This is a genomic window from Pseudomonas caspiana, from assembly GCF_002158995.1.
Lineage (GTDB): Bacteria > Pseudomonadota > Gammaproteobacteria > Pseudomonadales > Pseudomonadaceae > Aquipseudomonas > Aquipseudomonas caspiana.
In genome coordinates, this window is sequence record NZ_LOHF01000014.1 from 116,354 (window position 1) to 163,784 (window position 47,431).

Here is a 47,431-nt window from a genome sequence, read left to right on the forward strand (position 1 = left end):
GGAAGTGGCAATCACTCGGTTGGGCCTGGCGCGCACCGAGGTGCTACTCAATCGGCTACCCGCGCTGGAAAACGAAAAAATCCCGGTCACCTTCCGCCAATTACTGCTGATCAGCCAGCACGCGACGCAGCAGGCCAACGGCTTGTTTGCCAGTCGGCTCGCTCGCCTGTGGCAAGACATCCACCTGGGCAGCTTGTTGTTTCTGGCGCCCCTGTGGCCGATCGCACTGGCGCATCCAAAATTGCTGGATGAGTGGGAACTGCGGGTCATACACAAGGGCGAGTCGTCCCGCGCAGTAGAAAAAGCCCTGTTTGGCGTCAGCCTGCTGGAGCTGTGTATGGAGTTGGCTACCTTGTGGCGCCTGCCTCTATGGGTCACTCAAGGCTACAAATTACTGATCAGCGAACGACGGCAGTTGGTCAAGGCGTTGCACATAGCCCGGGCAAACGACGACCCGTTGCAACAGCAACAATTGATGGATGCCGATCCAAACCTGCGTCGCTGGTTTAACCAGCCCGCCAATACGGTTCTGCTAGGAAATGGTCTGGCACTCGCCGCTCAGCAGGCATGGGACAGCCCACACTGCCTGCGTTGGGAGCTACTGAGCAGTCTTTACCTGCAACAAACCATGGACAACGTGCAACAACAGGCCCACCAGAATGCGGCCAGTAGCGCTCGCAACCATCACGATCCGGTTTTATGGCACCCGGCAGAAGCCCTGATCTGGCCATGGGCAACCCGCCGGATTCACAGCAAATTACAGGCAGCTCCGCCACCCTCGCCTGATGCCCTGCAAAACTGGCGAAAGCTCTGCGCCGAACTGCTGGCAACCCCGAGCCCGTTCTCCAACGCCATGCACCTGACCACCACTGCTCGCGACGCATTGGTCTCCTGTGGCATGGAACGGGTGATGCTCCTGATGGCAGACAAGACCGGGACCATGTTGCGCGTTCATCAGATCGCAGGCCTGCGTAATGAAGCGATGTCTCTGGCGCTGTCTATAAAAGACAGCACCGTGCTGCAGCGCTTGCTGGCGCAGCCGACTCAGTTGCGCATGACTCCTGCCAATATCGAACAGTTCTCTGCGCTACTGCCGGGCAATCTCCGCGCGCTGTTCCCGGGCAAGCACTGGCTGATTCGATCCCTGAGCAGCAACAACAAAGTATTGATGCTGGTTGTGGCAGATCAGGGCGGTGGGCTGTTTTCAGAAACCTCGGTGCAGGCTTTTGGTAAAACCTGCCAGTGCATCGAACGGGCGCTCACAAGCTTTAGTGGTCGCAAAGCCTGACAGCTGGGCTACAATTCGCCTCTTTTTTTGAATTGGAGGCTGCACATGTCCGTCTTCTCTGGTTTGCCGTTGGTCATTGAACCAAGCGACCTGAAGGATCGCCTGGATGCTCCGGAACTGATCCTGGTAGATCTGACCAGCAGCGCTCGCTACGACGCCGGACACATTCCCGGCGCGTATTTCGTTGATCCGAAATGTACCCAGTTGGGCCAGCCTCCTGCGCCCGGTCTGCTGCCTGCTCAAACCGATCTGCAAGCCCTGTTCGGCGAACTGGGCCACAACGCCAATGCGGTGTATGTGGTCTACGACGACGAAGGCGGCGGCTGGGCTGGGCGATTTATTTGGTTACTGGATGTAATCGGCCACACCAAATACCACTACGTCGATGGTGGTCTGCTGGCCTGGGAGGCTGAAGGCTTGCCTTTATCCACTGAAGTTCCGACACCGGCTGGCGCACCTGTCGATCTGCAACTGCACGACACCCCCACGGCCACGCGCGAATATGTGCAAAGTCGCCTGGGCGCTGCCGATCTGGCAATCTGGGATGCTCGCGGGCCGCTTGAGTACTCTGGCGAAAAAGTTGTCGCTGCCAAAGGTGGTCATATTCCAGGCGCGATCAATTTCGAGTGGACTGCGGGCATGGATAAGGCGCGTAACCTGCGCATCCGTGAAGATATCGCAGAGATTCTCGACAGCCTGGGCATTACTGCAGATAAAGAAGTCATTACTCACTGCCAGACACACCACCGATCAGGCTTCACCTATCTGGTCGCCAAGGCGCTGGGTTACCCTCGAGTCAAAGGCTATGCCGGTTCATGGGGAGAATGGGGCAACCACCCCGATACGCCTGTTGAACGCTGAAAACCCAGCTCATTTTTAAGCATTAAATTCAGGAATTTTGATGAAAGAGCGTCTGTTTATCCTCAGCCAGTACCTGCTACCGCATCACTTGCTGTCGCGTCTGGCGGGCTGTGTTGCCGAGTGCCGCGTGCGCTGGTTCAAGAATGCCTTTACCGCATGGTTCGCCCGTCGCTATCAGGTCAACATGTCTGAAGCGCAGGTCGAGGACTTGAGCGCCTATGAACACTTCAACGCCTTCTTCACCCGTGCTCTGAAACCCGGCGCTCGCCCGCTCGATGAAACGCCCGGTGCCATCCTGAGCCCGGCAGATGGCGCAATCAGCCAGTTGGGCCGCATCGAACAGGGCCGTATTTTCCAGGCCAAAGGCCACAGTTTCAGCGTGCTGGAGCTGCTGGGCGGCGACCCGGCGTTATCCGCGCCGTTCATGGGTGGCGAGTTTGCGACCGTTTATCTGTCCCCCAAGGACTATCACCGCGTGCACATGCCGCTGGCCGGTACGTTGCGTGAAATGGTGTATGTGCCGGGCCGGATCTTCTCGGTTAACCAGACTACAGCCGAAAACGTGCCTGAGCTGTTCGCCCGTAACGAGCGTGTTGTCTGCGTCTTCGATACCGAGCGCGGCCCCATGGCCGTGGTGCTGGTCGGCGCGATGATCGTGGCTTCCGTCGAAACCGTCTGGGCAGGCCTGGTGACGCCTCCCAAACGCGAACTGAAAACGTTCCGTTATGACGAAGCCGCTCGTGCGCCGGTCCATCTGGAGAAAGGTGCAGAAATGGGCCGCTTCAAGCTGGGCTCCACCGCCATCGTCCTGTTTGGCCCTGAGCAAGTGAAGTGGGCCGAGCAACTCACTGCGACATCGCCAGTGCGCATGGGCCAAGCCTTGGCACTGCCCGTACAGGTTTGAAACAGTAAAATAGTGGCACTATGTGCCACTATCAAGGTCTGATAGCCGTATCATGACGTTTCCCACTCGAGCCGGCACCGTTAGATTCGTCTGCGGGGCTGCGGCAGCAGGCCGATGCTGCTAGAGTTCCAACACCGGCTCTGTAGGAAACTTCGTGTTTGATTGATGTAGATTTCAGTTCTTTAACAGAGGACTGTTATTACTGCATCGATTCAATGCCGCCGTTCGGGCCAGAGTGGGTAGTTGGAGTTAGCCTGTCACATGAGTAATTTGAGCCTTCCTGTGTTGTTGCGCGTTCCCGCGCCAACGCAGTCGAGCCTGACATTCTGTGAAGCGACGCCCAAGGATCTCAAGCGTTGGATATCAACGCTGCCTAAAGCAAACCTGGGTGAAACAGCTCGTCAGCTCTATCAAGGCCTTACTGAACTCAATCAGCTGCTGACGCCCAGCGACAATCGACTGCAACTGCTTGAACTGCTGCGTCCCGAAGTGCATTTCGTCTGCAAGCATCTGGAACGTCACTTCCTCAATCAGGCCATCGTGCTTGATGAACGCCCGCGAAAAGTGGCCAATCTTTGTCAGGCGCTGCAAAACCATCTCGCGGTGGGCTACAAGCTGATCATCGAGCGCGTCAGCCCACGACTCAGCAAAGACCGCATTGCGCTGCTCACCACGGCACTTCAACGGGCGCTGCAATGCCTCAACGGCCCACTGATTCGCGCCAATCAATTGTATTGCCCCGTGCAGGAAGGCCTTTGGCTGGAGATGCACAAGATCTATCAGATTGCCTGCGAGCACGGGCTACAGAACGCCCCGGTCGCGGATGAGCAGGCCATCCACGCGCATGCGTTAACGGTAGAACAGACCTATATCATTGCCTTGCTGATGGGGTGCTCGCGTTGCAACCAGATGCGCCAGCTCAACATTGGCCGTCTTGCCGATGTCCTTGATGCGTGGAGTCCATTTGTCCGGCTGCAGTCTCCGACTGACGAAAACAGTCTGTTCGCACTGTCAGCAAAACATGACAAGCCGCCGCTTTATAAATCGCTGTTTCCCGAAGAGCAGTACCCTGTCCTGCTCGGCCTGAACACCCAGGCGTTGGCGGCGATGATCAGCCGTTACATCGAAACTCCGGCAGACCAGCGGGCACAATCGCCACTTCTGGTCCCTCAGGGTTTCTCACCCGACTTGCTGGAGCATCTCGCTGCGGCATGGGGCGATGTCGCCGAGCGCACGTTTCAGCGTACGCCCGGCCAGGGCAGCCTGAGCCTGTGCATAGGCATGAGCGCCTTGCATTATTACCTGGGCGGCAAACGCTCTTTCAGTGACATGCTACAAGTGCCGGCCACCAAGGCGGCTGAGTTCACGCTGCAGTTGGTGGCCGATAAAGCCGACGATCCTTGGGGCAGAGCCTTCGATACTCAGCGCGGCACTACTTCAGCGCTCATGCTGCCTTACGAGGAAATCCAGTATGAACAGCCCGACGCCGATGGCACGGATGCGGCATCCAACGCTCAGCAGACATTCCCGACCTTTGAACTGAACATCGTCAACCACAGCCCTGGCGGTTACTGCCTGGCATGGCCCAAGGATGTGCCGCAGCAGTTACAGGCCGGGGAGTTAGTCGGGATTCAGGATGACGCTGGTCAGGGCTGGAGTGTCGCGGTGGTGCGCTGGGTACGCCAGGTGCGCAGCGGGGGTACGCAAATGGGGATCGAACTGATCGCCCCTTTTGCTCAGCCTTGCGGCTTGCAAATCGTTCGCCCCGAACAGAACAGCCCATACATGCGTGCGTTGTTGCTGCCCGAAATTCGTGCGATCGAGCAACCGGCAACCCTGCTGGCGCCGAGACTGCCCTTCAAAGAGGGTAACAACGTCATGATCAACATTGCCGGAGAAGAGCACCGCGGCCTGTTGGGTCATCAGCGCACCAGCAGCGGCAGTTACAACCAGTTCGAATACGAGACCTTCGAACTGCCCGGCGCAGCGGGAGGCGGAGCGCCAAAAGCAGAACAGGAATTCGATTCGCTGTGGTCGTCGCTTTAAAGAGCAACACATCCGTGCGGTGGGAGCGAATTCATTCGCGAAGAGGCCGGGACAATCCCATACATTTCTATCTCTTGAAATGCAGCCTGCGCGAATAAATTCGCTCTCACTGGTTCAAACCCACAGCTTTAACCGCGCCCTTCTCGCTCTCTGACGCCCAACAGATACAGCACCCCGTCCAGCCCTAAGGTAGAGATCGCTTGTCTGGCTGACTGCTTGACCAGTGGCTTGGCGCGGAATGCGACACCCAGACCGGCGATGGCCAGCATCGGCAAGTCGTTGGCTCCGTCGCCCACCGCAATGGTCTGCTCCAGACTCAGGCCTTCCTTCGCTGCCAGCTCGCGCAACAAATCCGCCTTGCGCTGGGCATTGACGATAGGTTCAACGGCGACGCCTGTGCATTTGCCATCGACCACCTCCAGCTCGTTGGCGAAGACATAGTCGATCCCCAGTCGGGCCTGCAACTGCTTGGCAAAATAGGTGAAGCCGCCCGACAGAATCGCGGTCTTGTAGCCCAGACGTTTGAGTTCGGCGAAGAGAACTTCGGTCCCCTCGGTCAACCGAAGCGAAGCACCGATCTCGTCCAGCACGCTGACGTCCAGACCTTTGAGCAAGGCCAGACGCTCTTTAAAACTGGCGCTGAAGTCCAGTTCACCACGCATGGCGCGCTCGGTGATTTCCGAAACCCTATCGCCTACCCCATGAGCCTTGGCCAACTCATCGATGACCTCGGCTTCAATCAGGGTCGAGTCCATATCAAACACCGCCAGGCGCCGGTTGCGGCGGTACAACGAGTCCTGTTGGAAAGCGATATCGACGTTCAATTCCTCGGCAGCCTGCAGGAACTCAGCCTGCAAAGCCTTGGCGTCAGCGGGTTCGCCTCGCACAGAGAACTCAACGCAGCCTTTGCCGTGATCAGTCGGCGCATCCAGCGGCATGCGCCGGGACAGACGATCAATGCTGTCAATGCTCAGGCCGTGTCGGGTCGTAATAGAGCTGACACGCTGCAACTGTTCGGCAGTCACTTTGCGGGTCAGTAGCGTCACGATGTGCCGCGGGTTGTCCTGATTGTCGACCCACTGCTGATAATCCGCCTCAGACAGCGGACTGATGCGCACCTGCTGATCCAGTGCATGCGCCGCCGATTGAATGGCCGCAAGGACAGAAGCCCCCTGCTCGGTGTCGGGGATTTCGACAAGAATGCCGAACGACATGACGCCGTGAATCACCGCCTGGCCGATATCGAGGATGCTCACGCCACCCTCGGCAAGCACGCCGGTGATGGTCGCAGTGAGACCGGGACGGTCTTCACCGGTGATGTTAATCAGGACGATTTCGCGCAAGGGGCACCCCAGCAGTGGAAAAAAACCGCATTCTAACCACTTTCAGTGACCATCGGGCACAGGCAGCGCTTTGCCGCTCCTAGGTCGCTCGTTATACTGCGCGGCAACTTCTTCGAAAGAGCCGTGCTCTGTGAACCGGCCCACGCCTGTTAAAACTGATAATTTCTTCCTGCTGATCTTCCGGGCATTGCGCCATCGCCGTGTACCGATTGCTTTGCGCATCGCTAGCCACAACGTGATCCTCGTCGCCCTGGCGCTGATGATCTACGCCGGCGTGATGGGTTTGCAGTTCAAGCAGGCCATGCATGAGCAGGCCGATGCGCTGGGTCAGGCACTGACCACGCAAACTGCGACCTCCGCCACGGAGCTGCTGGTGTCCAACGACATCCTCAGTCTCAACGTGCTGCTGGGCAATCTTGTGAAGAACCCGCTGGTCGCGCATGCCGCGATCTACAGCGTGGACAATCGTATCCTCGCCGAAGCCGGTCAGCGCCCGAAAAACGGTCTGCTGGGCGAAGCGCAAGGCCTCTACGAGATCAAGATTACCTTCCAGGACACGATGGCCGGGCATCTGCGGATCAGTCTGGACATGTCTCAATTCCAGCAGCCGATGACCATCAGCCTGCAAAGCATGGGTATCCTCGCGGGCATCCTGCTGGCGCTCGCTTTGGCTCTGAGCCTGCGCCTGGGCCGACACATTTCCACTCCGCTGCTGCAATTGCGGATCTGGCTGCGGGATATCGACCCGTACACTCCGGCTGTAGAACGCCAGGATGAAATCGGTGATCTGGCTCGCCAGTTACGTGCATCCTTCGCACCGCCAATGCCCGAACCGGAGCCTGAACCAGAGCCGGAATACGCTGAAGATGAGTCGGATGATCTTTATGTGGAAGACGAGGAAGTAGAGCCTGCCGCCAAAGGCCGCTCCGCCCGCGAGCCAGGCTTTGACGAGGCGCCCAAGCCACGTTTGCCTGCGCCACCGGTACAGCGTCGTCTGGTCGCCGAAGAAGATGAAAAAGACGAGGAAGACCCGTTTGCCGACCTGCGCGACAATACCAGCGCCGCACCGCAGGTCAGTAAAACGGTCGCCCCAAGCACCCCACAGCCTAGCGCCGTACTGGCGGTACAGCTCGGCTCGCAAGATCAACTGCGTCGCCTGCCCCGAGCGCGCCTGACGGATCTGCTGCAGCGCTATCGTGATTGCCTGGATCAGGCTTCGTCGCTTTACGAAGGCGAACTGCATACCCTGAACGATGGCAGCACATTGATGTTGTTCCATAGTCAGGAAAGCGGCGACGACTACCTGACCAACGCCATCTGCTGCGGCGAGTTGTTGCGTGCCTTGAGCCATGCATTGCAGATTGAGGTCGCAGACAGCGGCATCACCCTGCAATTGCAGCTGGGCCTGACACTCGGCGAAGGTCTGGCAGGTTTGAGTCAGATCGACTTGTTGCTGACGGAAACCGCACAAGACGCTCTGGCCCTGTCGCAACACAGCCGCAACCTGTTGCTGGTTGAGCGCAAGATCAATGATGACGCACTGATCCGTCAGCGCGCCCGCATCCGCCCGATCGCAAGTCCCGAAGGCGCATGCTGTGTGGAGCGCCTTATGGAGCCCTATCCATCAATGCTTGAGCGCCAGTTAGCGCGTATGCACGAGACAGCGCGCAAGGTCTGATTGCGGATACCTTCCGCCTTCACCTGTAGGAGCGCACGAGCACCGCGATCGATGGCCTTGGGCAACCTTGACCAAATCGCGGATGGTTCTGAAAAACATCGAACCTGTAGGAGCTGCCGAAGGCTGTGAAAGCGATTTCGCTGAAGTATCGCCATTGGCAGCCTTCGGCAGCTCCTGCAGGGAATGCCAGATAGCAGCCCACAAAAAAGCCCGCATCGCTGCGGGCTTTTTTGTTTGCGCCGTTTCTAGAAGCGGAACACTTCCAGATCAGTGCGTATCGGTGAGGCCATAGGGATTTTTGGTTTCTCAGGCTCTTTTGCCCGAGCTACTGGAGCTTTCTTGGGCTCCTCCACTGGCTGCCAGGAAATCGGCTTGACCGCAGAACTCAACTGATCAGCCAAACGCTGGAGCAACAACCCCTGGGCTCGCACCTGATCGGCAGAAGTCCCGGCGTGAAGCTCTTCCAGGTGAACAATCCGGCTGTCCCGCACGTTGCCTTTGCGATCGACCAAACGCCATTGAGCATCCAAAATCGCTGGCTGCTTCGCGCCCGAGTCCAAACGGCTGATAGACAACACCACCTGCACATCAGGTGTGAAGTTCGCCGCCGCAGGCGCCAGCACGACACGCTGGCTGTCCAGCTTCCACGCCAATTGGCGCAGCAGCAGCTGATCAATATCCGAAGACAGGCTACCTGCCCAACGACCGTCGGTCGAAGCAGTCAGGCTACCGTCCGGCTGACGTTGCAACAATGTTTCGCGTTGCAGGTAGTCCGCCACTGAGACTGGCCCAAGTAAAACAGCCAGACCCTTATCGTGCGTGGGTTGCCCCGGTGTACCGCTGTCCAGCTGATATAGCGAGGTCGGTTGGTGCACACTGCAACCAGCCAGACCCAAAACACCGGTCATCAACAAAACAAAGGGAAGGCGTAGAAGATTCATCGTCCCATCCAGGTGGCCGCCGCCAGGCAAGCCACAGTGTATAACTCAACAAATTCGTGCAGGCACTCAGCCACGCTTGCGCCTCAAGACGTCATATCATCCGTGAATATGCGTCATGACTCCAGCGATTATGCGTCGATCTTCATGGCAAAACGAAGACCGATAGCTGTAAAAGGGTATTAAGAGGCGTTTTCCACCAATAACGCATCGACCCGCTGGAAGCCACGGGGCAATTTATTGCCACGACGCCCACGCTCGCCCTTGTAATGTTCCAGATCATCAGGCTTGAGTGACAAATTACGTTTGCCAGCCTGCAAGACTAGCGTGGCACCTTGTGGTATCACCGCGATATCAGTCACATACTCTTCGCGACTGGCGACTCGGTCCCCTGGAACCCCGATGATCTTGTTACCTTTGCCCTTGCTTAGCTGAGGCAAGTCGCTGATCTTGAAGATCAGCAGACGTCCCTCGGTGGTCACAGCAGCGAGCCAGTTCTGCTCACGATCAGCAACCGGCCGTGGCAACATGACCCTGGCTCCGTTCGGCAGACTCAGCAACGCTTTGCCGGCCTTGTTCTTGGCCTGCAAATCCTCGCCCTTGACGACGAAGCCGTAGCCCGCATCCGAAGCAATGACATACAACGCATCATCTTCAGGCAGCAACACACACTCGAACGTTGCGCCTGGCGGTGGCTGGAGCTTGCCGGTCAACGGCTCACCCTGCCCTCGCGCTGACGGCAAGGTATGAGCCGCCAAAGAATAGCTACGGCCAGTGGAGTCGATAAATACCGCATATTGGTTGGAGCGCCCCATTGCAGCCGTCTGGAAACCATCCCCTGCCTTGTAGGAAAGCCCGGTCGCGTCGATGTCATGGCCTTTGGCAGAGCGCACCCAGCCTTTTTCCGACAATACGACGGTCACTTTCTCATTCGGCAGCAGGTCGTGCTCGGTCATGGCCTTGGCTTCAGCGCGCTCCACGATAGGCGAGCGGCGGTCGTCGCCATAGGTTTCAGCGTCTTTGAGCAGTTCGGTGCGGACCAGCTTCTTCAGCTTGGCTTCGCTACCCAACAGGGCCAGCAACTTGGTGCGCTCTTTGTTCAGCTCATCCTGCTCGTTACGCAGCTTCATCTCTTCGAGGCGCGCCAACTGACGCAAGCGCGTATCCAGGATGTAGTCGGCCTGAATTTCGCTCAATTCGAAGCGCTCGATCAGCTTCGCCTTCGGATGTTCCTCGGTACGGATGATGTGGATCACTTCATCCAGGTTGAGGTAAGCGATCAACAAACCGTCCAACAGGTGCAGACGACGCTCCACCTTGTCGAGGCGGAATTGCAGACGACGGCGTACCGTGCGGACACGGAACTCTAGCCATTCAACCAGCAATGCGCGCAGGTTTTTAAGTTGCGGCTTGCCATCCAGACCAATGATATTGATGTTGACCCGGTAGCTGGACTCCAGATCAGTAGTAGCGAACAAGTGCTGCATCAGCGCTTCATGATCGACACGGCTGTTCACCGGGATGATCACGATGCGGCAAGGGTTTTCGTGGTCGGACTCATCACGCAGGTCCGCGACCTGCGGTGCCTTGGAAGGCTTGGCCTGCATGAGGGCAGCGATCTGCTCGAGTACCTTGGCACCGGAAACCTGATGCGGCAGCGAAGTGACGATGATGTCGCCATCTTCCACGTGGTACACAGCGCGCATGCGCACCGAGCCCTTGCCGGTTTCGTACATTTTCAGCAGATCGGCACGCGGCGTGATGATCTCTGCTTCGGTCGGGTAATCCGGACCTTGAATGTGCTCAACCAGTTGCTCAACGGTAGCTTTCGGCTCATCGAGCAGGCGCACGCAAGCAGTGGCGACCTCTCGCAAGTTATGCGGCGGCACGTCAGTGGCCATACCCACGGCAATACCGGTGGTGCCATTGAGGAGAATATTCGGCAAGCGTGCTGGCAAAACAGCTGGTTCGTCCAGGGTCCCGTCGAAGTTCGGCACCCAGTCCGCAGTGCCCTGGCCCAACTCGCTGAGCAGCACTTCGGAGTAACGCGACAGGCGCGCCTCGGTGTAACGCATGGCCGCGAAGGATTTCGGATCATCCGGCGCACCCCAGTTACCCTGCCCGTCTACCAGCGTGTAGCGGTAGCTGAACGGCTGAGCCATGAGCACCATGGCTTCATAACAGGCCGAGTCGCCGTGCGGGTGAAACTTACCGAGTACGTCGCCGACGGTACGCGCCGACTTTTTGTGCTTGGAATCGGCATCCAGGCCCAGCTCGCTCATGGCGTAGACGATGCGTCGCTGCACAGGCTTGAGGCCGTCGCCAATATGCGGCAAGGCACGGTCCATGATCACGTACATGGAGTAGTTGAGGTAGGCCTGTTCGGTGAAGTCAGCCAGTGACCGGCGTTCTACACCATCCAGGCTGAGGTCAAGGGAGTCGCTCATGCGGGCCTCATTATTTCGTGGTCTGACGCAGCAGCATGGTGCCGCCGCGCTGAGTAAATTCGAGTTGTTTCATTGCGCTCATACCCAGCAGCACTTGTTCTCCGTCCAGACCGGGCACCACCAGGGCGCGCACGTTGTGCAGGACTATATCGCCCAGTTGCAGGCGCTCGATGGAAGTCCGAAAGCCCTCACTGCGCCCATTGGCAGTGTTGACCCAAACCGGCGCACCGCGCTGCAACTGCAAGGTGTCGGCCACCTCGCCCGGAATCGCCACATCAGTGGCACCGGTATCCAGTAAAAACTGCACGAGATGATCGTTGATCTTCCCGGTGCTGACAAAATGCCCTTGGCGATTACCCACCAACTGCACTTCAACGTAACCATCACCGTGCTGCGAAGTGACCACGGCGTTGGGATTTTCCTGTTTGTCTTCCCACTCGCCAAAAAAGCGCGTCGCCAGAAACAGCCCCGCCGCCCAGGCAACGATCATCAGCACCTTTCCCGCACGTTTGCCGGGAGGCTGCTGACTCACCGCTGCGCGCTCCAACCGCCAGCAGGCGCCGCGAAACGCCAAACGATTGGACGTGTCTCGCCGTCGGCGCGCTTATCAAAATTGTTATCGATGCCGATCCAGGCGCCAGTCTCATCTACCACCAGTGCCTCGGTCAGGGCGAACGGCTGGTCGTAAAGCCGGTTGGGCATCAACGCCTCTTTGGCGAACGACCAACACTGCTCACTCTTGCCCGTCTCCAGAGCGCGCCGGCAAATACGATAGGCCGAACGCTCCAGGGTAAACAGCTTGCCGTTGAACAGCGACAAATCGGCAAAGTCACGGGAAACCGATTTTCCGCCAACCTGTGGTGGCAATACTTCTTTCCCCGGTTCTGTACGCAGCACGCAACTGCCCTTGCAGTGCCAAGTGTCCTGATCACGACTGACCACCAGCAAACCACGCTGATCGCGCTCGGCGGCCAACCACAACCGGTCACCTTGCGGGCTAACTGCAAGCCCTTCGAAAATAGCGTTGAAGTGTTGCAACATGCCGTTGGCGCGCGCCTGTGCAACCAGTTCGCTCGGCAATTTCAGCCAGACTGGCGCGCCTTCGGCAGGCACCTTGAGCACCTCGGCATGGGCCTCGCTGACGACATATTTATTGCCAGCCGTATCGCAACTGATGCCTTCGAAATCCAGACTGCCACCGCGAACGAAGGACGATAACTTGGCCAGCGAACGCAAGTTGGCCGGTAAATCACTTTCCGGCGCAGGCGGCACATCAATCTTCTCCGACTGAGCCAGCCAGACGGTTTTTGTCATATCCATGCGGTAGAGCAGGTCGTCGTCGCGATCCGAAATGGCCCATAACTGACCATTGCACACCGCCAGTCCCGAGAGATTGCCGCCAACCATGCCGTCTACCGGATGCTCAGAGACAAGTGCCAACTCTGGCAAAGGGGCTGCGAATGCCGGGGCGGCCAGCAGAGTTGCTAGCAGCGCAGTCGCGAAGCAAACACAGGATCTGTAGGAGCGCACGAGCACCGCGAGGCCGCGATGGCGTCCAGGCTGATGCATCGCCATCGCGGCCTCGCGGTGCTCGTGCGCTCCTACAGAAACCGTGCCAGCTACGCCGTCCTGTATCAAGCGCGCGCCTGCGGGTTTGGCGCTATCGCGCGGTGTCAGGGACACCGGGGCGCTTTGCATCAAGTCAGAACCTCGGCGAGGTTGCCTTTGGACTCCAGCCAGCTTTTGCGATCACCGGCGCGTTTTTTGGCCAGCAGCATATCCATCATTTCCGACGCCACTTCAAAATCGTCCAGCGTCAGTTGCACCAGACGACGGGTATTGGGATCCATGGTGGTTTCACGCAGTTGCGGCGGGTTCATTTCACCCAGACCTTTGAATCGCGTGACCTGCGGCTTGCCGCGTTTCTTCTCGGCCACCAGACGGTCCAGAATCCCGTCGCGCTCGGCTTCGTCCAGTGCGTAGTAAATGTCTTTACCCAAGTCGATGCGGTACAGAGGCGGCATGGCGACATACACGTGTCCGGCGTCAACCAGCGGACGGAAGTGCTGGACGAACAGCGCGCACAGCAACGTCGCGATGTGCAGACCATCGGAGTCGGCGTCAGCGAGGATGCAGATTTTGCCGTAGCGCAGCTGACTCATGTCCACCGCACCAGGGTCAACACCAATGGCGACGGCAATGTTGTGGACTTCCTGACTGGCGAGTACTTCGCCACCATCGACTTCCCACGTGTTGAGAATCTTGCCGCGCAACGGCAGGATCGCCTGAAACTCCTTGTCCCGCGCCTGCTTGGCCGAACCGCCAGCGGAATCACCCTCCACCAGGAACAGCTCGGAACGCATAGGGTCCTGCCCGGCGCAATCAGCCAGTTTGCCAGGCAATGCCGGGCCTTGAGTAATGCGCTTGCGCTCAACCTTCTTGCTGGCCTTGAGACGACGACCGGCGTTGTTGATCGCCAGTTCAGCCAGCTGCATGCCCAGATCGGAGTTAGCGTTGAGCCACAGGCTGAAGGCATCTTTGACGACGCCGGAGACAAACGCCGCAGCCTCGCGGGACGACAAACGTTCCTTGGTCTGACCAGAGAACTGTGGCTCCTGCATTTTCATCGACAGCACGAAAGCGATGCGCTCCCAAACGTCTTCCGGCGCGAGCTTAACGCCACGCGGCAGCAGGTTGCGGTATTCGCAGAACTCACGCATTGCATCAAGCAAGCCCTGACGCAAACCGTTGACGTGGGTACCGCCTTGCGCCGTCGGGATCAGGTTGACGTAGCTTTCCTGAACGCTGTCGCCGCCCTCCGGCAACCAGAGCAGTGCCCAGTCGACCGCTTCTTTATTACCGGCAAAACTGCCGCAGAACGGTTCGTCCGGCAGACGCAGGAAGTCGCTGACCGAATCCTGCAAGTAGGAACGCAGGCCATCTTCGTAGTGCCACTCGACTTTTTCGCCGGTGGCTTTGTCTTCAAAGCTGACCAGCAGCCCCGGACACAGCACCGCCTTGGCCTTGAGCACATGCTTGAGGCGGCTGACCGAGAACTTCGGGGTGTCGAAATACTTGGGGTCCGGCGCGAAGTACACGCTGGTACCGGTGTTGCGCTTGCCAACCGTACCGACAACTTCCAGCTCCGACGCCTTGTAGCCGTCAGTGAAGGACATTTCATATTCATTGCCATCGCGCTTGACCCGGACCTTGACCAGCGTCGACAGCGCGTTGACCACCGAAATACCCACACCGTGCAGACCACCGGAGAACTGGTAGTTCTTGTTGGAGAACTTGCCGCCCGCGTGAAGCTTGGTGAGGATCAGCTCGACACCCGAAACACCTTCCTCCGGGTGAATGTCCACCGGCATGCCGCGACCGTCGTCGGACACTTCCAGCGAGTTGTCGGCATGCAGAATCACCTGCACCGCTTTGGCATGGCCTGCCAGAGCTTCGTCGACGCTGTTGTCGATGACTTCCTGGGCAAGGTGGTTCGGCCGCGAAGTGTCGGTGTACATGCCCGGCCGCTTGCGAACCGGGTCGAGGCCCGAGAGGACTTCGATGGCGTCTGCGTTATAAGAGCTAGCGCTGGGATTGGCCATGGGGTCTCGTCATCAGTTGTTCGTGGGGTTACAGAGTTGAAAACCTGTAGGAACTGCCGCAGGCTGCGATCCGGCATACGCCAGGCTTTCGAACCAATCGCAGCCTACGGCAGCTCCTACATTTAATCCGGCAATACATTCAAAGCTTGGAAACATCCACCGCCTGCAGCAATTCGGGGGCGAATCCGGCAAAACTCAACAGGGCGGGCAATTGCCCGGCAAATCCCTGGTAGCTGTGGTCGCCGCCTGCCTGGATACGCAAAGCGCATGCCCGATAAAACGATTCGGCGCGGCGATAATCAAGGGTTTCATCACCGGTTTGCAGCCAGACCTGAACGCGCTTCGGGTCCTGAGGTGCAGGCACTTCCAGTTCGGCCAAGGCCTTTACGTGGTCGTGGGTCAGTTCCCATGTTTCACCGGTATAAAGGTTTTGCTGCGTACCGACAAAGCCGTCGAAAAGCTGATGCGGGTTGACTGCCGGGTTGATCAGCACGGCTTTCAGAGCGTGGCGCTGCGCCAAGTGTGTCGCATAGTAGCCGCCGAGCGAGCTGCCGACCAGCAGTGGCCGCCCGAGCTCTTCGATAGCGGACTCCAGCTGGACCATGGCCTGACGCGGATGATGATGCAATTCGGGGACACGCACCTGCTCACTCAGCCCAAGCGAGCGCATCAATGCGATCAATTGAGTAGCCTTTTTCGACAGCGCCGAGCTGTTCAGGCCGTGGATATACAGCAGTGTGGGTAATTCGCTGGTCACGCCGTCCGCTCCTGGAACACTGGGAGGTACAAAGCCGCGCAGTTTACAGGGACTAACGCTGAAAGACTCGCCTGCGTGTGTTTCACGACAAAAAGATCAGTAGCCCTTGCCGCCATAATCCACTTCGAATTCCAGCCCGACCACACGGGACACGCCTGTTTCCAGCGTTCCATCGTCGAACAGACGCAGCCAGCGATAGCCCGGCGCCGTGGTGTCGACCTTGAAGTCGACGCTGCCCGGCGCGAACTGGATGCAAGTTGAGGGCGATGCCAGCAGCCGAACGGTATCGCGCATCTGGTCGTATTCCTGATGAACATGCCCCCAGAGCACTGCACGCACCTGTGGAAAACGCTCAAGTACCGCAAACAGCGCATCAGGATTGCGCAGTCCAATGGGATTCATCCACTCGCAGCCAATCGGCACCGGGTTGTGGTGCAGACAGACGAGATGATGACGCTCGGGGGCTTCGCTCAGGGATTGCGCCAACAGCTGCAACTGCTGATCACATAGATAACCCGGTACCGACCCCGGTACCGACGAGTCCAGTAACGTCACGCGCCAGTTGCCGATATCAATTACCGGATCAAGCAAATCGCTTTGCTGCGCTGCCTGGCGCATTTCCTGAGATTCGTCGTGATTACCGGGGAACCAGCGTTTCGGCGCATCGATCTCCCCGCTCAACCGGCGGAACGCCTCATAAGACTCGACGCTGCCGTCCTGCGAAACATCGCCACTGGCAACCACCAGATCGACCTGCGGCTGCTCGGCCAATACCAGTTCGATGACTTTTTGCAGACTGTCGCGGGTACACATGCCCAGCAACGTACCGTCCGCATTGGCGAACAAATGACTGTCGGACAGCTGGACCAGCAGGACTGAATCCTTAACGGGGGCGTTTGGCAAAAGCCATCTCCTTGGGCAGAGTCTGGCAATTATGGTGGGAAGCGATCAGGTCGGCAAATCCGGGAGTGAGTGTCAGGTCTCAGTTACGAACGATTGGCCTGTAGGAGCTGCCGAAGGCTGCGATGGCGGCCAGGGTAAACGCTTCGCAACCCTTGGCAGCTCCTGCAAGAAATGTATTCTTTGAAAGACGAGATACAACGCTCACCGCACCGCTTCAAACTCATGCCCGCACGCAAGGCAATGGCTCAGCCACTCGCCTAAAAACAGATTGAGCTGGGCTTTTTCATCTGGCTGGTGCATTTCAGCGTTTGGATACGGGTAGATACCGCGAAAGCGCCGGGCGTGTTCGGCGCCAATCACTTCGGCCATGCGTGCGTCGTGATAGACCTGCACTTCAAGGCTTGGCACCGGCAGCCACGGCAGGCTGTGTTCCTGACGGACTTGCAGGGTGGTGGTGTAGGGGCAATCGAGCAATACCTCAACCGCCAGCACGCCGAGCATTTGATCGCCCTGTGTTACAGCGACTCGCCGCGAGCGCTGGGCGTTGCGCATGTCCGGCAACAACCGCATCAAGCGCGCATAGTTGGCCTCGCAGGCAGCTTGCAGCCCGGCAAGATCAACTCGATAGCGCTCGCGCAATAGATTCACGACCATAACCCCCTGACTTCAGCACGATTCAACGCCAGCCATTGCAGCGCAATAATCGTCGAAGCATTGATAATTCGCCCGTCACGTACGGCTTGCAGTGCGTCATCAAAAGACCAGACGGTGACGCGGATATCTTCACCCTCAGACTCCAGTCCGTGCAATCCCCCTGCCCCATCGCTTTCACAACGACCTAAGTACAGATGAACGAACTCGTCACTGCCACCGGGAGAAGGAAAGTATTTGGTGATGGGCCACAACGCACTGAACACAAGCCCAGCTTCCTCTTCTGCTTCGCGGTGGGCAACCTCTTCAGGTTCCTCCGCCTTGTCGATCAAACCCGCTACCAACTCGATCAGCCACGGGTTGGCGGTTTTCTCCAGCGCGCCGACGCGAAACTGCTCGATCAGCACCACTTCGTCACGCTTGGCGTCGTACGGCAGCACACAGACCGCATCATGACGCACAAAAAGTTCGCGACTGATCTCCTTGCCCAAGCCACCCGCAAACAGTTCGTGACGCAGGAACACTTTGTCCAGTCTATAAAAGCCCTGAAAGCAGTTTTCTCGCTTGGTGATTTCAAAATCTGTCGGGGTCGATCGGGTCGGGTCGGTCATGGGGTTCTCGCTTCGGGCAAATCGTGACGTGAGGCCATCCTAACGCGCATCGCCAACCTTATGCAGCCCCCTCTTGAACATGCAGGGTAGACGGTCAATGGCGAAACGAACTCTAATCCGCCTGGCGGCGAACCGATGTCACTGTTTGCAGTCCAAGCAGCCTGAACTCGAACAACGTAACCGTCTTCATTGCCACCGCAAAGGATCAACATGTCGTTATTGAGGATCGCTTCACTGGCTTGCCTGGCACTTATGCTGGGTGCGTGTCAGAGCCTGTTCCAACCCAATTACCGTGCGCCCCTGCAAGTGCAGCGCGATGCGTCCGAGCTGATCAAGCCGGGCTGTACCGCCGCCGATTGCCCGCTGGTGAATATCGACACCGTGCACTTCCCTGATGAGCCCAAGCTGGACGCCATCGTGCAGAAAACCCTGCTGCAACTGACTCGCACGGATTCCAGCGGACCACTGCCGGTTTCGCTCAAGGCTTACCAGGAGCAATATCTGCGTGATTCCCAGGGTCGCAACGCCAGCTACCTGCAAGCCAAGGTACGTGAGCAACATGACGGTATCGTAGTCGTCGAGCTGTCCAGTTATCTGGACACGGGCGGCGCACACGGCGCTCCTGGTCGCGCGTTCATCAACTACTCGCGCCAGCAAGAGAAAGTGCTGACCCTGGCCGACATGATCGTACCGGGCAAGGAAGGCGAGTTCTGGCAAAAAGCCGAACTGGCGCATCAGGGCTGGCTGCTGTCGACCAAGATGAACGAAGACCCTGAGTTCATGAAAACCTGGCCGTTCAAACGCACCCCGCACATCGCTCTGACCTATGGCGCGTTCATTCTGAAGTATCAGGTGGACACCATCGCGCCGTATTCCATGGGCCACATCGAGCTGAAGATTCCTTATCCGCAGCTCAATGGCATCCTCAAACCGGAGCTGTTCCCCGGCCGCGGTTGAGATTTTTACCCAGCAATTTTTTTACCCAGCAACAACTGCAGCACGCCAGCGACGATCAGCGCTGGCAGTGTTGCGCCGATATCCGGATAAAGGTTGGCCAGCAAGTGATAGGTGCTGACTCCACCCAACCAGGCCAGCAACGTCATCCATTGAAACCCTACGTTAGCCGCCTGGCTGCTGCGCCCGCGCAATACAAAATGATCCACCAGCACCACGCCGAACAAAGGCGCAAACACCGAGCCAATCAGCAACAGGAAGTTCTGGTACTGCGCCAACGGCGCAAGGCAGGCGATCAGCGTGCAGATAACGCCTATAGCCAAGGCCAGATGCTCGACTTTCAGCTTTAACAAAATCCCGCTGGATACCGCTGCCGAGTGAATATCAGCGAAGGCGTTTTCCGACTCGTCGAGCAGGATCAGCAACAATGGGATCCCCAATCCCGCCCCGGCCAGCGCCAGCAACAACGCATTGACTTCTCCGCTTGGCGCAAACGCCAGGGTGTAAGCAACGCCCAGGCTCATCAGCCAGAAGTTACCGATAAAGAACCCCAACGCGGTGCCACCGAAGACGTTTTTCGCTCGCTTGCCGAAACGTGAGTAATCGGCAATCAATGGCAGCCACGACAGCGGCATGGCGATGGCAATGTCGAAGCCCACGGCAAAGGGCAAAGATCCGTCACCGGCCTGAGCCCAAAGCGCGGCCAGATCCGCCTTGGCGAAAAGATTCCAGGTCAGCCACAGGCACGCCGCCAGCAACAGCCAGATGCCCCATTTGCGCAGGATCTGTCGCACGAACGTCAGCGGCCCACTGACGGCCAGCAATGTCGCCAATCCACCAAAAAACAGGGTCCAGAGCAGCGGGCTTGTCCACACGCTGCCTTCGCCAAAAGCACGGGTGCCCAGCAAACTTGCCGCGTCGCGCATGACGATGATTTCGAAAGAGCCCCAGCCAATCAGTTGCAGCAGGTTGAGCAGTGCGGGCAGTGACGCGCCTTTGCTGCCCAGGCTGAGTTTGAGCGCAGCCATGGACGACAAGCCTGTGTCGCTGCCAATCACGCCGACAGCTGCCAGCAGCAACACGCCCACTAGCGTGCCGAGGAAGATCGCCAGCAGCGAACCCGAGAGACCCAGCCCCGGCGCCAACAGCGCGCCGGTTTGCAGGACCATCAGGCCAATGCCGAGGGAAAACCATAGAGAAAACAGATCGCGCGCGCCGAAAACACGCTTGCCTTCGGGGACGGGGTAATCGGGTGAATAGGTGTTGGGGGTGGTCATGGTGGGGGCTCGCAAATGATCAGCTGGAACGCGGACCTGTGGGAGCGAGGCTTGCCCGCGATAAGGCTGGACGCGGTTTACTTTAGATCGCGTAGGACCTTATCGCGGGCAAGCCTCGCTCCCACAGGAGATTGGCTCCAGCAGGTTTATTTAATGAAATAAATCAAACCTTTTTGTACAACTGGCTACCTTCCTGTTTGAAGCGTTCGGCCTGTTCCGCCAGCCCTTGGGCGACGTCCAGGTCAATGGCATCAATCTTCTGGTTGGCCGCGTACTCCCGCACTTCCTGGGTAATTTTCATCGAGCAGAATTTCGGCCCGCACATGGAGCAGAAATGCGCGACCTTGGCGGAATCCTTCGGCAGGGTTTCATCGTGATAAGACCGCGCGGTGTCCGGGTCTAGCCCGAGGTTGAACTGGTCTTCCCAACGGAATTCAAACCGCGCCTTGCTCAGTGCGTTATCGCGGATCTGCGCGCCCGGATGGCCTTTGGCAAGATCCGCGGCATGCGCAGCAATCTTGTAAGTGATGATCCCGGTCTTCACGTCATCCTTGTTCGGCAGGCCCAAATGCTCTTTAGGCGTGACGTAGCAGAGCATCGCGCAACCGAACCAGCCGATCATTGCGGCACCAATACCCGAGGTGATGTGGTCGTAGCCCGGCGCAATATCCGTGGTCAGCGGGCCAAGGGTGTAGAACGGTGCTTCGTCACAGCACTCCAGCTGCTTGTCCATGTTCTCTTTGATCAGTTGCATCGGCACGTGGCCTGGACCTTCGATCATGGTCTGTACGTCGTGCTTCCAGGCGATCTTGGTCAGTTCACCCAGGGTTTCCAGCTCACCAAACTGCGCAGCGTCATTGGCATCGGCAATTGAACCCGGACGCAGGCCATCGCCCAGCGAGAAGCTGACGTCGTAGGCCTTCATGATTTCGCAGATGTCTTCGAAGTGTGTGTAAAGGAAGTTCTCTTTGTGATGCGCCAGGCACCACTTGGCCATGATCGAACCGCCACGGCTGACGATGCCGGTGACGCGTTTGGCGGTCAGTGGCACGTAGCGCAACAGCACGCCGGCGTGGATGGTGAAGTAATCGACGCCCTGCTCCGCTTGCTCGATCAGCGTGTCGCGAAACAGCTCCCAGGTCAGGTCCTCGGCAGCACCGCCGACTTTTTCCAGCGCCTGATAGATCGGCACTGTACCGATCGGCACCGGCGAGTTACGAATGATCCACTCGCGGGTTTCGTGGATGTGTTTGCCGGTGGACAAGTCCATGACCGTGTCCGAGCCCCAGCGAATACCCCAGGTCAGTTTGGCGACTTCTTCTTCGATGGAAGAGCCCAGTGCGCTATTGCCAATGTTGCCGTTGATCTTCACCAGAAAGTTGCGGCCAATGATCATCGGCTCCAACTCGGTATGGTTGATGTTGGCCGGGATAATCGCGCGACCACGGGCGATTTCTTCACGCACGAACTCAGCGGTGATTTCTTTGGGGATGTTGGCGCCAAAACTGTGCCCGGCGTGCTGCTGAGTCAGCAGGCCAGCAGCTCGCGCTTCCTGCAGCTTCATGTTTTCGCGAATCGCGACGTACTCCATCTCCGCCGTGATGATGCCCTGACGCGCATAGTGCATCTGGCTGACATTGGCACCCGCTTTGGCCCGACGCGGGTTGCGCACATGGGCAAAACGCAGACGGGTCAGTTCGGCATCGGCCAGTCGCTGCTGGCCGAAGTTCGATGTCAGGCCGTCGAGACGCTCGGTGTCATTGCGCGAGTCGATCCATGGTGAACGCACGTCAGCCAGGCCTTTGCGCACATCAATAATGACGTTCGGGTCGGTGTAAGGACCGGACGTGTCATACACCGTCACCGGCGCATTGATTTCCCCACCAAAGTCGGTAGGAGTCACGTCCAGGGTGATTTCGCGCATGGGCACGCGGATGTCCGGGCGAGAACCCTGAACATAGATTTTTTGCGAGCGGGTAAACGGCTGCACCGATCCAGAGTCGACTTGTGCGGACTCACTCAGGTTGGCGGCGTTTTTTAGATTTGTACTCATCACGGGCTCTCCAGACATCATCCAGCGGCGGATTAATTGTCGGAGCGAACCTGAAGACGAAAAGACGCACCAAGGCTGGTGCTGAGTATCGAGCGGAAGAATGTCAGGTTCAGATATGAACCAAAGACCCCGGACGACACTCAAGAGGACTCGCCGGGAGACGAGAAATCTTGTTCCCTACGCAGGCGCTAACCTGATCAGGTTCAACGGGATCCGGTTTAACCGATCTCAGCCTCAAAGCAAGGCACCCCGACAAGAACGTCGCCAGTCTAGTCGGGACGGGCCCGGAACGCCAAGCACGTTTTCAAACGCTGGATAAATGGCCTGCCTGATTGTTGCAAGGTCCCCCAGCCTCTACACTCGCTAACCAGTTTCTTCGAATCGGACTGGCACCATAATCATGAACAGGGAACACCCCATGCTGCACAAACTTTCATTGGCCATTGCCGTGTCATGTGCCTGCAGTTCGATTGCCTGGGCAGCCGATTTGCCGCTGCCAACCAAGACCGGCCTGGTCAGTGTTTATCAGGAAGCTGTCGACAACAACGCCGATCTTGCAGCAGCCCGCGCCGATTATGCCGCTCGCAAGGAAGTCGTGCCGCAGGCCCGCGCAGGCTTGCTGCCCAATCTGTCTGCAGGCGCAGACGTCAACAATACCCGCACCAGCATCGACCAACCCAACGCCGTCGCTACCCGCAGCGGCACGGTGTATCAGGCGACGCTGAGCCAACCGATTTTCCGTGCCGACCGCTGGTTCCAGTTACAGGCCGCCGAAGCCGTCAACGAACAAGCAGCACTGGAGCTGTCGGCCACCGAGCAGAACCTGATTCTGGAAAGCGCGCAAAGCTACTTCACCGTGCTGCGCGCCCAGGACAATCTGGCCTCGACCAAAGCTGAAGAAGCGGCCTTCAAGCGTCAGCTGGATCAAGCCAACGAGCGCTTTGATGTTGGCCTTTCCGATAAGACCGACGTGCTGCAGGCCCAGGCCAGCTACGACAATGCCCGCGCCAGCCGGATCGTTGCCAAACGTCAGGTGGATGATGCTTTTCAAGCGCTGGTGACGCTGACCAATCGTGAATACAACTCCATTGAGGGCATCGTCCACACGTTACCGATTCTGGCGCCGATGCCCAATGATGCAAAAGCCTGGGTTGATACGGCCGCGCAGCAGAACCTCAATCTGCTGGCCAGCAATTACGCAGTCAGCGCAGCCGAAGAAACCCTGCGCCAGCGCAAGGCCGGACACGCCCCGACCCTTGATGCGGTGGCCCAATACCAGCGCGGCGATAACGATGCGCTGGGCTTCAGCAACCCGAACTACACCGGGCAGAACTACCGGGGCGATGTAGAGCAGCGCAGTATTGGCGTGCAGTTGAATATCCCGATCTACAGCGGCGGCCTGACCAGTTCGCAAGTGCGCGAAGCGTATTCAAGGTTGAGCCAGAGCGAACAGCGCCGCGAGGGCTTGCGTCGCCAAGTGGTGGAGAACACTCGCAATCTGCACCGCGCTGTGAATACCGATGTCGAGCAGGTTCAGGCCCGCAAACAGTCAATCATCTCCAACCAGAGCGCGCTGGAAGCCACGGAAATCGGTTATCAGGTGGGGACTCGTAACATCGTCGACGTGCTGGATGCCCAGCGTCAGCTGTACGCCTCGGTGCGCGACTACAACAACACCCGCTATGACTACATCCTCGACAACCTGCGCTTGAAGCAGGCAGCAGGCACGTTGAATCCCGGCGACCTGCAGGATTTGTCGCGCTACCTGAAAGCCGACTACAACCCGGACAAAGACTTCCTGCCACCGGATCTGGCAGCGGCCGCGAAAAAGAACTTCGAGAGACCGCCGCAACGGTAGAGATCATTGTCGAGCAGCAAACGGAAACCTGTAGGTGCTCGTGAGTGCCTACAGAAAAGCATGAGGCGACCTCCTAAACCAGCGCCGCCACGCAACTGCGGTAGGAGCGAACTTGTTCGCTAGGCGATACGTCTGAAACACCGCGCCAGGCCCTCTCGCCAACAAGTTGCCTCCTACCTTAGAAAGCGGTCAAGCCCATCCAGCAACCGCTGCAATGCACCTTGATTGGCCTTCATCACTTGTAGCCCCGCCTCGGACATCTCACGGGCACGTTGTGGCTGGTCGAACAGGCTCTGCACGGCAGCCGAAAGACTCGCTGCATCACCGCACTCAATCAGTGCGTCGGCATTGCGCAGCATCGCGGCGATTTCCAGAAAGTTGAACAGATACGGGCCGCTCAACACCGGTTTGGCCAATGCGGCAGGCTCGAGCAGGTTGTGGCCGCCGTTGGGCACCAGGCTGCCACCAACAAAAGCAATGTCGGCCAAGGCATAGAGAAACAGGAGTTCGCCCATGGTGTCGCCCACCAGCACCGAGATCTGCAGTGTGACTGGCTCACCGGATGAGCGACGCACCGTCGCAAAGCCCTGCTGCACGGCAAGATCATGAACGCTGTTGAAGCGCTCCGGATGGCGCGGCACCAAAATCAGCAACGCATCAGGATAGCTGATCAGCAACTGCCGATGAGCCGCCAGAACAACTTCATCCTCTCCCGCATGGGTGCTGGCCGCGATCCAGACGGGGCGATCAATCGTCTGCCATTCTTCACGTAGCTGCGCGGCACGGGTCAACAGTTGCGGGTCGATCGTCAGGTCGAACTTGATCGAACCGGTTACGGCCACGCATTCAGAACGTGCACCCAAATCCCGAAAGCGCTGCGCTTCGGTCTCGGTCTGTACCGCGAACCAGCTCATTTCTTCCAGCATCGGCCGGGTCAGCCTGGCAAACCGCGCATACCCCCGCGCCGAGCGCTCGGACAAACGCGCATTGGCCAAGGCCACAGGGATGCCGCGTTTGGCACACTGATGAATATGATTAGGCCAAAGCTCGGTCTCCATGATCACGCCGAGCACTGGTCGCACATGATCAAGAAAACGGCCCGCCGCCCACGGCAAATCATAGGGCAGGTAGCAATGCTGAATGCGCGGCTCGTTGGCGAACATCGCCTTGATCCGCTCCGAACCGGTCGGCGTCATGCAGGTGACGGTGATCGGCAGCTGTGGATAACGGGCAAGCAACGCACGAATCATTGGCGCGGCAGCAATGCTTTCCCCCACCGAAACCGCATGCACCCAGATGCCGCCCGGCTGCATGGCTGGCAAACCGAGGGCGAAGCGCTCGCCGATTCGCTGGCGATAGGCAGGAGCCTTGCGCGCTCGCAGCCACAGGCGAACGGCCACCAGCGGCAGACCGAGATGAAACAGCAAGGTATATAAAGTTCTATTCATGGGCGCGGAGTTTATCAGCCAATGGCGCGCAAATGCCGGGCAAAACTTTCGGAAAGCCACTGCGCAGCCGGACCAAGCGGCTCGTCACGACGCCAGACCATTTCCACTACCAACGGTGGCGGCGTCCACTCGCCGACCAGCTCGATCATCTGGTGCTGATAGGTCGGATACTGCACCACATGCCGGGGCAGCCAGGCCCAACCCAGGCCGCGCATTAACAGCTCGGCCATCACATAAAAACTGTCGGCCCGCCAGACCTGCGGGCTCAGTTGCTCACCACCGGGATAACCGCTCTGTTGCGGGGCGATCAGTAACTGGCGATGCCGCGCCAGTTGTTGCCGGGTGACCCGTTTCTCGCTCGCTAACGGATGCCCCACTGCGCAAACCGTGACCATTTCCACACCACCCAGCCCCCTGCGTTCAAGCGCGGCGGGCATCTGCTCGTGATGAAACAGCAAACCCAGATCTGCTCGCCGCTCCAGCAACTTGCGCGCTACGTCGCCCTGAGCACCGCTGGCCAGCTGAACTTCAAGGGTCGGAAAGCGTTCGGACAGCGCCTCCAGGCTATCGAGCACAGGCTGGTAAGGCATGGCTTCATCATGCGCCACGCGCAATTGCGCCTCCTGTCCGCGCATCAACGCCAGAGCGCGTCCGTCGATACGCTCGCATTGACGCAACAGCTCGCGCGCCTCTTCGAGCAATGCCGTACCAGCCTCGGTCAAGCGCGGCTGGCGGCCACTACTGCGTTCAAACAGGCTCACACCCAAATCCGATTCGAGCATGGCGATTGAATTGCTGACGGCTGACTGCGCGCGATGCATACCCCGCGCCACAGCTGAAAACGAGCGCTGCTCGGCCACGCTGACGAACAGGCGCATTTGCTCAAGATTCCACTGCATGGCCAAACCTATCTCCCATAGCGATAGGTAATGACTTTACCCCATCTAAGTGATGGCTAAAATACGCGGCATACGAAGAGGAGTTACCGTCATGCCTGCTTATTACCTGCTGGCCATCGCCATTTGTGCTGAAGTCATCGGCACCCTTTCCATGAAAGCCGTCAAGGGCCTGAGCACACCGCTCCCCCTGTTGCTGGTTATCTGCGGCTACGCCATCGCCTTCTGGATGCTGATCCTGGTAGTTCGTACGATTCCGGTAGGCATCGCCTATGCAGTCTGGGCGGGCATGGGGATTGTCATGGTCAGTGTCGCCGCGTTTTTCATCTATGGGCAGAAACTCGACATCCCCGCCATGCTCGGCATGGGCTTGATTGTCTTGGGTGTCGTCGTCATACAGCTGTTTTCGAAAACCGCCGGGCATTGAAAACGCGTTCCTCTATAATGGCCGCATTCTTTCGGCCACAGAGGTGCTCATGCCTTCCGTTATTTCCACTGACGTCCTGATCGTCGGTGCCGGCGTTGCTGGCCTCTGGCTCAATGCCCGACTGCGCGGCCAGGGGTACTCGACTGTCCTGGTCGAAAACGCCAGCCTCGGCGGCGGACAAAGCCTTAAATCCCAAGGGATTATCCACGGCGGTGCCAAATACGCGCTGCATGGCGCGTTGTCGGGTGCATCAGAAGCCGTCGCCGATATGCCACGTCGCTGGCGTGAAGCGCTGGCAGGCACCGGCGAGCTTGATCTGAGTGGCGTACGCGTACTTTCCCAGGCCCATTACCTCTGGTCGCCCGGCACACTCGCGGGCAACCTCACCAGTTTCTTTGCCAGCAAGGCCGTGCGCGGTCGCGTTGATCAAGTCAAAGGCACTGACCTGCCGCCAGCCCTGCAGGACCCGAAGTTCAAGGGCAAGGTTTATCGCCTGGCTGAACTGGTCATTGATGTACCAAGCCTGATTGAGCGACTGGCCGACCTGGCCGATGGCAGCTTACTGGCTGGTCAGGATCTGGAACCCTTGGTAGATGGCGATGACCTGGTAGGCATGCGTGTCGACGGTCGGGATATTTTCGCCCAGCGCGTGGTGCTGTGTGCGGGTGCAGGCAACGCTGATCTGCTGAAAAAACTCGGCATCGCGCAACCCGCCATGCAACGTCGGCCGTTGCACATGGTGCTCGCTAAAGGCCCGAGCCTGAAACCGCTGTATGCCCACTGCCTCGGCGGCGGACCCAAGCCGCGGCTGACGGTCACGACTCATCCGGCCGCCAACGGTCAATGGGTATGGTATGTGGGCGGCGATGTCGCCGAGGCGGATGGCGTAGCCCGTGACCCGGCCCAGCAAATCGCTGCCGTGAAAAAAGAACTGGGCACTTTGTTGCCGTGGATTGATCTCACTCAAGTCGAGTGGGCAACCTTGCGGGTTGATCGAGCAGAACCAGCGCAATCCGGGTTGGTGCGTCCTGACAATGCATTTCTAAGCGTGCAGAACCGCCTGATGGTGGGCTGGCCAACAAAGCTTGCGTTGGCTCCGGACTTTTCCGATCGGGTGCTGGCCGAGCTGTCCCACGAAGAAATCCACCCGACGCCGCAGCCATCTTTAAGCGATCTGCCCAAGCCACCGTTGGCCATACCTGTCTGGGATCAACTGCTGCCATGAGCGTAAAGACCTTACACGAGCTGCATCGCCCGCTGGGCAGCACCGGTATTAGCGTATCGCCACTGGGCCTGGGCACGGTCAAGCTGGGCCGTGATCAAGGCGTCAAATACCCCAACGGCTTTACTATCCCGGACGATCAGCAAGCGCAAATGCTGCTCAAGATGGCACGTGACATGGGTATCAATTTAATCGACACCGCACCCGCCTACGGCACCAGCGAGGAACGTCTGGGGCCTTTGCTGCGTGGTCAGCGGCAGGATTGGGTAATAGTCAGCAAGGTGGGTGAGGAGTTTGAAAGCGGTCAGTCGAGTCACGACTTCAGCGCTGAACACACTCGAGCCTCGGTGGAGCGCAGCCTGAAACGTCTGGAAACCGATTTTATCGACTTGGTGCTCGTGCACTCCGACGGCAATGATCTGGCGATTCTCAACGATAGCGATGTTTACCAGACCCTCGCTGACCTTAAACGTGAAGGCAAGATTCGTGGCTTCGGTTTTTCCGGCAAAACCGTAGAGGGCGGCCTGCTGGCGTTGCGTGATGGTGATTGCGCCATGGTCACTTACAACCTCTCCGAGCAAGGCGAAAAGCCAGTGCTCGACTACGCTGCTGCCCACGGCAAAGGCATTCTGGTCAAGAAAGCGTTGGCCAGCGGTCATGTCTGCCTGAGACCTGGAGTTGATGCGGTGCAGGCCAGTTTCGAATTGCTGTTTGCCCATCCGGGTGTTGCCAGTGCTATTGTCGGGACCATAAACCCGATGCATCTGGTCCATAACGTAGCCACAGCCGCTGCCGTGATTCGCCGTCCAGCCTGATGTAGGCGGCCGACCCCAACGCAAGAAGGAGCCGATATGCCGCGAACTTTGATTCGGAAGAATCCAAGCAACTTCAAGACCCTGCCGTTATTCGTAGAAGCCACGCCCGAAGGCCTCAATTATCAAAGCATCGGGATGCCACTCAATTTCACCCAGACCTTGCAGCGGCGCCGCAAAATAGAAGTGGCCGACACCGAGCGGTTCGCTACGGAGCTGGCTAATCTGGGGGTTTCGGTACGCCTGACACTGAATTGGCAAAACCGCGATTACTGGGTATTGGTTCGCCAGCGTCGCCAGGATCGTGGCGATGTAGTGTTGAAGCTGATCTCGGGCTATGTCCCGGCTCACGAACTCAATCTGCCGTTGCACACCGCCATTCAGGAGGTCGCTGAAGAGTGCCTGATTGAAACACCACAAGGCTGGCTGAGCGGGCGCTTCAACGACATCTGGCTACCGGCGCCCTACGCCGCAGCCCTGCATTACCGTGAAGCGATGCCGTTTCGTCTCAGCACGCTATCAGGCGCTGCACGCCCGGTACGCTGCGGTAGCATGACATTGATCGAACGGCCTCGCGCCTACGTACACTTGCCCACCGCATCGTTGCAGCTTATTTATGACATGCGTCTGGAGGTCCCCAAGGAAGCGCGGCCTCTGAGCTTGTTCCATGTCGATGAGTGTCTCGAAAAAGATCAACTGGTCGCCCGCCTCAATCGAAGCAAGCCTGATCTGTACCTGATGCCGCTGGAAAATGGCGTGCCGCTGCCCGAGCTTTACACCTTGAAGCGCGACAAGCTGACACCGGCCGGAACCCGGGGCCTGTATCTGGCTGAAAGCTTTGCAGCACAGGAAGGCTGGGTGGTGCGTGACGAGAGGATTCGCTGGAAGGACTGGCTACGCCAGCAAGGCATGACGCCACCGCCAAAGAAAACCGGACTCAAACGCCTGACAGGCAAGGCCCGGCAATTATTGAAGTTGGTGACGTTTAAAAGCTGAAGCGCAACCTATGTGGCATTGGAATACGGTCTGAGTGTGGGAGCCGGGCTTGCCCGCGATACATGAGACGCAGCCAGAAGACATAACGCGTTATCGTTTATCGCGGGCAAGCCCGGCTCCCACAGTAAGCATTCACAACTCAAGAGCGGATCACTTCACTGCCCGCGAATCTTCTCGACAATCGCGGTGGTAGAGCTGTTTTCCACAAGCCCCAACACCCGAACCTCACCGCCATAGGCCTGGACGATATCCGCGCCGACCACCTGGTCGATACCATAATCGCCGCCTTTGACCAGCACATCTGGCTTGACGTAGCCGAGCAGGTTTTCCGGTGTGCCTTCAGGGAAGCTGATCACCCAATCCACTGCTCCTAGCCCGGCGAGTACCGCCATACGCCGATCCACACTGTTGATCGGACGCCCAGGCCCCTTCAAACGGCTGACGGACGCGTCATCGTTGACCGCAACAATAAGGCGATCACCTTGAGCACGCGCTTGCTCCAGATACGTCACATGACCGGCATGGAGAATATCGAAGCAACCGTTGGTGAAAACGATCTTTTCCTTATGTGCGCGGGCGTCGTCAATGGCCACCAGCAGTTGCTCAAGGCCCAGAACACCTCGCTCAGAGCCTTCTTCTCGCTGGATCGCCCGACGCAGCTCCGGCGCACTGATGGCCGCCGTACCCAGTTTTCCCACGACGATGCCCGCAGCAAGGTTGGCCAACGCCACCGCGTGAGGCAGATCTTCACCAGCAGCGATAGCCGCCGCCAGGGTAGAAATAACGGTGTCGCCTGCCCCCGTCACATCGAACACTTCACGAGCGCGGGCAGGCAGATGCAAAGGCTGGTGATCCGGACGCAACAACGTCATGCCGTGCTCGCCACGGGTGACCAACAGCGCGCCCAGATCCAGTTCGCTCATCAACTGCGCGCCCTTTGCGACTAACTCAGCCTCGTCAACGCAGTGGCCAACGATCGCTTCAAATTCGCTCAGGTTCGGAGTGATGAGGCTGGCGCCACGGTAAATCGCAAAATCTTTGCCCTTCGGATCAGCAAGCACCGGGATGTTGCGATCACGAGCCGCTTTGATCAGCGCCTGATGGTTCTTCAGCGCCCCTTTACCGTAATCGGACAGAACCAAGACTTTGATGCCGTCGAGCAACCCTTCCACTTCAACGCTCAAAGCCTCGGCGTCAGTGGTAAATGGCTCTTCGAAGTCGATGCGCAGCAGTTGCTGATGGCGGCTCATGACCCGCAGCTTGACGATGGTCGGCTGATTGGCAATGCGCTGGAAGCGCGCCAGCACACCTGCGGCCTTGAGGCTATTGGAGAGGCTTTCGGCAGCCTCGTCTTCACCGGTCACACCAACCAGCGAGGCAGGCGCACCCAACGCAGCAATGTTCAAGGCGACGTTCGCAGCACCGCCTGGACGGTCTTCGATTTGCTCAACCTTGACCACAGGCACGGGTGCCTCCGGCGAAATCCTTGAGGTACCGCCATGCCAATAGCGGTCGAGCATGACATCGCCCACTACCAGGACTGGTGCCTGATCAAACCTTGGCATGGATAACTTCATGGAGACTCCGAAGACAAAAAAACGATGCGGATCATAACATAGCCGGTTTGGCACACGACGCCACCGCGCGGGCTATACCTTGTTTACAAAGGAGCAAGGCTCCACGTCCAGCACCCAGAACAACTCATGACGCCGTACTGCCTTGCGGAAAAATTCGTTTTCCCCAGTATTTGGCCAGCGCCGCCCCGCCAGTAACTGCTGGATCCACCGGCGAGCGCGCTTCTTGGGTGGCAGCGGGTCCTGCAGGTCATGCTGCATCGCCAAAGCCATTGCTTTATCGAGGCGCTGACTGTCATCCAGAAGAATGCTGCACACCCGCAACGGTTTCATCGGCGCGATGGATGGAGGTAAAGCGACGCCATAACCGGCAGGCCCCATAGGCCAGCGATCATTGTCATGCAAATGATTGGCGTAAAGCAGCAAGGTGCTTGGGCGCCATGTACTCAACTCAATAGCTTGCAGCAAAGCCTGTGTTGCCGCGACATGATCACGGTGGGGATCTAGCTGCAGGTGTGGGGTCACAACGACATTGGGCTTGAAGTGCTCTAGCACACGCACAATATCAGCCACCAGGTTATTCCAGGTGGGCAGTCCGTCAGCTTCCGAAGGCAGAGCGAATGCGCTCGCCTTTCGCCAGGTACGAATGTCGCTTTCTCCCGACTCGCGGGACCCAAACGGCACCGATGGCTGCTCCTGCATCTCAGCGAGCCGCAGGCAATAGTAGCCCAACTGAACGCACCGGTTCTGTTTCACGCCTCCCCATAAAGGAACCGCAAGACTGTCCCAGGTACGCAAACGCCCCTTCAATACTGCAGCCTGAGCAGTATTGAGACCGAAACGGCGATAGCTATCCGCCTCGATTTCACCTTGGGTCAACGTCATGATCGCGGCTTCAGGGGCGCGGCTGTAAAGCCCGAACGCAGCGAGTTCGGCATCGTCGGCATGGGGCGCTAAAACCAGCAGAGACCGGGCGCTGTAGTCAGGATTGCTCATGGCATGAAAAGTCAAAGAGCCAACGGCATGACAGCGGTGAAATGCAACGCGGAGCCCACCGCTGACCAACGCCTCAGTCTGCCCGGAAAGGTTCAAGTAACGCTTGCCCGCGACACCGCGCTCGAAATCCTGGCGATCATCGCCGACCTGCACATAAGGATCGAGCCAGCGACCCAGCCAAGTGGATTTAAGGTGAAGTTCCAGAAGTAAAGTGTCAGTTGACTCTAGCGAAGCAGCCGTCGCCAGCTGCAGTTTCCCTTGTTGGATCTGGACTTCAAACTTGCGCACATCAGGCGGAAACTCGTAGAGGTAGTCGCTGGCAGGGTCGTAAAACAAATGGTCCGAAAACCAAGCCTCGTGTGCCAGCCAGCCCACCAGCATCAGTAACGGCAACAACCACCACGCAACGAAACAAGCCAGCAACACGAGTGCTGCCACTGCCCCAAGCGTCGAATAACGCTTGCGCCGCCGATGGCGTTTCAGCAATTCGTCCTTCCGACCGACCATGCCCACTCCTACCTGTTAAATCTGATAAACCGGGTGAGTGTTACACCAGCGGCTTTTGTATTCGCGGTCAGCCCGGCCAAACGAGTAACGCAGTGGCTTGCCTAGTGACTCGGCATATTCCCACTGGGCTTGGGTATTAACGTAACTCAACACGCTGCCGGGACTGAGCTCGTTGGCTTGAGGATCAACCCCACCGTTCACGTACTCCAGGCTGATCCATTCGGGTGCCTCCACACGGTAGAGAATCTGAATAGCGACAGGGCGATCAGCGAGATACACCACAGAACCTGTCATGAACTCGCGTAGCAGTGCAAACACCTCTGGCAAATGCGACTTGCCCGGAACATCGAAGCCCCAGCGTTTTTGAAACAGGTCAGTATAAATAGCTGCCTGTACTTCAGAACTCAGCTCATTGATGGGTCGAATCTGCCCGCCGGCTTCTTCCAGAAGTCGCTGCTCACGCCGCTGGTTATAGCGAAATTTCTTGCTGTACTCTTCTGGGCGACGCGCCAACGCAAGCCCTTCGGGTTGAGCGCGAAGGCTGGCGATATTATCGACATTGAGCTGCGAGACGTAACGCATGCGGTGGCGTACCTGCACCGCACAATCGCTGGAGACCGGAAGAATTATTTCGGAGTTACCCAGATCAAACATGCCACGCAGGCCTTGGCGCTTGGTGACATCTCGCGACAACGCAATATGGCGTCCCCATGTGGGAAGACCTGCAATCAGCTCACCATCGCGCCGCACACCAAGGTAGCGCACAGGAATACCGACCAGCGTCGACAACCGCTCCACGACCTGCGGATGAGTTGCAACGCTGCCACCATAACGCGCCCAGACAGCGGCGTATTCCTCAGCACTAATCTGAGTCCAGCCACGCTCACGCCAGTTGCGAAGATACCCGAGAATCAAACGGCGCCTCCTGTGACGCCAACCTTTTCTTCCTTGAAATCTTTTTCGTGCAGCCGAGCGTAGTAACCATTGAGCGCAAGCAGCTGCTGGTGGTTACCCCGCTCGACAATCCGCCCCTTGTCCATGACCAGAATCAGGTCGGCTTTCTCAATGGTCGACAAACGGTGAGCAATCACTAACGTCGTACGGCCTTTGACGACCTCGTCCAGTGCAGCCTGAATATGACGTTCTGACTCAGTGTCCAACGCAGACGTTGCTTCATCGAGGACCAGTAACGGCGCATTCTTGAGCAGCGCCCGGGCAATCGCCAGTCGCTGGCGTTGTCCACCGGAAAGCAAGACGCCATTTTCGCCGATCATTGTGTCGTAGCCTTGAGGCATCTGCGCAATGAATTCATCGGCATAAGCGGCCTCGGCGGCGCGCTTCACATCTTCATGCGGCGCACCGGCAAGGTCACCGTAGGCAATGTTGTTGGTAACCGTATCGTTAAACAGGGTCACCTGCTGATTGACCAGAGCAATGTGTCGACGCAGGTTGGTCAGCTTGTATTCTTCGACATCAAGGCCATCGAGCAGAATCTGCCCGCTACCGTGGTGATAGAAACGCGGGATCAGATTAGCCAGAGTCGACTTGCCACTTCCAGAACGTCCGACCAGAGCGACCATCTGCCCCTCTTCTGCGGTGAACGAAACATCATCAAGCACAAGCCGGTCTGTGTCGGGGTATTGGAAGCTGAGATTGCGAACTTCAAGGCGGCCACTTACGCGCTCCACTTCCTGAGTTCCGGTATCAACTTCCGGTAACTCATCGAGCTGCTCAAAAATGCTCTCGGCACCCGCCAAGCCTTTTTGAATGGTTGCGCTGACTTCAGACAACTGCCGAATAGGCTTGGGAAGAAGACCCGCTGCGGTGATGTAAGCAATCAACTCACCTGCGGAGGCGTCACCGCGCATATAAAGAACCAGGTACATCAGCACAGCCATGCCAATGTAGATTACCAACTGCAGAACCGGCGTGTAGATGGACTGCGTGCGTGTCATCCCCATGCTTCGGTTCATGTTGTCTTCGCTGGCTTTATGAAACCTTTCGATTTCATAAGTCTCACCACCGAAACTGCGAACCACGCGGTAGCCTTGAATGGTCTCCGACGCGACGTGAGTCACGTCCCCCATTGCCACCTGAATCTTCTTGCTCTGCTTCCGAAATTTCTTGCTCGCACTGCTCACCAGAATGGCAATGAAGGGCAGGATCGCAACCAGCACCAACGTCATCTTCCAGTTGCTGTAAAGCAGATAGCCGAACAGAAAAACAACGGTGAGACCTTCACGTATAACGACTTTGATTGCATCCGTTGCAGCGCCCGTGACCATTGTCACGTTATAGGTAATGCGCGAGATCAGATGACCAGAGTTGTTGTTATCGAAGTAGCGATTAGGCAACGTCAACAAGTTGTCGAACAGTGCGCAACGCAGGTCATGGACGACGCCACGAGCGACCTTGGCCAGATAGTAGTTGCCCAGAAATGACCCTATTCCCTGGTAAACCGCGATAAGTACGATCAACAAGGGCACGCCAAGAACCAACGAAACGCCGAGAAACTTAGTATCGTCAGGCTTTTGCAGCGCGTCGAGAAAATGCTTGAGCATATCTGCAAGCATCGGCTGGCTGGAGGCAAAAAGCACAAAACCAACGATACTGATAGCAAAAGCGCCCCAATAGGGGACCACATATTTCAACAATCGCAAGTAAATCTTCATGCTCGATTGCTGGTCGGGATTGGCCATTCGGCGCGCCTCGTGCTTATGAAAAAAAATACAGGGACGTGATTGTACCAGTGAACCAATTACAAGATGGGTCGAGCTGGCTTTACAGGGTGCGGCTCATGGGTTTCAGCCGATGCCGCACGAGACGCGAGCACGATGCTCAGACAAACAGGCAGCCAGGTGATCAGCCAGTCCGCATTGGGCTTGAGCCACAGACCGATACCATCAGTCATCAGCGATACGCTTGAAAAAAACCAAAGCGCCAACAACGCTCCCCCGAGTGGCTCAGCCCGCGAAACCCAGCCGCGCCATCCCACTGTCACCCAGAGGCAGCAAAATATAAGCAGGCCGGGGAGACCCAGTCGTACTCCCGTGTCCAGAAAAAGATTGTGCGGATGCTTGAAACTGCCGGCAACCGGGACAGTGATCAGATACTCGTGAAACCCAACGCCTGTAGCCCAATGTTGCTCAATGAGTTGAACCCCTCCAGACCACAGGCCTGGACGGTAAGAAACGCCACGCTGTAGCAAGAGCTCTGGGTAGAACAACGCAACACCTGCAACACTTATCACCATAAGGACGATCAAGCTGACACCTAGCCGTGAAGGCCGGGCAATAACCATCACGATCATCGCAGCCAAAAACGCGATCCAGACGCCGCGGGTCTGGCTGAGCCCCAGAAAGATTACATAACCCGCTGCTGGAATCAGTAAAAGCAGAAACACCGGCCGGCTGAAACGCCAGCTTCGCAACGTAAACAAGCCGAGAATAGCCAATGCCCCCACGGCGTGGGCAGCCATGATAATCGTATCCCACAGACCCACAGCGACTATCCGCCCTCCAGTAGACTGGGGCTCGATGTAAAAATAGACCACGGAGACTGTTGCAAAAAAACCGCCGATAACCGAAGCGCACATCAACAGCGATTCGAGTCGCCATCTGCCATGCTGCGCCGCTAACAAAACCCCAAGCAGCGTCAGAGTTACGTAAAGCACGACCTTACTCTTGCCTGGTTCGTCGCTGCCTTCAACGCCGAATATGAAAAGTGTCCAGATGGAAAAAGCCAGGAAAAAAAAGATTTCTGGCAGCTTGATAAGGGGTCGAACATATCCCCCAAACAAGGCCAGCAAAGCTGGAAGCCAAAGGAAGAAGATAATCAGTTGGTGATAGAGCTTGTTGCTCGGCATCACCCAAGGGCCGCACAACAGTATAAGTAGACCGATCGATGCCCAGCCTGCGAGGTAGCCTTTTTGAAATAGTTTCTTCATCGCTACTAGCATCTCTACTCACCTTTTATACGACGGGCAACCTGCAGCAAGTGCGCTTTGTCAGCATTTTTCCAACCACCTTTGATGCAGTAGTGCTCCGACAGGTAGTGAAGGAAGTTGTGCCGCAGACGCTCATCCAGTGGCCAGCAAGGGAATGCGCGCACCCACGCAACGGCCTGATCGGAATTTTCAGCGTGCACCACCAACCCATCGATGTTGAAAAACGCCAGACCGAGCGTCATCACCGGCTTGCCAAGAAGCAAGCTTTCCAGGCCGACAGTTGAATTAAGCGTTATCACGAACTGGCTGGATTCAATCAGCTGCTGAGTGGCATTTCCATTGGCAAACAAAAGCCGCTCGGAGGTTCGCTCATGCAACTCCGGATAAGTTTCGCGGCTGGACGGATGCTCTTTGAAAACCACCGTCATTCCGGTTTCTTCTGCCAGACGTTCCCCCAACGCGAACATCTGCGACATGTTGTTAACCCAAGGAGAAAACAACCGGACCTGAGAATCCCGATCATCTTGAAAAGGCATAAATATGAACTGCCCTGGCAACTCGATAGGGGGTACACCACCTGCACGAGGCTTTCGTGGAATCAACACCGAGGCAGGCTGAAAATCAACCACAGGATGGGGATAGTTGAGATAAAAATCGGCGTTGCGAGGAACCGAGTTGAGGTAATTCACGCCTTTGGCATCGAACGTTGTGGTGTCAGGCAGCAAACCATTTTCGACGTAGAACGTTTTGCATTCGGCCGGCACAAGCGCCGTCAACAACTTGCAGTAACGATGGGAACCATTCCAGACCACGAGCGCATCTGGACGCTCACGCTCAAGAAGCGCCTGGGCCCGCAGCGCCATCCAGCTCAACTCAAGCTTCAGCAGGAGCCGGTACAAGAATCCGTCATACTTTTTCTTGATCCGCCGCTCTTCACATTTCTCCTCAATCAGGGCTTGCCAGTCGATTCTTGAAAACCCTCGGGAGAACCGTAGTGTGCGAGGCCACGGCATTTGCCCAACGGTGACAACTTTGCCTTGCAATTCGGTTTCATCAAGCAATCGATTGAAATAAAGGCCCTGATGTTTCGCCAGCGAAATGAACAGCGTTACCATCTATAAAGTCCGAAAAGAGGTGCCTGTCTGCCATGCTGCTTACAGTCAATTGCACGGGTAGCGTCGCTCTTTGCAGTTGCGTCACGCGCAAGACGCCAAAAGCCAGAGGCATGAAATAAGGGGCAAGATACGTCGTAATTTTACAGGTCGGAAAGCAGGGAGCGCACTGTCACCACATAACAAAAAGCACCCAAAAAGTGGCGCGATTGTAGCACAGCGATTTCTTGCTGCGCTCGCAGTACGGTAGCATGCCCCACCGCACACCCCATCAAGTCAGCCTTGGAGCCTTGATGCAAAAGCTCGACCACACTGCTTATATCAAAATGCGCGAAGGCGCCGATGTTCTTGAAGCCGACGGTGAAGGTGACAAAGTCCTTTGCCTGACAGATGGGACAATCTTGAAACTGTTTCGCCGTAAACGCCTGCTGACTTCTGCTCTGTGGTCTCCGTACGCTCAACGCTTTGCAGATAACTGCAAGGCACTGCGAGCTCGGGAAATCCAGTGCCCAACCGTCCGCCAGGTTTATCGTATTCCGAGCATTGAACGTGATGCAGTACACTACGACCCTTTGCCCGGCCGTACGCTACGCCAACTAATCATCGAGAATCCCGATGGGCTCCGGGCAAAGCTGGGCGAATTCGTTGCGAGCCTGCACGAGAAGGGCATCTACTTTCGATCAGCCCACATGGGAAACATCGTACTGACACAGGAAAACTCGTTGGGTCTTATCGATATCGCCGACTTGCGCGCCCAGCGCAAGCCACTCGGCAAAGGCCTGCGCTTGCGCAACTTCAGGCATATGCTGCGTTACAAGACCGACCGCGAGTGGCTACTCAAAGACGAAGAGTTTCTTGCCCATTATTTTCGCCACCAACAAGTATGCAGTGAAAAAGAATTAGCTTTGGTACTTGAACGCTGAAATACACGCTACGACTGAACGGTCAATCGGCAGCGGGTAGTGAAACCGTCTCGAAATCGAGTTCTGGATCCCGATCGTGCAGCAGGCTTTCAATAAGCTGGACGGTTTTTGTCAAACCCTGGGAGCCATGCACCAAGTGGTAATCGGCAAATTTCCGGGCTTGAACTACATGCGCCTGATAGTCATCGTCGACAACCTTCAACTGACGCGAAAACGTTTCGCCGTCCCGGATCTGCTCACCGAAAAATAGCGAATGAGAGAAGATATCCACGTCTTCTCCAGCATTGACATGGATCACCGGCCGTCCCGCAAGACCAGCCTCGATACCGGCATTGGACATGATGTTGACAACTACGCTCGCAAGCGCCAGCGCTTCTGACAATGTGCACTGCGAATCAAGCAATTCAACATTGGATAAACGCGCGGACGCATCACTCCAGAATTGCGCGCGACTTCGCGGATGACGCCTGAATAACAAACGGTAGTCAGGGTGGCATTCAGCCCAGTCGCGAAGCAGTTCGTACGTACGTATATAGCCAGCCTCCTTCTCCCGATCAGGACCAACACCCAGAACCAGCAATGTTTTGAGCGCAGGGTCTGCCAACGGTAACTCATAAGTTTCGTCAGCCAGGTATGAGCCAAGCAGTACCACCGTGGACTCACCGAATCGCAGACTGCGCGCCTGTAACGCCACCAGAGAACTATGGCCAAAGACGCCGTAATAATCGTAGTCATTCATCCCCAGTCGACGCGATGACTCAAGCGTCGCAGCATGGGCCAAATGCAACAGCCGAGCACCACGCGCGGCTAGAGCAAGGCGCAGGAACGGCGCATGAAGGCTTCCGTTTCGCTCGTTTATCAGCAATTGCGGCCTGTACTTCGCAACAATCCATTGGGCGTGAGCCGCATAAGCCAGATAGCGTAGCGGAACGGGTTGAGGGGGCAGCAGCAACTGGCGCCGTGCGCAGGCCTGGGGTGGCGATAACAAGGCGGATTCATTAAGGTCAACGCCGCGAGCCTTCACGGCGCCGATCAGAATATTCTTGCGCTGCAATGCCATGGACTTCGGCGCGGAATGTAGCAGCAGCACCTCGCAAGACTCATTTTCTACCGACGCGCTCAGGCACACGCGAGCACGAACTCCCTGTGCTACATCCACGAGCACATCACGAGCCATACGCAAAAAACTGCCAAACCTTCCGTGGCGTTCGCGCATTAATTTCCAGCGATAGCGATCAAGTTGACGAGCCTTCAGTGCCCAACTGCCCTCCGCCTGGACCCCGTCCATGACACTCGGCGATGGAGTGGATTGCCCCCCACTCACTTGAGCAACAACCGAATGGCTTTGCGCGTGTAGGACCAGCGTGTCAAAGAACGCCAGTCAGCACGTAAAGCCTGGAAATAAAAAAGCCTGGCGTTTTCGTAGTCTCCTGCCCCGTAGCAATCACGAAACAGTGACAGGCAGCGCTGCGCAAGAAAAGCCTGACGTAAACTCTGCAACTGCGCAGGCATGCGCTGCGGAGAAAATGCCTCGTCGACCACTTTCAGACCTGAGGCAAGGCTTTGCTTGAGATCATGCCGCATGCTGTCGGCATGCTTATAGATGATCGCCAATGGCTTATCTATAACACTGCAGGTAAACCGTGCGAGCACCTGAGCAAACACGGGTATGTCTTCTGCGTTACGCAGGTTCTCGGGGTACAGTCCAGGCTCAAACACACTGCGATGCATCACGCAGGCGCCGTTGGAGAGCGAAATTGTCTTGTCCAGCAAATAACCGCGTACGCGCTGCTCAGCACTAGCGGGCAGCGGCTTGGGGACATGTACCGAACGACGGCCATCATCAAACGCAGACCAGTGGCCGCCAATGATCAAACGGCTTTCAGGGTTGCCCGCAATGTGCTCAAACACTGCATCGAGCGCACCGGGAGCCATCTCGTCGTCTGCATCAAGAAATATCAGAAACTGGCCCCGTGCCTCTTCGATTCCACGATTACGCACGGACGACAACCCGCCATTAGGCTTGCGCAAAACCCTGAAGCGCCCTGAGTTTTCGGCGAGTAACTGGTCAAGCACTTGAGGCGTGGTGTCGGTCGAACCATCATCAATCACGAACAACTCGGTGGTATTTTCATCGAGCTGAGCAAGTACTGAATTGACTGCACGAGGCAGCGTCTTGGCATAGTTATAGGCCGGGATAACGACGCTGACCAACGGCTCAGGCATTTTCGTATGTCTCCACTCCGTCTTTGACCACCAGAATATCTTCCATGATCAGGTACTCGAGATCCGAGCCGAAGAACATGTTCAGCGCATCTGTCGGCGAGCAGATCATCGGTTCGCCGCGACGGTTGAGCGAAGTATTCAGCGACACGCCATTACCGGTCAGGTTTTCCAGCGCTTTCATCATGTCGTAGTAGCGCGGGTTGTATTCGCGCTTCAGGACCTGGGCACGCGAAGTACCATCTTCATGGACGACTTCCGGCACGCGGGTCTTCCACTCTTCAGCCACTTCAAAGGTGAAGGTCATGAACGGTGCAGGGTGATCAATCTTGATCATCTGCGGGGCAACGGTGTCGAGCATCGACGGGCAGAAAGGCCTCCAGCGCTCGCGGAACTTGATCTGGTGGTTGATGCGGTCAGCCACGCCAGCCACGCTCGGGCAGCCGATGATCGAACGACCACCCAATGCACGCGGGCCAAATTCCATACGACCCTGGAACCAGGCCACAGGATTGCCTGCAACCATGATTTGCGCGATGCGCTCCGGGGTGTTTTCGATCTGACGCCAGACCGGCTTGCTCGGATGGCGGGCGCAGGCAGCGATCACATCTTCATTGGTATACGACGGGCCGAGGTAGACGTGCTCCATCTTCTCAACCGGCACACCACGGGCGTGGGAGACGTAAGCCGCCGCACCGACTGCAGTACCCGCGTCACCCGATGCTGGCTGCACAAACAGCTCTTTGACTTCCGGGCGAGCGATGATTTTCTGGTTCAGCTTGACGTTCAGCGCACAGCCGCCCGCGAAAGCGATCTTGCCGGTTTCCTTGAGGATGTCACCCAGATAGTGATCCATCATCTGCAACGCCAGCTTCTCGAACAGCGCTTGCATGCTCGCGGCGTAGTGGATGTAAGGTTCGTCGGCGATGTCGCCTTCGCGCTTGGGCCCCAGCCACTCGATCAGCTTGGGCGAGAAGTAGAAACCTTTGCCTTTCTCTTTATAACGACGCAGGCCGATAACGTTGGCCAGCTCGGTGTTGATCACCAGTTCGCCGTTCTCGAACTTCGCCAGACGCGAGAAATCGTATTTGCTGGCATCGCCATACGGCGCCATGCCCATCACCTTGAATTCGCCGTCGAGCATCTCGAACCCGAGGAATTCAGTGATTGCGCCATACAGGCCGCCCAAGGAGTCAGGATCGAAGAACTCCTTGATCTTGTGAATCTTGCCGTTCTCACCGTAGCCAAAAAAGGTCGTTGCGTACTCACCCTTGCCGTCAATACCCAGGATCGCGGTTTTCTCTTTGAAACCGGAGCAGTGGTAAGCGCTGGAAGCGTGGGCCAAATGGTGCTCGACCGGCTCGATCTTGATCTTTTTAGGATCAAAGCCCAATTGTTCAAGACACCAGACGATCTTGTTGCGATAACGCTTATAGCGACGGTTGCCCATCAACAGCGCATCAAGCGCACGGTCCGGGGCGTACCAGTAACGCTTGGCATAGTGCCAGCGCGCTTTGCCGAACAAGCTGATAGGCGCGAACGGAATCGCCACCACATCGACATCCGAAGGCTTGATGCCCGCTTGCTCAAGACAGAACTTCGCCGACTCGTAGGGCATACGGTTCTTTGCATGTTTATCGCGAACGAAGCGCTCTTCTTCAGCCGCTGCCACCAGCTTGCCGTCGATGTACAGCGCGGCGGAAGGATCATGGCTAAGGGCGCCGGACAGGCCAAGAATCGTCAATGCCACTGGGGTCTAGCCTCTTTAGTCTGCATGCAGGCGGCACGCGCCTGAGAAAAATATGTGCCCTCGCAGCGGGGCGAGGAACAGCTAAAGGGCGGGATTATAGCGTAATGACAAGTGGATTTGCTTGGCAGTAAGTAAATCCCGCGCAAGCCATGGCCTGGCTATTAGTTGTATGAATCTACGACGCGTGACGTAGGGCCTTTCCCAAAGTGCTTTCCATGCATTGAGCACCCGCTGCTCATCAGCCACTCTCCCGCCCTCGCTCAGGGTCGGGCTTGAGATTACACGCTCCGCCATCTGGACCCTGGCCTCCTCGATTCGCCAGCCCAAGGCAAGGAGCCTGCATGACCAACCCTCATATAACCCCGCGTGGCCACATGGCCAATCTGGTCGCCAACGCCCAACCTGCCGAAGCGCCTGATGCTGGCGGGTTTTGTCCGTTGATGAGCCAGACCCTGCAACTGCTGCCGGTGCGTTACGGGCTGGTAGAAGACCTCGACCCGTCCGTCGAAATCGCCATGCCGTACACGTTGCAAGCCCTGCCCTTGGGGTTTCGTCTGCTGCGCGATGGCTATCTGTACATCATCGACAGCGCCACTGGCTTTTTGCATGAATACAGCATTACCGACGGCTCCATTGCGGCTCTGCTGTTCAAGGGCGATCAGATCACCAAGGATCGTCGACCGGACGTAATCGAGGCTGATCCCGCGCTGGCGTTTTCTCGCAGCAGCGTGCTGCACGTTTCCTTTTCCGAGGTCCAGTGGACGGCGTTCAAATGCGCTCAGGTCATGAAAGTCGCTACCGAGCGCGAATACTTCATGCAGCGCGTCAGCTTCGAAAATATTCAGCGCGGCAATGCCCGGGACCTGATCAACGAACGGAAAATGGCACTTTGGCTGGCCGAAAGCAGCGGCAGCCGGGCGGACAAACCTGACGATAACTCGACGAAGATTCCCTACGCCTGGGAACACACACCGCTGTATCGCCAGACAATTATTGAAGAATTCACCAGCCAGATCACCACCGCTCATAAACGGGATTTTTTGTTCCTGGCCGTTCGGGATGACGTCGGGGTGATGCGTGATCTGGCGCAGTATCAGGATCAGGTGGTCGGGCAGATCGAGAAATGGGCGAACAGCGGAACCGAGGAAGGTCAGGTCGAGCGCGACTACTTGCTGGGTTGCTACATCGAGTCTCTTACCCAGATCAACGAGGAGGATCTGAACGAACGCGCAAAAAAGGACCGGACGCTCAAAGCCTTGCTTGATGGTCTGGAAATCCTGCCCGAGCCTGAGCGCACCCAGACCCGCAATACGTTGCGAGAGGTGATGAGCCAGGATAACCGTCAGGAAGCGGGGGCCTATTTCAATGATCCCGACGTACCGGCAGACCTGCAGGAACGCCTCGAAAAAGCCAAACCGGACCGGCTGAGCATGGATGACGGCATTGAGGCACGTGCCAGTACCATTCAGCAATATCAACTCGAACAACGTTTCGTCGGCACCAGCCCGGCCTTCATCGCCCGGCATCGCAAAAGCCTCTGGAAGCTGTATCGCCAGATGGACAAACCCACTAAAGACGCGCTCTACGGCGCCAAATTCGGCCAGCGCGGCATCAATGACTTGATCGACCGCCCCCGCATGGATGCCTTTCTCAAGAAGCAACGGGCAATCCTGCAACCGCTCAACGAGCTATTGGAAAAGATCACCCAGGATCGCATCGATCTGCTGATCAAAAACCGCCTGCATCGGGCCATCTGGTATTACGACGTCGAGGACAGCGAGCAGGTTGATCACGCCCTGCTCACCGAATACGCCTGCCTGAAAGACATCTGCCGAAGCGACAAAGCCGTTGATTCAGTGCTGGATTGGCTGAACAACAACCCGGCAATGTCCCGCCCGATGTTCTACGCCGCGCCGTTGAGTGCGCAAACCGAGCTCGGAGTGCAGTTTGCTGTCTTCACAAACGCGAGCTGGCTGTTTTTCAAGGACGCACCGCAATGGCTGGAACGCCTCAAACAATGGGGTGCAGGCCTGGTGCTCGACACCGGGCGGCTATCGCCCGCCTCTCAAGTCAACCTCACGGCTGCCTGGGGCACACTGGCTCCAGCGTTGCAGATGGGCATTCAGCAGGCGGTGCAGGTTTTTTTGCAGCAGATGGACAAGGGCCAGTTGCCCGACATGGATACCCTGTTTCGTAGTCTGCCCAAGGCGGCGGGCGTAGCGATTCTTGATACAGCACGCCGGGAGAACGTGACGTTCCAGGTAGCCAGCGCCGAAGACTTGCAAAATCTTGGCAAGACCATCAAGGCCGTCCAGCAGCATCGTGATCGTCTGCGCACCTTGACCAGCATGTCTCGCGAGCGCAGGGCCGCAGACCGTTCCTGGCATCTGAGTCCCGATGCCAACTGGTTTAAGGAGCAACGCCAAACCACTCGACACTCCTTGGCTGAACTGGAACAACAACTTGCCAAGCTCATGAGCCCCATCGCGGACCTGCCGACCGACTCAAATCACCTGCAATCCGCGGCCCCCGGCAAGCCGGGGTTGGCGTTGGTGTTCCCTGCGCAACAGCATCGGGAGGTTCAGTCGGTGCTGGAGAGTTATCGAAAGGGTGTGACGGTGGCGCCGAAGGCCGGGCTGCTCGGGGATGGGGCTGGGTTGCTGGTGTTTTTGGCGCAGGTGGTGAATTTGGTTGTGGTGCAGAGGGAGGTTTTTTCGCAACCGAAGAGTTCTAGAGACCTAATGCCTTTCCTTAACTCTCTTGCGGCGACCATAGCTGCAGGATTTGGCGCAGCGCAGGGTATTGCAGACACGGCGCTTAGCGCCCATGCCGCAGAGCTGGCGAAAAACTTCAAGAAAGCTGAACTGCTCGGTGTTCATGTGCAAATGGGGAAATTGCATATTGGCCTTGGAATGGTGAGCTACGTCGCAGGGATCATTGCTGCGACTATGAGCCTTGCGAATTCCCATAAAAATTGGCAAGACTCAGTGCGCAGCGGTAATAGCGATGCGCAGATTGGGGCCACCATCAGCATGCTGGGCAACAGCGGCTTTCTGGCTAGCAACAGTTATGGCTTCGCTCAAACGATTCAAACCTTCAGCCATGTTCTAGCCGCAGAAGCTGGAACTGCTGCGAGGACAGCCGCTTGGGCGGCTGCAGGTGTGCGCCTGTCTACAGTATTTTTACGTTTTAACCTGGCAGGGATTTTGTTTACTGCCCTGGAGCTGTCCGGCAGTTGGTACTTCAACCGCAACAACCTCAGCCGGCACGATCGCTGGCTGCTGAGCACACCATGGGCCGAGGGTCAGGACTCCAACCTGTGTCTTTCCTTACCTCTTGCTCATTATTTGAAGGAGCTGCGCGCGCATTACCAGGCCCCACGTATACAAATCATACCGAGTAGCGATGACACCCCTCGCAGATTCTTGCTGCATTTCCCGACACTGTTTGCTGCTGAACTGACAAAGCCCCTTGGCAGTCATGCCAGTTCTTCCGTGCTCAATATTGGCGGCTATCAATTGATACGCAAAGTCGAAGGCCGAATGGGCAGGCCAGAGCGCTGGAGCCCCTTGAGCACAGCCCTGGAAGATCGTCTGCACATCAAGGCGCGCAACCCACTGATCGTGGAATTGACGGATGTGCTCGGCCTTATCAATTCAGAGCTGCCCAGCCACACAGATATCGTGCTCTCAATTCAGCTGGGACCTATCACTTCAAAGGGGCAATACGAAGCCAACGTGTATGAGGTTTGCTTCCCGATGTTTGGCGAAAGCGGCGATTTCCCGGCGGTCGACCTCGATCCACCGGGAGAACAATGCGAGTACTTCGCTATTCATCCCGACCTCATGCCTGAGGTGAAAAAATAAGATGGAAAAAGACATGACTGGCCCGCCGCCCATCAATCACGCGCCGAGCGCTGGCATGCTGGAGGTGTTCCCAACCGGCCAAGTGACTTATTTGGCCCCATTGCCATTACCCACCGATCTACCGGCGCAGGATTACGGCGGCGTTGTGGGAGAAGTAAACGACGGGTATCTGGATTTTGGAGTCGGTTTGCCCGCTGTTTTCGCCTGGCAAATGGGCCTTGGGACACCTTTCTGGGCGATCTGGTTCTATGGGCTTTTTGCGCCTTTTTTCACATGGCTCCTAGGAATTGTTAACGGAAACTCAATGAGGGACTCCCTAGAGTTTGCGCTACAAGTAATGCCTTACACGCTGGAAATGGGAGGATGGGGCGCTTTAGTCGCTTTAATCATCTACCTCGCAATTACCTTCAACAACCTAAGCAAATACAAAGAAGTCGTCCCCACCCGCTTCAACCGCCAGCGCCGGGAAGTCTGCTTTGTCCCTCGAGGTCATACCGAGCCAATCTTCGTGCCATGGGAATCGCTATCCGCCTGGGTCGTACAGGCCCGGAGCGTGACGCAA

General features: G+C 57.4%; 36 protein-coding genes, 1 pseudogene and 1 riboswitch (1 of these 38 only partly in view). Of the genes and pseudogenes, 14 read left to right on the plus strand and 23 right to left on the minus strand.

All coding sequences use genetic code 11. The features are described 5' to 3' along the window. From AUC60_RS17030 to AUC60_RS17045, 4 genes are all read left to right on the plus strand, one after another. A protein-coding gene (locus tag AUC60_RS17030) for an HDOD domain-containing protein (protein WP_087269903.1) crosses the window boundary here: on the plus strand, positions 1 to 1,288 show its 3' portion. 248 nt of this gene lie to the left of the window's left edge; the window shows 1,288 of its 1,536 coding nt (coding positions 249–1,536); its start codon lies beyond the left edge, outside the window; the stop codon is at positions 1,286 to 1,288. Positions 1,289 to 1,333: 45 nt separating this feature from the next. Then, positions 1,334 to 2,149 carry a thiosulfate sulfurtransferase gene (gene rhdA / locus AUC60_RS17035; RefSeq protein ID WP_087269906.1) on the plus strand — a complete coding sequence of 272 codons (816 nt, stop codon included), beginning with the start codon at positions 1,334 to 1,336 and terminating at the stop codon, positions 2,147 to 2,149. Between the two features lie 34 nt (positions 2,150 to 2,183). Further along, positions 2,184 to 3,053: an archaetidylserine decarboxylase gene (asd, locus tag AUC60_RS17040; protein WP_167384367.1), complete on the plus strand. Its 870-nt coding sequence runs from the start codon at positions 2,184 to 2,186 to the stop codon at positions 3,051 to 3,053. Between the two features lie 261 nt (positions 3,054 to 3,314). Beyond that, positions 3,315 to 5,099: a molecular chaperone gene (locus tag AUC60_RS17045; protein ID WP_087269912.1), complete on the plus strand. Its 1,785-nt coding sequence runs from the start codon at positions 3,315 to 3,317 to the stop codon at positions 5,097 to 5,099. A gap of 128 nt (positions 5,100 to 5,227) precedes the next feature. Here AUC60_RS17045 and serB read toward each other — a convergent pair whose 3' ends face one another. Next, a complete protein-coding gene (gene serB / locus AUC60_RS17050; RefSeq protein ID WP_087269915.1) occupies positions 5,228 to 6,442 on the minus strand; it encodes a phosphoserine phosphatase SerB in 1,215 nt (404 codons plus the stop codon). 130 nt (positions 6,443 to 6,572) lie between these two features. On the opposite strand from serB, the gene AUC60_RS17055 reads away from it, so the two are divergent. Then, positions 6,573 to 8,120, plus strand: a complete 1,548-nt coding sequence (locus AUC60_RS17055; protein ID WP_087269918.1) for an AhpA/YtjB family protein — start codon at positions 6,573 to 6,575, stop codon at positions 8,118 to 8,120. Positions 8,121 to 8,365: 245 nt separating this feature from the next. Here the strand turns inward: AUC60_RS17055 and AUC60_RS17060 are convergent, their stop codons facing one another. The 9 genes from AUC60_RS17060 to AUC60_RS17100 form a co-directional block, all read right to left on the minus strand. Continuing rightward, positions 8,366 to 9,061 (minus strand): PqiC family protein, encoded by a 696-nt coding sequence (locus tag AUC60_RS17060; protein ID WP_087269921.1) that lies wholly within the window; start codon positions 9,059 to 9,061, stop codon positions 8,366 to 8,368. Between the two features lie 179 nt (positions 9,062 to 9,240). Beyond that, the gene (gene parC, locus AUC60_RS17065; protein ID WP_087269924.1) at positions 9,241 to 11,505 is read right to left on the minus strand and encodes a DNA topoisomerase IV subunit A; all 2,265 of its coding nucleotides are present in this window, start codon (positions 11,503 to 11,505) and stop codon (positions 9,241 to 9,243) included. Between the two features lie 10 nt (positions 11,506 to 11,515). Beyond that, positions 11,516 to 11,995 (minus strand): retropepsin-like aspartic protease family protein, encoded by a 480-nt coding sequence (locus tag AUC60_RS17070; protein WP_087270041.1) that lies wholly within the window; start codon positions 11,993 to 11,995, stop codon positions 11,516 to 11,518. Between the two features lie 38 nt (positions 11,996 to 12,033). After that, positions 12,034 to 13,074 carry an esterase-like activity of phytase family protein gene (locus AUC60_RS17075; RefSeq protein ID WP_087270044.1) on the minus strand — a complete coding sequence of 347 codons (1,041 nt, stop codon included), beginning with the start codon at positions 13,072 to 13,074 and terminating at the stop codon, positions 12,034 to 12,036. A gap of 128 nt (positions 13,075 to 13,202) precedes the next feature. Continuing rightward, complete coding sequence (parE, locus tag AUC60_RS17080; RefSeq protein ID WP_087269927.1) at positions 13,203 to 15,107, minus strand: DNA topoisomerase IV subunit B; 1,905 nt, start codon at positions 15,105 to 15,107, stop codon at positions 13,203 to 13,205. A 139-nt stretch (positions 15,108 to 15,246) separates the two neighbouring features. Then, positions 15,247 to 15,864 (minus strand): YqiA/YcfP family alpha/beta fold hydrolase, encoded by a 618-nt coding sequence (locus AUC60_RS17085; protein ID WP_087269930.1) that lies wholly within the window; start codon positions 15,862 to 15,864, stop codon positions 15,247 to 15,249. A 96-nt stretch (positions 15,865 to 15,960) separates the two neighbouring features. Then, positions 15,961 to 16,737, minus strand: coding sequence for a 3',5'-cyclic-AMP phosphodiesterase (gene cpdA / locus AUC60_RS17090; RefSeq protein WP_193441870.1), 777 nt, complete (start codon positions 16,735 to 16,737; stop codon positions 15,961 to 15,963). A gap of 231 nt (positions 16,738 to 16,968) precedes the next feature. Beyond that, positions 16,969 to 17,421: a DUF1249 domain-containing protein gene (locus AUC60_RS17095; RefSeq protein WP_087269938.1), complete on the minus strand. Its 453-nt coding sequence runs from the start codon at positions 17,419 to 17,421 to the stop codon at positions 16,969 to 16,971. Then, on the minus strand, positions 17,412 to 18,029 hold the full coding sequence (locus AUC60_RS17100; protein ID WP_087269941.1) for an NUDIX domain-containing protein: 618 nt from the start codon (positions 18,027 to 18,029) through the stop codon (positions 17,412 to 17,414). Before AUC60_RS17100 ends, AUC60_RS17095 begins: the two co-directional genes overlap by 10 nt. A 210-nt stretch (positions 18,030 to 18,239) precedes the next feature. Between AUC60_RS17100 and AUC60_RS17105 the strand changes: the two genes are divergently transcribed. Further along, a complete protein-coding gene (locus AUC60_RS17105; protein WP_087269944.1) occupies positions 18,240 to 18,986 on the plus strand; it encodes an RsiV family protein in 747 nt (248 codons plus the stop codon). Positions 18,987 to 18,991: 5 nt separating this feature from the next. Here the strand turns inward: AUC60_RS17105 and cytX are convergent, their stop codons facing one another. Next, positions 18,992 to 20,260: a putative hydroxymethylpyrimidine transporter CytX gene (gene cytX, locus AUC60_RS17110; protein ID WP_087269947.1), complete on the minus strand. Its 1,269-nt coding sequence runs from the start codon at positions 20,258 to 20,260 to the stop codon at positions 18,992 to 18,994. A gap of 163 nt (positions 20,261 to 20,423) precedes the next feature. After that, positions 20,424 to 22,313 carry a phosphomethylpyrimidine synthase ThiC gene (gene thiC / locus AUC60_RS17115; protein WP_087269952.1) on the minus strand — a complete coding sequence of 630 codons (1,890 nt, stop codon included), beginning with the start codon at positions 22,311 to 22,313 and terminating at the stop codon, positions 20,424 to 20,426. 157 nt (positions 22,314 to 22,470) lie between these two features. After that, a riboswitch (TPP riboswitch) is annotated at positions 22,471 to 22,575 on the minus strand. 156 nt (positions 22,576 to 22,731) lie between these two features. On the opposite strand from thiC, the gene AUC60_RS17120 reads away from it, so the two are divergent. After that, positions 22,732 to 24,171, plus strand: coding sequence for a TolC family outer membrane protein (locus AUC60_RS17120; RefSeq protein WP_087269956.1), 1,440 nt, complete (start codon positions 22,732 to 22,734; stop codon positions 24,169 to 24,171). 173 nt (positions 24,172 to 24,344) lie between these two features. On the opposite strand, the gene waaA is transcribed toward AUC60_RS17120, so the two are convergent. After that, positions 24,345 to 25,619, minus strand: a complete 1,275-nt coding sequence (gene waaA / locus AUC60_RS17125) for a lipid IV(A) 3-deoxy-D-manno-octulosonic acid transferase (protein WP_087269959.1) — start codon at positions 25,617 to 25,619, stop codon at positions 24,345 to 24,347. A 14-nt stretch (positions 25,620 to 25,633) separates the two neighbouring features. Continuing rightward, positions 25,634 to 26,518, minus strand: coding sequence for a LysR family transcriptional regulator (locus AUC60_RS17130; protein WP_167384365.1), 885 nt, complete (start codon positions 26,516 to 26,518; stop codon positions 25,634 to 25,636). 91 nt (positions 26,519 to 26,609) lie between these two features. Here AUC60_RS17130 and AUC60_RS17135 point away from each other — a divergent pair, with 91 nt between their 5' ends. The 4 genes from AUC60_RS17135 to AUC60_RS17150 are packed head-to-tail and all read left to right on the plus strand — an operon-like array spanning position 26,610 to position 29,972. After that, entirely contained in the window at positions 26,610 to 26,942 is a 333-nt protein-coding gene (locus AUC60_RS17135; protein ID WP_087269965.1) for a DMT family transporter, read from the plus strand. Positions 26,943 to 26,991: 49 nt separating this feature from the next. Further along, positions 26,992 to 28,167 (plus strand): NAD(P)/FAD-dependent oxidoreductase, encoded by a 1,176-nt coding sequence (locus AUC60_RS17140; protein ID WP_087269967.1) that lies wholly within the window; start codon positions 26,992 to 26,994, stop codon positions 28,165 to 28,167. Continuing rightward, positions 28,164 to 28,979, plus strand: a complete 816-nt coding sequence (locus AUC60_RS17145) for an aldo/keto reductase (protein ID WP_087269970.1) — start codon at positions 28,164 to 28,166, stop codon at positions 28,977 to 28,979. Before AUC60_RS17140 ends, AUC60_RS17145 begins: the two co-directional genes overlap by 4 nt. A 36-nt stretch (positions 28,980 to 29,015) precedes the next feature. Next, positions 29,016 to 29,972, plus strand: a complete 957-nt coding sequence (locus tag AUC60_RS17150) for a metal ABC transporter ATPase (RefSeq protein WP_087269973.1) — start codon at positions 29,016 to 29,018, stop codon at positions 29,970 to 29,972. A gap of 155 nt (positions 29,973 to 30,127) precedes the next feature. On the opposite strand, the gene hldE is transcribed toward AUC60_RS17150, so the two are convergent. The 6 genes from hldE to AUC60_RS17180 form a co-directional block, all read right to left on the minus strand. Continuing rightward, positions 30,128 to 31,549 (minus strand): bifunctional D-glycero-beta-D-manno-heptose-7-phosphate kinase/D-glycero-beta-D-manno-heptose 1-phosphate adenylyltransferase HldE, encoded by a 1,422-nt coding sequence (gene hldE / locus AUC60_RS17155; RefSeq protein ID WP_087269976.1) that lies wholly within the window; start codon positions 31,547 to 31,549, stop codon positions 30,128 to 30,130. Positions 31,550 to 31,621: 72 nt separating this feature from the next. Next, positions 31,622 to 33,049: a PIG-L deacetylase family protein gene (locus tag AUC60_RS17160; RefSeq protein WP_087269979.1), complete on the minus strand. Its 1,428-nt coding sequence runs from the start codon at positions 33,047 to 33,049 to the stop codon at positions 31,622 to 31,624. Positions 33,050 to 33,064: 15 nt separating this feature from the next. Beyond that, entirely contained in the window at positions 33,065 to 33,961 is an 897-nt protein-coding gene (locus AUC60_RS17165; protein WP_087270046.1) for a GNAT family N-acetyltransferase, read from the minus strand. Further along, entirely contained in the window at positions 33,961 to 35,748 is a 1,788-nt protein-coding gene (gene msbA / locus AUC60_RS17170) for a lipid A export permease/ATP-binding protein MsbA (protein ID WP_087269982.1), read from the minus strand. Before msbA ends, AUC60_RS17165 begins: the two co-directional genes overlap by 1 nt. Positions 35,749 to 35,807: 59 nt before the next feature. After that, positions 35,808 to 37,007 (minus strand): O-antigen ligase family protein, encoded by a 1,200-nt coding sequence (locus tag AUC60_RS17175; protein WP_087269985.1) that lies wholly within the window; start codon positions 37,005 to 37,007, stop codon positions 35,808 to 35,810. A 2-nt stretch (positions 37,008 to 37,009) separates the two neighbouring features. Then, positions 37,010 to 38,110, minus strand: coding sequence for a capsular polysaccharide export protein, LipB/KpsS family (locus tag AUC60_RS17180; RefSeq protein ID WP_087269988.1), 1,101 nt, complete (start codon positions 38,108 to 38,110; stop codon positions 37,010 to 37,012). A gap of 290 nt (positions 38,111 to 38,400) precedes the next feature. Between AUC60_RS17180 and AUC60_RS17185 the strand changes: the two genes are divergently transcribed. After that, a complete protein-coding gene (locus tag AUC60_RS17185) occupies positions 38,401 to 39,030 on the plus strand; it encodes a BUD32 family EKC/KEOPS complex subunit (protein WP_087269991.1) in 630 nt (209 codons plus the stop codon). Between the two features lie 22 nt (positions 39,031 to 39,052). On the opposite strand, the gene AUC60_RS17190 is transcribed toward AUC60_RS17185, so the two are convergent. The 3 genes from AUC60_RS17190 to AUC60_RS17200 all read right to left on the minus strand — a co-directional run bounded on the left by AUC60_RS17190 (position 39,053) and on the right by AUC60_RS17200 (position 43,003). Continuing rightward, positions 39,053 to 40,246, minus strand: coding sequence for a glycosyltransferase family protein (locus AUC60_RS17190; RefSeq protein ID WP_238599590.1), 1,194 nt, complete (start codon positions 40,244 to 40,246; stop codon positions 39,053 to 39,055). Positions 40,247 to 40,350: 104 nt separating this feature from the next. Next, positions 40,351 to 41,256: a glycosyltransferase family 2 protein gene (locus AUC60_RS17195; RefSeq protein ID WP_087269997.1), complete on the minus strand. Its 906-nt coding sequence runs from the start codon at positions 41,254 to 41,256 to the stop codon at positions 40,351 to 40,353. Continuing rightward, positions 41,249 to 43,003 (minus strand): carbamoyltransferase family protein, encoded by a 1,755-nt coding sequence (locus tag AUC60_RS17200; protein WP_087270000.1) that lies wholly within the window; start codon positions 43,001 to 43,003, stop codon positions 41,249 to 41,251. The genes AUC60_RS17195 and AUC60_RS17200 overlap by 8 nt, the downstream gene beginning before the upstream one ends. A 341-nt stretch (positions 43,004 to 43,344) precedes the next feature. Here AUC60_RS17200 and AUC60_RS17205 point away from each other — a divergent pair, with 341 nt between their 5' ends. Continuing rightward, complete coding sequence (locus tag AUC60_RS17205; RefSeq protein ID WP_087270003.1) at positions 43,345 to 46,869, plus strand: toxin VasX; 3,525 nt, start codon at positions 43,345 to 43,347, stop codon at positions 46,867 to 46,869. 1 nt (position 46,870) lies between these two features. Further along, positions 46,871 to 47,431, plus strand: a pseudogene (locus AUC60_RS17210) (hypothetical protein); the annotation flags it as partial.

What these genes read in the sequence shown, in the direction of transcription:
- AUC60_RS17180 (WP_087269988.1), bottom strand. Translation starts at nt 38,110, where the DNA reads ATGGTAACGCTGTTCATTTCGCTGGCGAAACATCAGGGCCTTTATTTC.
- AUC60_RS17150 (WP_087269973.1), top strand. Translation starts at nt 29,016, where the DNA reads ATGCCGCGAACTTTGATTCGGAAGAATCCAAGCAACTTCAAGACCCTG.
- msbA (WP_087269982.1), bottom strand. Translation starts at nt 35,748, where the DNA reads ATGGCCAATCCCGACCAGCAATCGAGCATGAAGATTTACTTGCGATTG.
- waaA (WP_087269959.1), bottom strand. Translation starts at nt 25,619, where the DNA reads ATGAATAGAACTTTATATACCTTGCTGTTTCATCTCGGTCTGCCGCTG.
- AUC60_RS17095 (WP_087269938.1), bottom strand. Translation starts at nt 17,421, where the DNA reads ATGGTCGTGAATCTATTGCGCGAGCGCTATCGAGTTGATCTTGCCGGG.
- AUC60_RS17135 (WP_087269965.1), top strand. Translation starts at nt 26,610, where the DNA reads ATGCCTGCTTATTACCTGCTGGCCATCGCCATTTGTGCTGAAGTCATC.
- cytX (WP_087269947.1), bottom strand. Translation starts at nt 20,260, where the DNA reads ATGACCACCCCCAACACCTATTCACCCGATTACCCCGTCCCCGAAGGC.
- hldE (WP_087269976.1), bottom strand. Translation starts at nt 31,549, where the DNA reads ATGAAGTTATCCATGCCAAGGTTTGATCAGGCACCAGTCCTGGTAGTG.
- AUC60_RS17120 (WP_087269956.1), top strand. Translation starts at nt 22,732, where the DNA reads ATGCTGCACAAACTTTCATTGGCCATTGCCGTGTCATGTGCCTGCAGT.
- rhdA (WP_087269906.1), top strand. Translation starts at nt 1,334, where the DNA reads ATGTCCGTCTTCTCTGGTTTGCCGTTGGTCATTGAACCAAGCGACCTG.
- AUC60_RS17075 (WP_087270044.1), bottom strand. Translation starts at nt 13,074, where the DNA reads ATGCATCAGCCTGGACGCCATCGCGGCCTCGCGGTGCTCGTGCGCTCC.
- AUC60_RS17195 (WP_087269997.1), bottom strand. Translation starts at nt 41,256, where the DNA reads ATGCCTGAGCCGTTGGTCAGCGTCGTTATCCCGGCCTATAACTATGCC.
- AUC60_RS17130 (WP_167384365.1), bottom strand. Translation starts at nt 26,518, where the DNA reads ATGCAGTGGAATCTTGAGCAAATGCGCCTGTTCGTCAGCGTGGCCGAG.
- AUC60_RS17105 (WP_087269944.1), top strand. Translation starts at nt 18,240, where the DNA reads ATGTCGTTATTGAGGATCGCTTCACTGGCTTGCCTGGCACTTATGCTG.
- AUC60_RS17185 (WP_087269991.1), top strand. Translation starts at nt 38,401, where the DNA reads ATGCAAAAGCTCGACCACACTGCTTATATCAAAATGCGCGAAGGCGCC.
- AUC60_RS17190 (WP_238599590.1), bottom strand. Translation starts at nt 40,246, where the DNA reads ATGCGCGAACGCCACGGAAGGTTTGGCAGTTTTTTGCGTATGGCTCGT.
- thiC (WP_087269952.1), bottom strand. Translation starts at nt 22,313, where the DNA reads ATGAGTACAAATCTAAAAAACGCCGCCAACCTGAGTGAGTCCGCACAA.
- parE (WP_087269927.1), bottom strand. Translation starts at nt 15,107, where the DNA reads ATGGCCAATCCCAGCGCTAGCTCTTATAACGCAGACGCCATCGAAGTC.
- AUC60_RS17160 (WP_087269979.1), bottom strand. Translation starts at nt 33,049, where the DNA reads ATGGTCGGTCGGAAGGACGAATTGCTGAAACGCCATCGGCGGCGCAAG.
- AUC60_RS17205 (WP_087270003.1), top strand. Translation starts at nt 43,345, where the DNA reads ATGACCAACCCTCATATAACCCCGCGTGGCCACATGGCCAATCTGGTC.
- AUC60_RS17145 (WP_087269970.1), top strand. Translation starts at nt 28,164, where the DNA reads ATGAGCGTAAAGACCTTACACGAGCTGCATCGCCCGCTGGGCAGCACC.
- AUC60_RS17100 (WP_087269941.1), bottom strand. Translation starts at nt 18,029, where the DNA reads ATGACCGACCCGACCCGATCGACCCCGACAGATTTTGAAATCACCAAG.
- AUC60_RS17140 (WP_087269967.1), top strand. Translation starts at nt 26,992, where the DNA reads ATGCCTTCCGTTATTTCCACTGACGTCCTGATCGTCGGTGCCGGCGTT.
- AUC60_RS17060 (WP_087269921.1), bottom strand. Translation starts at nt 9,061, where the DNA reads ATGAATCTTCTACGCCTTCCCTTTGTTTTGTTGATGACCGGTGTTTTG.
- AUC60_RS17070 (WP_087270041.1), bottom strand. Translation starts at nt 11,995, where the DNA reads ATGATCGTTGCCTGGGCGGCGGGGCTGTTTCTGGCGACGCGCTTTTTT.
- AUC60_RS17045 (WP_087269912.1), top strand. Translation starts at nt 3,315, where the DNA reads ATGAGTAATTTGAGCCTTCCTGTGTTGTTGCGCGTTCCCGCGCCAACG.
- AUC60_RS17175 (WP_087269985.1), bottom strand. Translation starts at nt 37,007, where the DNA reads ATGCTAGTAGCGATGAAGAAACTATTTCAAAAAGGCTACCTCGCAGGC.
- parC (WP_087269924.1), bottom strand. Translation starts at nt 11,505, where the DNA reads ATGAGCGACTCCCTTGACCTCAGCCTGGATGGTGTAGAACGCCGGTCA.